The sequence below is a fragment of the Streptomyces sp. NPDC034049 genome (assembly GCF_055575575.1).
Window position 1 is genome coordinate 1 of record NZ_JBVISJ010000027.1, and the last position, 51,915, is coordinate 51,915.

At 70.7% G+C, this 51,915-nt stretch carries 38 protein-coding genes and 9 pseudogenes; 21 read left to right on the plus strand and 26 right to left on the minus strand.

Annotation, left to right across the window (positions count from 1 at the left end; translation table 11 throughout):
• Window positions 1-108 precede the first annotated feature (108 nt).
• The 4 genes and pseudogenes from ACZ52C_RS40405 to ACZ52C_RS40420 all read right to left on the minus strand — a co-directional run.
• Window positions 109-508 (minus strand): annotated as a pseudogene (locus ACZ52C_RS40405) (Phenylacetic acid catabolic protein); the annotation flags it as partial.
• A gap of 61 nt (window positions 509-569) precedes the next feature.
• Complete coding sequence (locus ACZ52C_RS40410) at window positions 570-2,732, minus strand: bifunctional serine/threonine-protein kinase/ABC transporter substrate-binding protein (protein ID WP_469079530.1); 2,163 nt, start codon at window positions 2,730-2,732, stop codon at window positions 570-572.
• 52 nt (window positions 2,733-2,784) lie between these two features.
• The gene (locus ACZ52C_RS40415) at window positions 2,785-5,043 is read right to left on the minus strand and encodes a bifunctional serine/threonine-protein kinase/ABC transporter substrate-binding protein (protein WP_469079531.1); all 2,259 of its coding nucleotides are present in this window, start codon (window positions 5,041-5,043) and stop codon (window positions 2,785-2,787) included.
• Window positions 5,040-5,411, minus strand: coding sequence for a hypothetical protein (locus ACZ52C_RS40420; protein WP_469079532.1), 372 nt, complete (start codon window positions 5,409-5,411; stop codon window positions 5,040-5,042). The genes ACZ52C_RS40415 and ACZ52C_RS40420 overlap by 4 nt, the downstream gene beginning before the upstream one ends.
• A gap of 256 nt (window positions 5,412-5,667) precedes the next feature.
• On the opposite strand from ACZ52C_RS40420, the gene ACZ52C_RS40425 reads away from it, so the two are divergent.
• A complete protein-coding gene (locus ACZ52C_RS40425) occupies window positions 5,668-5,940 on the plus strand; it encodes a hypothetical protein (protein WP_469079533.1) in 273 nt (90 codons plus the stop codon).
• 68 nt (window positions 5,941-6,008) lie between these two features.
• Here ACZ52C_RS40425 and ACZ52C_RS40430 read toward each other — a convergent pair whose 3' ends face one another.
• From ACZ52C_RS40430 to ACZ52C_RS40445, 4 genes are all read right to left on the minus strand, one after another.
• Complete coding sequence (locus ACZ52C_RS40430; RefSeq protein ID WP_469079534.1) at window positions 6,009-6,365, minus strand: hypothetical protein; 357 nt, start codon at window positions 6,363-6,365, stop codon at window positions 6,009-6,011.
• Between the two features lie 369 nt (window positions 6,366-6,734).
• On the minus strand, window positions 6,735-7,937 hold the full coding sequence (locus tag ACZ52C_RS40435) for an FAD-dependent oxidoreductase (protein WP_469079535.1): 1,203 nt from the start codon (window positions 7,935-7,937) through the stop codon (window positions 6,735-6,737).
• Between the two features lie 262 nt (window positions 7,938-8,199).
• Window positions 8,200-8,427: a LuxR C-terminal-related transcriptional regulator gene (locus tag ACZ52C_RS40440; RefSeq protein WP_469079563.1), complete on the minus strand. Its 228-nt coding sequence runs from the start codon at window positions 8,425-8,427 to the stop codon at window positions 8,200-8,202.
• A 743-nt stretch (window positions 8,428-9,170) separates the two neighbouring features.
• Window positions 9,171-9,371: a relaxase domain-containing protein gene (locus ACZ52C_RS40445; protein ID WP_469079536.1), complete on the minus strand. Its 201-nt coding sequence runs from the start codon at window positions 9,369-9,371 to the stop codon at window positions 9,171-9,173.
• 523 nt (window positions 9,372-9,894) lie between these two features.
• On the opposite strand from ACZ52C_RS40445, the gene ACZ52C_RS40450 reads away from it, so the two are divergent.
• Window positions 9,895-10,299 carry an EamA family transporter gene (locus tag ACZ52C_RS40450; RefSeq protein WP_469079537.1) on the plus strand — a complete coding sequence of 135 codons (405 nt, stop codon included), beginning with the start codon at window positions 9,895-9,897 and terminating at the stop codon, window positions 10,297-10,299.
• A gap of 215 nt (window positions 10,300-10,514) precedes the next feature.
• Here ACZ52C_RS40450 and ACZ52C_RS40455 read toward each other — a convergent pair whose 3' ends face one another.
• Window positions 10,515-10,709, minus strand: coding sequence for a hypothetical protein (locus ACZ52C_RS40455; protein WP_469079566.1), 195 nt, complete (start codon window positions 10,707-10,709; stop codon window positions 10,515-10,517).
• Between ACZ52C_RS40455 and ACZ52C_RS40460 the strand changes: the two are divergent.
• Window positions 10,653-11,287: pseudogene (locus ACZ52C_RS40460) on the plus strand (IS5 family transposase); the annotation flags it as partial. The gene ACZ52C_RS40455 and the pseudogene ACZ52C_RS40460 overlap by 57 nt on opposite strands.
• Window positions 11,288-11,504: 217 nt before the next feature.
• On the opposite strand, the gene ACZ52C_RS40465 reads toward ACZ52C_RS40460, so the two are convergent.
• From ACZ52C_RS40465 to ACZ52C_RS40495, 7 genes are all read right to left on the minus strand, one after another.
• Window positions 11,505-12,233 (minus strand): alpha/beta fold hydrolase, encoded by a 729-nt coding sequence (locus tag ACZ52C_RS40465; RefSeq protein WP_469079538.1) that lies wholly within the window; start codon window positions 12,231-12,233, stop codon window positions 11,505-11,507.
• Between the two features lie 75 nt (window positions 12,234-12,308).
• Window positions 12,309-13,007, minus strand: coding sequence for a maleylpyruvate isomerase family mycothiol-dependent enzyme (locus ACZ52C_RS40470; RefSeq protein WP_469079539.1), 699 nt, complete (start codon window positions 13,005-13,007; stop codon window positions 12,309-12,311).
• Window positions 13,004-13,837, minus strand: coding sequence for a fumarylacetoacetate hydrolase family protein (locus tag ACZ52C_RS40475; RefSeq protein ID WP_469079540.1), 834 nt, complete (start codon window positions 13,835-13,837; stop codon window positions 13,004-13,006). Before ACZ52C_RS40475 ends, ACZ52C_RS40470 begins: the two co-directional genes overlap by 4 nt.
• On the minus strand, window positions 13,834-14,997 hold the full coding sequence (locus tag ACZ52C_RS40480) for a cupin domain-containing protein (RefSeq protein WP_469079541.1): 1,164 nt from the start codon (window positions 14,995-14,997) through the stop codon (window positions 13,834-13,836). The genes ACZ52C_RS40475 and ACZ52C_RS40480 overlap by 4 nt, the downstream gene beginning before the upstream one ends.
• The gene (locus ACZ52C_RS40485; RefSeq protein WP_469079542.1) at window positions 14,987-16,660 is read right to left on the minus strand and encodes a (2,3-dihydroxybenzoyl)adenylate synthase; all 1,674 of its coding nucleotides are present in this window, start codon (window positions 16,658-16,660) and stop codon (window positions 14,987-14,989) included. The genes ACZ52C_RS40480 and ACZ52C_RS40485 overlap by 11 nt, the downstream gene beginning before the upstream one ends.
• Complete coding sequence (locus ACZ52C_RS40490; RefSeq protein WP_469079543.1) at window positions 16,653-18,710, minus strand: acetate--CoA ligase family protein; 2,058 nt, start codon at window positions 18,708-18,710, stop codon at window positions 16,653-16,655. Before ACZ52C_RS40490 ends, ACZ52C_RS40485 begins: the two co-directional genes overlap by 8 nt.
• Window positions 18,707-20,245, minus strand: coding sequence for an FAD-dependent monooxygenase (locus tag ACZ52C_RS40495; RefSeq protein ID WP_469079544.1), 1,539 nt, complete (start codon window positions 20,243-20,245; stop codon window positions 18,707-18,709). The genes ACZ52C_RS40490 and ACZ52C_RS40495 overlap by 4 nt, the downstream gene beginning before the upstream one ends.
• 173 nt (window positions 20,246-20,418) lie before the next feature.
• Between ACZ52C_RS40495 and ACZ52C_RS40500 the strand changes: the two genes are divergently transcribed.
• Window positions 20,419-21,222 carry a PaaX family transcriptional regulator gene (locus tag ACZ52C_RS40500; protein WP_469079545.1) on the plus strand — a complete coding sequence of 268 codons (804 nt, stop codon included), beginning with the start codon at window positions 20,419-20,421 and terminating at the stop codon, window positions 21,220-21,222.
• A gap of 153 nt (window positions 21,223-21,375) precedes the next feature.
• Here the strand turns inward: ACZ52C_RS40500 and ACZ52C_RS40505 are convergent, their stop codons facing one another.
• Entirely contained in the window at window positions 21,376-22,170 is a 795-nt protein-coding gene (locus ACZ52C_RS40505; RefSeq protein WP_469079546.1) for an IclR family transcriptional regulator, read from the minus strand.
• A gap of 344 nt (window positions 22,171-22,514) precedes the next feature.
• Between ACZ52C_RS40505 and ACZ52C_RS40510 the strand changes: the two genes are divergently transcribed.
• Genes ACZ52C_RS40510 through ACZ52C_RS40530 form a run of 5 tightly spaced genes read left to right on the plus strand, consistent with a single transcriptional unit; the run spans window position 22,515 to window position 28,356 of the window.
• Window positions 22,515-23,513 carry an amidohydrolase family protein gene (locus tag ACZ52C_RS40510; protein WP_469079547.1) on the plus strand — a complete coding sequence of 333 codons (999 nt, stop codon included), beginning with the start codon at window positions 22,515-22,517 and terminating at the stop codon, window positions 23,511-23,513.
• A gap of 16 nt (window positions 23,514-23,529) precedes the next feature.
• On the plus strand, window positions 23,530-25,086 hold the full coding sequence (locus ACZ52C_RS40515; RefSeq protein ID WP_469079548.1) for a bifunctional 3-(3-hydroxy-phenyl)propionate/3-hydroxycinnamic acid hydroxylase: 1,557 nt from the start codon (window positions 23,530-23,532) through the stop codon (window positions 25,084-25,086).
• Window positions 25,083-26,375 (plus strand): MFS transporter, encoded by a 1,293-nt coding sequence (locus ACZ52C_RS40520; protein ID WP_469079549.1) that lies wholly within the window; start codon window positions 25,083-25,085, stop codon window positions 26,373-26,375. Before ACZ52C_RS40515 ends, ACZ52C_RS40520 begins: the two co-directional genes overlap by 4 nt.
• Window positions 26,372-27,472, plus strand: coding sequence for a maleylacetate reductase (locus ACZ52C_RS40525; protein WP_469079550.1), 1,101 nt, complete (start codon window positions 26,372-26,374; stop codon window positions 27,470-27,472). The genes ACZ52C_RS40520 and ACZ52C_RS40525 overlap by 4 nt, the downstream gene beginning before the upstream one ends.
• 20 nt (window positions 27,473-27,492) lie before the next feature.
• On the plus strand, window positions 27,493-28,356 hold the full coding sequence (locus tag ACZ52C_RS40530) for a dioxygenase family protein (protein ID WP_469079551.1): 864 nt from the start codon (window positions 27,493-27,495) through the stop codon (window positions 28,354-28,356).
• A 366-nt stretch (window positions 28,357-28,722) separates the two neighbouring features.
• On the opposite strand, the gene ACZ52C_RS40535 is transcribed toward ACZ52C_RS40530, so the two are convergent.
• Entirely contained in the window at window positions 28,723-29,079 is a 357-nt protein-coding gene (locus ACZ52C_RS40535; protein WP_469079567.1) for a hypothetical protein, read from the minus strand.
• 218 nt (window positions 29,080-29,297) lie between these two features.
• Between ACZ52C_RS40535 and ACZ52C_RS40540 the strand changes: the two genes are divergently transcribed.
• Window positions 29,298-29,837, plus strand: coding sequence for a DDE-type integrase/transposase/recombinase (locus tag ACZ52C_RS40540; RefSeq protein WP_469079564.1), 540 nt, complete (start codon window positions 29,298-29,300; stop codon window positions 29,835-29,837).
• Window positions 29,731-30,023: pseudogene (locus tag ACZ52C_RS40545) on the plus strand (transposase); the annotation flags it as partial. The gene ACZ52C_RS40540 and the pseudogene ACZ52C_RS40545, both read left to right, overlap by 107 nt.
• 71 nt (window positions 30,024-30,094) lie before the next feature.
• Here the strand turns inward: ACZ52C_RS40545 and ACZ52C_RS40550 are convergent.
• The gene (locus ACZ52C_RS40550) at window positions 30,095-32,536 is read right to left on the minus strand and encodes a WD40 repeat domain-containing protein (protein ID WP_469079552.1); all 2,442 of its coding nucleotides are present in this window, start codon (window positions 32,534-32,536) and stop codon (window positions 30,095-30,097) included.
• A gap of 227 nt (window positions 32,537-32,763) precedes the next feature.
• The gene (locus tag ACZ52C_RS40555) at window positions 32,764-33,189 is read right to left on the minus strand and encodes a hypothetical protein (protein WP_469079553.1); all 426 of its coding nucleotides are present in this window, start codon (window positions 33,187-33,189) and stop codon (window positions 32,764-32,766) included.
• A 414-nt stretch (window positions 33,190-33,603) separates the two neighbouring features.
• Here ACZ52C_RS40555 and ACZ52C_RS40560 point away from each other — a divergent pair.
• Together ACZ52C_RS40560 and ACZ52C_RS40565 are read left to right on the plus strand one after the other, a co-directional pair.
• Window positions 33,604-34,344 (plus strand): annotated as a pseudogene (locus ACZ52C_RS40560) (IS481 family transposase); the annotation flags it as partial.
• A gap of 1,365 nt (window positions 34,345-35,709) precedes the next feature.
• A pseudogene (locus tag ACZ52C_RS40565) lies at window positions 35,710-35,916 on the plus strand (SDR family oxidoreductase); the annotation flags it as partial.
• Window positions 35,917-36,197: 281 nt separating this feature from the next.
• Here ACZ52C_RS40565 and ACZ52C_RS40570 read toward each other — a convergent pair.
• A complete protein-coding gene (locus ACZ52C_RS40570; RefSeq protein ID WP_469079565.1) occupies window positions 36,198-37,349 on the minus strand; it encodes a DUF4190 domain-containing protein in 1,152 nt (383 codons plus the stop codon).
• Window positions 37,350-37,894: 545 nt separating this feature from the next.
• Window positions 37,895-38,451 (minus strand): annotated as a pseudogene (locus ACZ52C_RS40575) (hypothetical protein); the annotation flags it as partial.
• Window positions 38,452-38,565: 114 nt separating this feature from the next.
• Here ACZ52C_RS40575 and ACZ52C_RS40580 point away from each other — a divergent pair.
• The 5 genes and pseudogenes from ACZ52C_RS40580 (at window position 38,566) to ACZ52C_RS40600 (ending at window position 41,964) form a co-directional block, all read left to right on the plus strand.
• Complete coding sequence (locus ACZ52C_RS40580) at window positions 38,566-38,778, plus strand: hypothetical protein (RefSeq protein ID WP_469079554.1); 213 nt, start codon at window positions 38,566-38,568, stop codon at window positions 38,776-38,778.
• A gap of 166 nt (window positions 38,779-38,944) precedes the next feature.
• Complete coding sequence (locus tag ACZ52C_RS40585; protein ID WP_469079555.1) at window positions 38,945-39,703, plus strand: hypothetical protein; 759 nt, start codon at window positions 38,945-38,947, stop codon at window positions 39,701-39,703.
• A 90-nt stretch (window positions 39,704-39,793) separates the two neighbouring features.
• Complete coding sequence (locus tag ACZ52C_RS40590) at window positions 39,794-40,306, plus strand: hypothetical protein (RefSeq protein ID WP_469079556.1); 513 nt, start codon at window positions 39,794-39,796, stop codon at window positions 40,304-40,306.
• 531 nt (window positions 40,307-40,837) lie between these two features.
• Window positions 40,838-41,395, plus strand: a complete 558-nt coding sequence (locus ACZ52C_RS40595; protein ID WP_469079557.1) for a glycoside hydrolase family 25 protein — start codon at window positions 40,838-40,840, stop codon at window positions 41,393-41,395.
• 27 nt (window positions 41,396-41,422) lie between these two features.
• A pseudogene (locus ACZ52C_RS40600) lies at window positions 41,423-41,964 on the plus strand (MOSC domain-containing protein).
• A 28-nt stretch (window positions 41,965-41,992) separates the two neighbouring features.
• Here the strand turns inward: ACZ52C_RS40600 and ACZ52C_RS40605 are convergent.
• The 4 genes from ACZ52C_RS40605 to ACZ52C_RS40620 all read right to left on the minus strand — a co-directional run bounded on the left by ACZ52C_RS40605 (window position 41,993) and on the right by ACZ52C_RS40620 (window position 48,002).
• Window positions 41,993-42,643 (minus strand): hypothetical protein, encoded by a 651-nt coding sequence (locus ACZ52C_RS40605; RefSeq protein ID WP_469079558.1) that lies wholly within the window; start codon window positions 42,641-42,643, stop codon window positions 41,993-41,995.
• Between the two features lie 191 nt (window positions 42,644-42,834).
• Entirely contained in the window at window positions 42,835-45,723 is a 2,889-nt protein-coding gene (locus tag ACZ52C_RS40610; protein ID WP_469079559.1) for a helix-turn-helix transcriptional regulator, read from the minus strand.
• Window positions 45,724-45,960: 237 nt separating this feature from the next.
• The gene (locus ACZ52C_RS40615; RefSeq protein WP_469079560.1) at window positions 45,961-47,007 is read right to left on the minus strand and encodes a histidinol-phosphate transaminase; all 1,047 of its coding nucleotides are present in this window, start codon (window positions 47,005-47,007) and stop codon (window positions 45,961-45,963) included.
• A 266-nt stretch (window positions 47,008-47,273) separates the two neighbouring features.
• Complete coding sequence (locus ACZ52C_RS40620) at window positions 47,274-48,002, minus strand: cupin-like domain-containing protein (protein WP_469079561.1); 729 nt, start codon at window positions 48,000-48,002, stop codon at window positions 47,274-47,276.
• Between the two features lie 644 nt (window positions 48,003-48,646).
• Here ACZ52C_RS40620 and ACZ52C_RS40625 point away from each other — a divergent pair.
• The 3 genes and pseudogenes from ACZ52C_RS40625 to ACZ52C_RS40635 all read left to right on the plus strand — a co-directional run.
• Window positions 48,647-49,299 (plus strand): annotated as a pseudogene (locus ACZ52C_RS40625) (beta-ketoacyl synthase N-terminal-like domain-containing protein); the annotation flags it as partial.
• A gap of 187 nt (window positions 49,300-49,486) precedes the next feature.
• Entirely contained in the window at window positions 49,487-51,094 is a 1,608-nt protein-coding gene (gene istA, locus ACZ52C_RS40630) for an IS21 family transposase (protein WP_469079562.1), read from the plus strand.
• Window positions 51,091-51,728 (plus strand): annotated as a pseudogene (locus tag ACZ52C_RS40635) (ATP-binding protein); the annotation flags it as partial. The gene istA and the pseudogene ACZ52C_RS40635, both read left to right, overlap by 4 nt.
• Window positions 51,729-51,915: the final 187 nt, after the last annotated feature.

The window sequence follows — 51,915 nt, forward strand, 5'->3', positions numbered from 1 at the left end:
CCCACTCGTCTTCGGTCAGTTGCGCACGTGTCACACCAGAGTCCTACCGGACCGACACCGCACCCGGGGCCAGAACCAGGGTTTGATCACAACTGTAGACAGTCCCTAGTCCCGGACGTCGCACGCAGTGAACAACTCGTCCAGGTAGGCGCGGTCCGCTCCCGCGCGTCGCCGCATCCGGTGATGGGACTCGGCGGTGCCGTCTCCGAGGTGGACGACCCGTTCGGTGGCGTACGCCGGTGATACGTCACCTCTTTGACACGCTTGTCGTCCATCACGGCGGGCACCGGATCGTCGGCGGTGGTGATCCGCTCGAAGTGGGCGAGTCTCCAGGTGGAGAGGGACAGCGGGTGGGTGACGCAGAACGCGAAGTCGCCGCCGGGGAGTTCGGCGAGGCGTACGTTGTGGAAGTCTTCCGGGTCCCGGAAGTACGCGTAGGCGTCTCGTCACGGCCGGTGCCGTCGACCTGGCCGGCTCGGGAGTACAGCAGGCGTGCCTGGCCGAGCAGCAGGACCTGCGGGTCGTTCGGCAGCGCGTGCGGCCCTTGACCGAGGGCGCGAACGACGGGCTCAGGCGGTGGCGTCCCGATAGTCGCCCAGGCAGCGGAAGGCGCCCGCCGTCGCCCTGAACAGGTACATCGCGTCCGTGTAGCGGTAGGTGGACGGGTCGTAGTGGAGCCTCTTGGTGATGCCCCGGTAGTCGGTCTCGCGCAACCGGCCGGTGATCGCGGCCCGTTCGGCGTGCGACGCGCCGAGGTCCGTCATGGCGCGGGCGACGAAGAGCGTCGCGTCGTGGGCCTCGGCGGAGTACCACGGCGGGGCGGACCCGAAGCGCGTCCGGTAGGTGGTGACGAACGACTTCGCGGCCTTCACCCGGGTCGGATCGAGGAAGGCGGTGGCGAACACCCAGCCCTGGGCGGCCTCGCCGGCCGAGGTGAGGAAACGGGCGTCGAGGGCGCGCTGGGTGGCCAGCCGCGCGCCGGAGTAGCCCGCGGAGCGCAGTGCCCGGGCCAGCAGTGCGGCCCGGGCGTAGCCGCCGCCGAACACCACCGCGTCGGCTCCCCCTTCCGTCACCGACGTCGCGAGGGCGCGGAAAGCGGTCGTATCGCCGTCGGCGGCGAGGGAGCGCCGGATCACGGTGCGCTGCCCGGAGCGCACGGCGTCGTCGATCCCCGAGCACAGACGCCAGCTGAAGTCGCCCTCGGCGGCGTCGTCGATCAGCACCGTCCTGCGGGCCGCCAGGGTGCGCACGAGGTACGCGACGAGCGGCGCCGCCAGGGTCGCGTCGGCGGGGCGGGTGGCCGCATAGACCCGATAGGTGGTCGGGGAGACCTCGTCGAGTCCGACCGACACCGTGACCATCGGGAGCCGTGCCTCCTGGTAGAGGCCGAGGGTGGCCTTGGCGCAGGCGTCGGTGGTCGGTCCGAGCACCGCGCGGACCCGGCCGTCGGCCGCCAATTGCCGGGCGATCTGCCCGGCACGAGTGGCGTTGCCCTTGTCGTCGTGCACCTGGAGCGCCAGGTCGAAGCCGCGTCCGGTACGCGAGTTGAGGTGGTCGACGGCGAGCCGGGCACCGTTCTCCTGGGCCAGGCCGACCGCTTTGTGAGCGCCGCTCAGGTCGGCATGCAGGGCGACGACCAGTCGTGGCAGTCGGCTCGTCCGGCTCTGGGCCGAGCTGCCGCCGGGGCCTCGTGCCGTCCACCAGGCCGCTGTGCCGCCTGCCGTCAGGACCCCGGCGGCCGAGCCGAGGACCAGGAAGCGTCGACGCGTCGATCCACTGCCGCCTGCGGAAACCGTGTCGACCGCGGTCGTCGCCGCGGACGCCGTGGACACCTCGGTCGCCTCGACGGCGGGCAGCGCGAGCACGGCCGCCGAACGGCGCGCGATCAGCCGGGTCAGGGGCTCCGGCAACCAGTCACCGCCCTCGCCCGCACCGTCCAGGGCCCGCCGCAGCTCGGCCACGCCCGGCCGCGAACCGGGCTCCTTCGCCAGACAGCCCCGCAGCAGCGGCAGCAACGACGCGGGTACGCCGTCCAGTTCGGGATCGTCGTGGACCGTGGACAGCAGCGTCTCGGCCACGGAGCCCGACCCGAAGGGGCGCCGACCCGTCAGCGTGTACGCCAGTAGACAGCCGAGCGAGAAGACGTCACTGGCGGGACCGATCTCCCGGCCGCGGCCCTGGGCCTGCTCCGGAGAGAGGAACCCTGGGGAGCCGACCACCATGCCGCTCGCGGTGAGCGCGGTGTCCTCCGGCATCCGGGCGATACCGAAGTCGATCATCCGGGGCCCGTCGACCGCGAGCAGCACATTGGCGGGCTTGACGTCCCGGTGCACCAGACCCGCCCCGTGCACCGCGTCCAGCGCCTCGGCCAGCCGCGCCCCCAGCACGCGGACGCTCTCGTACGGCAGCGGGCCGCATTCCTCCACCGCCTCGTCCAGCGCGGGTCCCGGCACGAACGCCGTGGCCAGCCACGGGGACTCCGCGTCCGGGTCGGCATCGAGCAGTGGTACCACCCAGGGGCTCACGACCCGGCCCGCCGTCTCCACCTCACGGCGGAAACGGGCCCGGAACCCCGCGTCGTCGGCGTGCGCCGCGCGGATCACCTTCACCGCGGCGAGCGCGCCGCCGGGTGAGCGTGCCAGGTACACGACGCCCATGCCGCCGGCGCCCAGTCGGCGCAGTGGCCGGTGGCCCGCGATCCAGGCCGGGTCGGCGCCGCGCAACGGCTCCATCAACGCCCCGTCGAATGAACGCCCGAGCTCACCGACTGAGCACGTACGGCCATCAGGTGGACACCTGAGACGGGGCCAGGCCCTGATAGGCGAACCGGCCGCCCTCGACCGTCCACAGGTAGACCCCGCTGCCGTCGATCACCAGCGCCCCGGTCGCCTTGTCGAACGCGAAGTTCCGGGCGATCCCCTGGTACGACCCCGCTCGCAGCGCCGTCGTCATGTTCGGCCGGGTGCGGCTCCCGACGCCCAGCGACCGCAGCGTTTTCACGGCGAACTGCGCCACGTCGTACGTCTCCACGGCGTAGCGCTCCGGCTCCGCCCCGAACAGCTTGCGGTGGGCGGCCCGGAACGCCTTCGCCTCGGGCGCCACGGTGGCGTCCATGGCCGGGGCGACGATCGCCCAGCCGTCGGCCGCGTCGCCCGCCGCGGACAGGAAGCGGGCGTCGAGCACCCCTTGGGCGGCGGCCCTGGCTCCCGGGAAGTCACGGCGGTGCAGCTCCCGGGCCAGCAGCGCGGCCCGCTGGTGATAGCCGGCGAAGACCACCGAGTCGGCGCCCCCGGCCAGCAGGGCGTCCAGGGTCGGCCCGAAGTCGGTGCGCAGCGCGCTGACCACCTTGGGCACGGCCGGCAGCGGCACCTTGCGCAGGATGTTGGCGAGGGTGCTGCTGATCTCCCAGCCGTAGGCGTCCGCCGCCCGGTCGTCGACGATCCCGACCGTGCGTGACTTCGCCGTACCGCGCAGGTAGGCGTCCAGGTAGAACGGCAGGATCGTGTCCGTCACCCGGGCGTGCAGGAAGGACCGGCTGCCCATCACCTGGAGCGCGGTGGCGCCGGGTGTCACCGCGATCAGCGGCAGCGACGCGGCGTCGTACGTCGCCAGCGAGGCCAGGGCGGTGGCGTCCGTGGTGGGACCGATCACCGCCAGCACGGAACGGTCGGCGATGAGCTTCTTGGCCGCCGCGGGCGACCGCGCCGGATCGCCGCCGTCGTCCACCGTCTTCACGGCGAGCGAGAAAGGCGCGCCCGCACGGGAGTTGAACTCGTGGACGGCGAGCCGCAGTCCCCGTTCCTGGGCCCGGCCGACCTCCTTCTGATCGCCCGTCAGATCGGCGTGCAGGCCGAGGGTGTAGAGAGGGTTGGAGTCCGCCGGCGTGGCGTCGGAGCCCTCGCTGCGGTCACGGTCGAGCGCCGACCACGTGGCCAGTCCGCCGCCGACCGCGACGACCGCCGTGGCCCCGGCCAGGAGCAGGAACCGGCGTCTGCCGAGGACACGGCCGGCAGGACTCGCCGCCGCAGTGTCCGTCGAGGCGGTGTCTGCGGCCCCGGGGCCGACCTCGGTCTCGTCGATCGCGGGCAACGCGAGCCCGACGGCCGATCGTTCGGCGATCAGCCGCACCAACGGCTGCGGCAGCCAGGCCTTTTCGCCCGCCGGCCCCTCCTCGTCACCGGCCACCTCGGGACGTACGGCCCGCAGGGCCTCCCGCGGATCTGCGGGAGAGGCCGGCGGAGCGCCCGTGAAGAGCGCCGTCAACTCATCGGCTGTGGGCCGCAGTTCAGGATCCTTCTCCAGGCAGTCGGCCACCACCCGGGCGAGCTCCGCCGGAACACCGTCGAGGTCGGGCGCGTCGTGCACCGTCCGATACAGCAGCGCGTCGAGCGACCCGGTACCGAACGGAGGCCGGCCGGTGGCGGCAAAGGCCAGCACACACCCCAGCGAGAAGACGTCGCCGGCCGCTCCGGGAATCTCCGTGCCCCGCGCCTGCTCCGGCGGCTGGAACCCGGGCGTACCGACCACGACACCGGTCGAGGTGAGCCCTGGTTCTTCGGTATCGCGGGCGATACCGAAGTCGATCAGCCGCGGCCCGTCGAGGGCCAGCAGCACATTGCCGGGTTTGACGTCCCGGTGGACGAGTCCGGCCGCGTGGACCTCTTGCAGCGCCTCGGCGAGCCGCGCCCCCAGCACCCGCAGTCCGCGCACCGGCAGCGGGCCGTGCTCGGCGACGGCCTCGCCGAGCGAGGGGCCTGGGACGAACGCGGTGGCGAGCCAGGGCTGCGCCGCCTCGGGGTCCGCGTCCACCAGAGAAGCCACCCACGGGCTGGTCATGCGCCGGGCCGTCTCCACCTCACGCCGGAACCGCTCCCGGAAGCCGGCGTCCTCGGCGTACTCGGCCTGAATCACCTTCAGCGCGAGGAGGGTTCCGCCGGCCGAGCGGGCCAGGTACACCACACCCATGCCGCCCACGCCGAGCCGTCCGAGCAGCCGGTAGCCCGCCAGCTTGGCGGGATCGGAGGTACGCAGCGGCTCCATCACTTCCCCTTCAGCCGCTGCTCGATGCGCGTCAGCATCTTCGCCAGGGCCTTGCTGCCGAGTTCGTTCAGTTCCTGCTCGGTGTTCCCGGCGCCGCCGGTCACCGACACGGCCACGACGACCGTGCCCAGCCGGGCGACCATCCAGCGGTACGGCTGTCCGGTGCCGCCGTTCTCGGCGTATGTGCCGGCCTCCAGAACGGAGTCGTCGGCGTACTGCTGTTCACGGGCACCGAAGGGGGTGCCCAGCGACATGAGACCCGTGATCCGCTCCGCCGACCGCGGCCGCTGCTCCGGGCAGCGCAACACCTCCTCCAGGGTGGCGCTCAACTGCTCGTCGGCGCCGAGGGCGGAGCCGTGCACGGTGGCCACGGCCGTCACCGTGACCGCGCCCCTGCCCCCGCCGGCCGCCAGCCTGCTGTAGCGAGACGTGCTCGCAAGCACCCCACGGGGGAGCTTCTCCCGCTCCCAGCGGCAGTCTTCGCCCAGGACGGCCCATGTCCCCGGGGTGCTCGCGGCCGGAGTCCGAGCGACATAACCCCGTCCCCAGTCGACCGGGGCGAGCACGACGGCATCGGCCAGCCGACGCCCGTCCTTCGAGGTCTTGGGTACCAGGGAGGCATCCGGCGTGAAGACGGTGGAGGCGGCGGACGAGGCCCCCGACGGGGTCGCGGTGGTACTCGGCGAAACGCCGGCCGAGGCACTGGCCGAAGAAGCTGAAGAAGGCGCCACCGCCGAAGTGTTCTCCCCCTCCGGTGCGTTGCCCGTTGCCTGGCCCGAACACCCCGTCAGCAGGCTTCCCGCCACCAGCAAGGTCATCCAACTTCCCCGTACCACACGGGCGTTGCCTGTCACTCAGTCCCCTCAACACCGAAAACTCTGTCCGACACGCCGAACATAGGCGCGACTGGAGCGACGGCGCCTCAGTGAAACCACGTATCCGACTACGCATTTTGCGGAGACGTCCGCTCAGAGGGTCGGGAAGACCGCCGCGAAGATGAACCACAGCAGTACGGCCCAGAAGACCGCCGCCGCCAGCGACACGAGCAGAGAGCTACGCCATCTCAGCACCAGGAACGGGAAGCGCGCCGGGAGCGCCCAGTAACCGGCCACCTCGATCGACATGCGGGCGGCCTGACTGAGGGTTCCCGCGTGTCCCGCGGAGATACGCCGCAACAGTCGCTGGGAGACGAAGCCGTACAGGCCGAAGACGATCGGGAAGAACCGCAGCGGGGTGATCGTGACCAGTTCGGACTCGTCGAACTCGTCGAACATGACCAGATAGACGCAGGCGGCTCCCAACACACCAGCGATGAGGGCAGTCACGTAGAGGGCGGTCACGTAGAGGGCGGTCAGAGCGGCCGGCTCCGCCGATGTGGGTCGGCCCGGGAACAGGGCCGGGCGTGAGCGCGGGCGAGGCGTACGGAACATCGGCAGCCGGAGCCGGGACCACCTGGTGGCAGCGTGGGCAGCGGACGTTCTGCCCGGCGCGGTGGGCCGGAACCGAGATCAAGTGCCCGCACGAGGGATGGAATTCCCCGTGCTGACGGTTCACGCGTGGCCTTTCCTGTACCTGCGCCGATGCGCGGCTCGTGAACGAGTCTCGTTGCCGCGTGCTCTATCGCATCGGTGAAAATACGTAGTCCCTCACGCACAGGTTGCCCCATATGGGATATGAGCCGAACGCGGTAGTTGTCACAAAGGCAGCCTGTCGCGATGGATGCCACCGCCACCCGGGGGGAAGCCGTTGAAGAGGTCGTCCATGCCCCGCAGGGCGAGCCGGGTGGGGGTGGCCCGGACCGCGAGGTCGCGGGCCGCCGCAGCGAGCGGGTTGCGCAGGGCTCCCAGGCGGCCGACCCAACGGGCGCGGACGCGGACAGCGTTCGTCCGGTCGCGGCGGGCGGCGGTGTACGCGGCGAGGGCGGCCGGGACGGAGTCCGTGCCGTCCCCGCAGGGGAGCAGGTGGGCGAGGATCACCGCGTCCTCGATTGCCTGGCAGCCGCCCTGGCCGAGGTTGGGGGCCATGGCGTGGGCTGCGTCGCCGAGCCAGACGATCCGGCCGTGGTGCAGGCGAGGAAGCGGGGCGGCCAGGTCGTAGAGGTCGTTCTGGAGGACGTCGGCCTCGTCGAGGCGTTGGACGCGCTCCAGCAGGGCCGGGATCGGGTCGTGCCACGAGCCGAAACGGCGGCGGAGTTCGGCGCGGGAGTCGGCCGACCGGGTGCCGGGCGGGACGAGCCCGGTGGCGTAGAGATACAGACGGCCGTCCGCGAGCGGGGTCACGCCGAACCGTCCGCCCCTTCCCCAGGTCTCGCTCATGGACGGTATCCCGAGGTCCGGAGCGTCCACGATGGTGCGCCAGGCCGTCTCGCCGATGTAGTGCAGTCCGGGGTGGTCGGGGAAGTACGCGCGGCGCAGCGGGCTGCGGATGCCGTCGGCGGCGACGACCAGGTCGGCGGACAGGTCCTGACCGGCCGCCGTACGGACGGTCGAGCGGCCCATGACGTCGTCGACTCCCGTCACTTCGGTGCCGTAGCGAAGGGCCTTCGGCGGCAGGTCGGCAGCCAGGGCCGCGGTGAAGGCCGGACGTGGGACGGCGATCGGAGGCATGCCGTATCGGGCAGCCATGTCCACGGTCTCGGCCCGGACGAGCCACCGGCCGTCGGAGCGGCGCACGCCCATCGTCACGGGGACGGCACTGCCGACGGCCCGGGCGGCGTCGACACCGATGGCCTCCAGAGCTCGCAGGGCGTTGGGGGCGAGGCCGATACCGGCGCCGGTCGTGGGAGGTTCGGGGGCACGTTCGCAGACGGTGACCCGCCAGCCGCGGCAGCGCAGTGCCACGGCGGCCGTGAGTCCACCGATTCCGGCTCCGACCACCACTGCATGATGCTTCGGCATGGCACCCCCGCCTCTGTTCGGTTCGAACACGCCCACGACACACCCGGCGCGGCCTGCACAGTACACACCGGGACCACGGCGGTTCCTCGGGCATCACGCCGCCGACCAACCCCGTTGACGCGGCACGGTCCGGTCGGCCCAGGGCGAGAACCGCCCCGCCGCGGAGTGCGGGGTGGTCAGACACGGTCTCCGGGGGACCGTCCCGTCGCGAAGAACAACGGTCCCCGGGCCGGTGCGGGCCGCTGTTCGAGGGCGGCGCGGGTCACGAGGCCCGCCAGCGCCGACCGGGACGGCAGTCCGGTCTTGCGGTAGATGGCCGACAGGTGGCTCTCGACCGTGCGGGGCTGAGGAACAGCTCCGTCGCGATGGCCTGGCTGCTCAGCCCTTCCGCTACGAGATCGGCTATCTCCCTTTCTCGTCCGGTCAGTTGGTCCAGCTCTGTCGGCGGTTCGCCCGAGGCGGCCTCCTCGACCTGCGGCCGCACGATCACGGCCAGGTCGGACAGCAGGCGTGCGCCGCCGTCGCCGAGGAGACGGCGGGCCCCTCTCCACAGGACGACGGCGCCTCGGGCGTCTCCCGCGGCCTGTGCCTGGGGGGTGGCCAGGAGCAGTGAGTACGCCTGCCAGAGCGTCGCACCCGAGGGCGCGTATGCATCCTGCGCGAGTACATGACGGACGCCTTCGGCCGGTTCGCGGCGGCCGAGCTGTCCCGCCCGGACTTCGTGGCTGCGCTGGTTCGCGGTGGCGGAGCCGGGAACGCCGCTGGTGGAGCGGCTGATGAGCTTCTTGTTGGCGGCGGAGACCCCATTGGCGGAGCCGTACGTGACGGCCACGTAGCCCGCCTTGGCCTTGCTGGAGATCGTGGCGTCCGGAGCCGACACGACCACGTCGACGGCCGCCAGGTCGACGTCGACCACGGAGGCGACCCGGGCCCGGACCAACGCAGCCGCGGCACGGGCGTACTCGAGGAGGGAGTTGATGACGTCGACGGCCACCTTGGAGGTGCGGATCGCGCTCTCCTTCCACTCCTTGTGCAGCTGCACGAGGGGCCGGGCCTTCTGCTTCGGCGGGCGCGTCATCTTCGCGGCCATCAGGTTCAGCTTGGCCCGGGCCCGCTCGGAGACCACGGGCAGGAACTTCGGCTCGCCGTCGTCGTCGACGGCGGTGACGTACTCGTGCTCCAGCTCTGAGAGGCAGGCGGCGATCTGGTCGCTGCGCCGGGAGGTCCAGCGGATCAGTCGTGCGGCACCCCGGCAATTTCCATGACCGGTCGACGGCCTGGGGTGACGGTGCGCGGCTCGGTCGCCAGCCCCAGCGCCTCGCAGGCCTCCGCGGTCACGAGTTCGTTGTAGAGCGCGGAGGCGGCCACGGTGTTCTCGTGCAGGGCCGTGGTGTGGATGGAGCCCCACTTCCCATCCAGACGCTGCCCCTTCACGGACAGCAGCAGATGTTCATGGAGCCCCCGACCCCGTTCGTCACCCGCGACGAGGAGAAGATCGCGGCCAACGTTTGTTTCTTCAAGACCAATACTTTTTCTGCAGATGGACCCGGACGAGGGTGTCGGCGAGGTCGGCTGGGTAGGCCAGGGGCTTCATGTAGCGCGCTCAGAAGGGGCCCCGGTATTGCCGGGGCCCCTCCTCCAAACCGGGCAGGACGTGGGCCTGCGACCCGCGCTTACTGAGGTTGAACTCGTGGAGTCGTAGGGGCTGACGACTCGTCGCCCCTGCGGTATCACCGTAGGCATGCGGTATCCACAAGGGGGCGGGCTGACCGCCGAACGGCAGTAGTTCCGCAAGGAGTTACGGCTCAAGGCTGACGGCGCGGTGTGTTGGCCCGGGCACCGACCAGGCCAGCGCCTGGCTCACCCAGCGGGCCGCCCGCCGGCCCCTGCTCCATCCCGCGCAACGGGACCTCCGCAACGGGACCTCGTCGACGAACTCATCAACCTGGCCGGTTACGTGCCCGGCTGGCGGCCACGGATCTCCGATGAGGCCTGGCAGATCCTGTCCGCGCTGCTGAGGCCGCTCCCCCACCGCGCGGGCGCGACCACCTGGGGAGCGGGCGCACTATGCCTCCTGCCATTCGCGCTGGCCCAAGGAGTCTGGCCCTGGACTGGACACACCATCGAGTCCACCAGCTGGCTGATCTTCCTCGGCGTCGTGCCGACCCTGCTGGCTCACCGCTGGTACTTCGCCGGGCTGACCACGGTCCCCAGCACCAGCGCCGCCGTCCTCGTGCTCCTCGAACCGGCCACGGCCGCGCTCCTTGCCATTCTGCTCGGCGAGCAGATCAGCTCAGCCCTCATATGTGGATCGATCCTGCTATTGACGGCTATCGCCGTCCTGTCTCGCGACCAAGCATGAGCTCATTGCCCTCGCCCCAGCGCGCCCAGCTGGCGAGGGCAACACACCTGGACGCATCCACAGGTCTTGACACTTGCTCCGCGCGGCGGACTACGCGACGCGCCGAGCGACACTCGACACAACGTCTGACGATGACAGCGGCGCGGCGGCCCCGGCCGACGCGCAACTGGCTGAGCGCGCCCCGATCCCCGGCCTCGGGCTCGGGGCGTCCGGGGTCAGATGTGCTGGTGCACCGGGCGGCCGACAGTCCACAGGTCGCCGGGGGCCCGGACGAACGAGGCGTGGGCCTGCATGTCCCGCTGCAACTGCGCGGCGGAGATGGTGTGGCCGCGCCGGGCGAGCGCATCGCGTAGTTCGCCAGGTGGCAGCAGGAAGGCGTGTTCGCCCAGCTCAACGGCCTGCTCAGGCAACTCTTACGGCAGAAGGAAGGACGGGAGGCCGAACCGTCGGCCTGCGTGATCGACGCACAGAGCGTGAAAACCTCCACCAGCGTGCTCGCCTCCGGCCAGGGCATCGACGCCGGGATGAAGATCGTGGGCAGGAAGCGGGCCTCGTCACCGACACGATGGGCCTTCTCCTTGCCGTGCTGGTCACCGCGGCGAGCGTGCAGGACTCCATCGCCGGCGGCCAGCTCCTGGACCAGGTCGCCACCGAACACCCCCGCATCCGCAAAGTGTGGGTCGACGGCGGCTACCGCCAGCACCTCGTCGAGCACGCCGCCAGCCTCGGCATCGACATGGAAATCACTCAACGCAAGCCCGGGACCAGGGGGTTCACCCCGATCCCGAAGCGGTGGGTGGTCGAGCGGACCTACGGATGGCTCATGCTCCACCGCCGCCTGGCCCGCGACTACGAAACCCGGCCCGCCCGCTCCGAAGCCATGATCCATATCGCTATGGCAGACCTCATGGCCCGCCACCTCACCAGCGAGAACACCATCTCCTGGCGCGACCCGACACCGCAGCCCAAACACCAGATTCCGGGATGAAACAGCCGCATAAGAGGACCTCTAAGCAGACACGGACGATGCATCCGCGCACTCGATACGGTCGGCAACGCCCCTGGATCGCATGGCGAAGCGCCCCGTGCACGGTCCACGGGGCCGTGCACGGAGCGCGGAGTAGACGCGGCCCCGGGCCGAGGCGTGGCGAGAGCCGCGGAGCCCAACGTTCCCACCCAGAAGCGGTACCGCAACCGCTGAGACGCTAGATCGCGCAGGCCCGGACGAACGCGTCGGCGAGTTCGGCGGGGCGGGTGAAGAGGGCCTCGTGGCTGCCGGGGGTCTCGATCATCAGGGGGTTCTTCAGGCGCTGGGGGAACCGCTCGGCCCAGTGCCACTCGCCGGGGAGGGAGAGGTCCTCGGCGGACAGGACGTAAGCGGTGGGTATGTCGAGGGCCTGGAAGGCGCTCGTGTCGGGCTTCTCCGTGAAGGTTCCGAGCGGCTGCGGCACGAGCAGGGAGTGGACGATCCGCTGGGTCTCCTCGTCGGCGTCCTGCATGAACGCCTGCTGGAACACCTCGAACGGGAACGTCACCCCGTTGTTGCCGGAGGCTGCCGCCACGGCGCGGAACATCTCGCCGTAGTGCGGCGGGCACGCGTCGATCAGGGACTCGCCGTCGTTCGGCACGAACGCGCTCCAGAAGACCAGCCGCCGCAGTCGGGAGGCGAGCCGGGGCGCCGCGCCCACCAGGACGAAACCGCCCCAGCTGTGGCCGACCAGCGTGACGTCCTCCAGACCGGCCTGATCGACGTACTCCACGAGGCTGCTCACGCAGTCGGTCAGGGTCACATCGGTCGGGTCGTCGTTCTCACCCAGTCCGGCCAGGGTGGGGGTGTGCACCTGGTGCCCGGCGGCCCGCAGTTCGTTCGCGACGGGGCGCCAGGCCCAGCCGCCGTGGCAGGCGCCGGTCACCAGGACGAAGGTCTCGCTCATATCGATCTCCCTTGATCGAGCAGTCACACATCGAGCAATCACAAAGAGGGGTCACAACCAGCTGGAGACGGGTGGTCACAACCAGTTCGGGATGTCCGGGAGTACTCCCGTGACCTGCAAGGCGTCAGGGGCGCCCCGGCCGATGAGCCAGCCGGCCAGGGCGTACGGCGACCCGGTGACCGTGGCACCGACGGGGCCGGCGCCCAGCGCGACGGTGCCGTGTCCGGCCGCGCTCAACTCGACGCCGATTCCGGGATCGACGCGGGCCGTCATCCACCCGGCCACATCGCCCACGAGGGCCCAGGCGAGGTCTGGCGGCAGGACGTCCATGCCGACGCCGACCCGCAGATCGACCAGGTGGATCCAGACCTCGCGGGCCCTCAGCCACGGCACCTCGGAGGCCGGGATCTGTCGGCCCGTCCCGCTGGTGACGGTGGCCGACCAGTCGTCGTCCGACAGCGCCTCGGCGGTTTTCCGGAAGCGCTCGGCGGATTCCCGTACGTCCGCACGCTGTTCGGCGAGCGGGCGGCCGGCACCGGCCTCGATGTCCCTCGTGCGCTGGTCCGGGGAGGCGTACATGGGGGTGGGGATTCCCGTGCGGGCCCAGGTCAGCAGGTTGACGAGGGCGTCGGCGTTGCGGGCGAGGTGGGTGAGGAGGTGGCCGCGGGTCCAGCCGGGGAGGGCGGACGGTTCGCTGTCGGCGTTCGGCGGCAGTGCGTCGACCGCATCCTGCAGCCGGACCTGGCCGTCGGCGATCCAGTCCAGCACTCTCACGGCTTGTCCTCGACGACCGTGTTCACGCACTCCCCGATGCCCTCGACGACCGTCCGCACGACCTGCCCCGGCTTCAGGAACACTTTGGGGTCGCGTGCCGCGCCCACCCCGCCGGGGGTGCCGGTGAGGATGAGGTCGCCCGGCTCCAGGGTCGTGAACGTGCTGATGTACGCGGCGATGTCCGCCGGGGTGAAGAGCAGGTCGGAGGTGCGGGAGCGCTGCATGACCTCGCCGTCGACCTCCAGCCGGATCTCCAGGTCGTCCGCGTCGTCGATCTCGTCGCCGGTGACCAGCCAGGGCCCGGCCGGGGTGCTGGCCTCCCATGCCTTGCCCTGGAGCCACTGCGGGGTGCGCCACTGCCAGTCCCGCATGGAGATGTCGTTGACGACGGTGTAGCCGGCGATCGCGGCCGCCGCCTCCTCCTTGGTGGCCCGGCGGGGCAGTCGGGAGCCGATGACGAAGCCGAGTTCGGCCTCCCAGTCCAGTTCCTCGGTCTCGCCCGGGTGGGCGATGTCGTCGCGGGCGCCGAGCAGACAGTTGGCGAACTTGGCGAAGAGGGCGGGGTGCGAAGGCATCTCGCGGCCCATCTCCGCTATGTGGGTGCGGTAGTTGTGGCCCACACAGAAGATCTTCGCGGAGGTCGTGACGACCGGGGCGAGGTCGAGGGCGGCCACGTCGTGCGCGGGACCGTCGGCGGCTGCCGCGTCCGTACGCCAGTCGGGGCGGCGCAGCAGGGTGGCGACGTCGGGGGCGCCGACCTCCACGGCCCGGTCGCCGTCGAGGCGGACGGCCACCGTGCCGTCGGCGGTGCGGATGGTGGCGAGCTTCATGAGGTCGTGCTCCCGGTGATGTCCGTACGGGCGAGGTTGAGCGCCTCGTAGAGGGGCGCGTCATTGAAGGTGAACAGGTCGAGCCGGGTGTCCGCCTTGATCGTCAGGGCGCACCAGGAGGGGACGGCGATCAGGTCGCCGGCGGCCACCTCGATCACGCGGTCGTCCAGGGTGACCGTGCCGCTGCCGCGGAACACCTGCCAGACGGAGGAGCCGACGGTGCGGCGGGTGGCGGTGGTGGTGCCGGGGCGCAGCCGGTGCATCTCGGTGCGCAGGCTGGCGAGCGCGTCGCGGCCGGTGGCGGGGTTGGTGAAGCGGATGCCCGCGTGGCCGGGCTCGATGACACCGGGGTGTCCTTCGTCCTCCAGCTCCAGCTGGGCGGTGAGGGCGTCGTCGGTGTCGGCCCAACGGTAGGCCATGAGTGGGGAGTTGTTGGTTTCGGGGGCCGCGATCGGGCGCAGTCCGGGGTGGCCCCAGAGCCGTTCGTTGCGCGAGCGGGAGGGGGTGGACCTGTCGGACACACCGTCCTCACCGAACTCGAAGAACCCGGCGTCGAGTCGGTGGACGAGCGGGATGTCGAGGCCGTCGAGCCAGACCATGGGCTCGTCACCGACGTGGTGGTGGCCGTGCCAGTGCATCGACGGGGTGAGGAGGAGGTCGCCGGGGCGCATCTCGACCGCGTCGCCGTTGACGACCGTCCACACGCCCTCGCCCTCCAGGATGAACCGGAAGGCGCCCTGCGAGTGGCGGTGCGCGGGGGCGACCTCGCGCGGGCCCAGGTACTGGATCGCCGCCCACAGGTTGGGAGTCGCGTACGGCCGTCCGGGCAGGCCCGGGTTGGCGAGCGCGATCGCCCGGCGCTCACCACCGCGTCCGACCGGAACGAGGTCGCCGGACTGGCGGGCGAGCGGCAGCAGGGTGTCCCAGTGCCAGACGTGCGCCACCGCTTCGGGCTGCGGGGTGAGCGGCATGAGGTTGCCGATCTCGGTCCACAGCGGGATGAGCCCGGCGGCCGCGAAGCCGTCGTACAGCTTCCGCAGGTCGGGGTCGGGCTCGTCCGGGGCTATGACAGGCACGGAGTCCGGGGCCGGGGCCGGCGCGGAGGCGGCGGTCGCGGTGGTGGCTGCGGCCGGCGTGGTGTCGTCGGCGTCAGTGGTCATCGAGGGTTCCTTCGGCGTCGAGGCGGCGCGAGATGTCGGCGCGCAGGGCCTTCTTGTCGATCTTTCCGACCTTGGTGGCGATGAGTTCGGGGACGCTCACCAGCCGGTCCGGGAACTTGAAGCGGGCGGTGCCCGCGCGCTCCATGACGTCGTGGACGTCGTCGAGGGTGACCGTGTGTCCGGGTTCCGGTACGACGTAGAGGCAGACCCGCTCGCCGAGTTGGGCGTCGGGCATGGCCACGGCGGCGGCGCGGGCGACGCCCGGGGTCTGGTAGGCGAAGTTCTCGATCTCCTCGGCGGAGATGTTCTCCCCGCCCCGGATGATCATGTCCTTGTCGCGTCCCTCGACGACGAGGTTGCCGTCGGGCCGCAGTCGCACGATGTCACCGGTGCGGTACCAGCCGTCCTCGGTGAACGCGCGGGCGTTCTGTTCCTCGGCCCGGTAGTAGCCGCGCGGGGTGTACGGCCCCCGGGTGAGCAGCACACCAGGACTGCCGTCCGGGACCGGGTTGCCCAGCTCGTCCACGGCGAGAAGCTCGTCGTCGTCGCACATGGGGCGGCCCTGCGTCGTACAGATGACGTCCTCGGAGTCGTCGTAGCGCGTGTAGTTGAGGAGGCCCTCGGCCATGCCGAACACCTGCTGGAGCGTGCATCCCAGTTCGGGGCGGACGCGGCGCGCGACGTGGTCGGCGAGGCGGGAGCCGCCGACCTGGAGCAGACGCAGCGAACTCAGGTCGTGCCCGGGGTTCTCCCGGTGGTGGTCCAGCCAGCGCTGGGCGATGGCCGGCACCAAAGCGCTCACGGTGACGCCCTCGCGCTCCACGATCGGGAACGCCTTGTCCGGGTTGGGCGAACAGAGGACGACCCGGCCGCCGTTCAGCAGGGTCCCGAGCAGGCCGGGGCAGGCGAGGGGGAAGTTGTGCCCGAGGGGCAGGGCGGCGAAGTAGACCGTGTCGGGACCCAGTTCGCAGACCTCAGCGCTGCGGCGGGCGTTGTAGAGGTAGTCGTCGTGCGTGCGGGCGATGAGCTTGGGCAGCCCGGTGGTGCCGCCGGAGAGCAGGAAGACGGCGATGGAGCGGCTGTCGGGCCGGTACGCGTCGACGGTGGTCCGGGCGTCCGGTGCGGCGGGCTCGGCGCACAGCTCCCGCAGGTCCACGGCGCTGTCGCCCACCTTGTCGCCAAGGACCAGGACATGGGCCAGCGTTGGCGAGACATCAGCGATCTCGAACGCCATCGACTGGTGGTCGTGGTCCTTGAGGACGTCCGGCACCGCGATGGCCACGGCCTCGCTGTGCTCGACGAGATGACCGATCTCGTGTCTGCGGTGGCCGGGCAGCGCCATGACGGGGACGACTCCGAGGCGCAGACACGCGTACGTGAGGATCACGAACTCGACCGTGTTGGGTAGCTGCACCACGATCCGGTCGTCCGGGCGGAGGCCCAGCGCGACCAGGCGCGACGCCGCGGCGTCCGCGTGTTCGGCGAGTTGTCGGTACGTCACCCTACGGTCGCCGTCGACGACGGCGACCGCGTCGGGGGTCGCGTCGGCGGCGGCGTGCAGTCGGTCGCCGAGGGCGACGCCCTCCCAGTAGCCCTTCGCGGTGTAGCGCTCGGCGTACTCCGCCGGCCAGGGCACAGCTCCTTCGCTGCTCGGCCTAGGCATGGTCCTTCTCCTTGGTGGGCGTGGGCACGATCACGGCGTCCAGGGCGATCAGCCCGTCGGCGGTGAGCCGCAGCGGGTTGATCTCGATCTCGGCGGTCTCCGGGCTCGCCGCCAGGGCGGCGGCGAGCCCGGCGACGACCCGTCCGAACTCGGCGCGGTCCAGCACCGGTCCCCCCCGCCAGCCGTCGAGCAGGGCGCGGGCGGCCAGTTCGTCGGGCATCGTGGCGGCCTCGGTCACGGACAGGGGGGCGAGCCTGATCGCCACGTCGGCGAGCGCCTCGGCGGCGGTGCCGCCCAGCCCCGCCAACACGACCGGCCCGAACACCGGGTCCCGCCGCACGCCGAGCACGAGGTCGACACCGGCCGGGGCCATCGCCTCGACGAGGTAGCGGCGGTCGGGGCCGATGGCGTCCAACGCCGCGTCGAGCTCCTCGGGGGTGCGCACGCCCAGGTGGACTCCGCCGATCTCCGTCTTGTGCAGGATCGCGGCGTCGAGCACCTTGACGGCGACGGGGCCGCCGAGTCGGCGCAGGGCCTGATGGGCCTCGGCGCGGTTGTCGCAGGCGACTCGGTCGGGGGTGCGGATGCCGAGTTCCGCGAGGAAGGACTTGGCGGCGTCCTCGTCGAGGGGGCCGGCGGGTACGGCAGCGATCGCCTCCGAGGGCCGCCCCTCCGTCTCCGACGAGGACCGCTGTCGCGCGTCCATGACCAGTGCCCGTACCGCGTTGGCCGCCGAGGCGGGGCCGGTGAGGGCCGGTACGCCCGCCTTGTGCAGGCGGGCCCGTTGTTCGGTCACGTCCTCGGGGAGGCCGCCGACGACCACCACGGCGGGGGAGTCGGCGCCGAGGCCGGCGTCCTGGGCGGCGGAGGCGAGGTCGACGCTGTCGGGCTCGGTCAGGGCGTAGACGGCGAGGAGGTCCACCGCCGGGTCGCCGGCCGTGGTGTCCAGGACTCGGGCGAACGTCTCGGCGGGGCGGCCGGTGTCGACCGGGTTGCGCTGGTACGTGAGCGGGGGCAGCAACTCGCTCAGCGCGTGCTGTGTGGTCGTGGTCAGCTCCGGTAGGCGAATGCCGTCGGCGCCCGCCCGGTCCGCCAGGAGCAGCCCCGGACCGGCCTGGGCGGTCACGATGCCGAGCCCCGGGTCCGACAGCGGGCGCAACCGAATGCGGGACAGCGCGGTGAGCGCGTCCACCAGTTCCCGCTCGTCGTCCACGACCACGGCCCCGGCCTGCCGCAACGCGGCCCGTGTCGTGCGCCAGGACGTGGCGAGCGCGCCGGTGTGCGACCGGGCGAAGTCACCGATGTCACTGCGGCCGACGACCAGCGCCACGACCGGCTTCGCCGCAGCCACCCTGCGCACGGCCGCGACCAGACGCGGTCCGTCCGGCACCGTCTCCAGGTGCAGGGCCACGGCCGTCGTACGGTCGTTTTCCGCGAGGTGCTCCAGGACATCCGCGGCGCTGACGTCGAGGCCCGCCCCCATACCGACGCCGAGGCTGATGCCGTTCCCGGCGGCGACCAGGTCGAAGGAGAGCGCGTGGTTGACGCCTCCGCTGGCCGCGACGACGGCGATGTCCCCGGCCGGGAGTTGTCCGGCGGCCGGTACGAAGCTGGCGGTGAGGCCCAGGTGGGGTGCGAAGAAGCCGGAGGTGTTGGGGCCGAGTAGCCGAACTCCGGTCTCCCGGGCCACGCGGCGCAGTTCGTCCGCGTACTCCTCGCCCTCCGGGCCCGCCTCACCGAAACCGCCGGCGCAGACGAGCGCGGCACGACAGCCGGCGGCGGCCGCCTCGGCCAGGGCTGCCGCGCAGCCGGACGCGGGCACGCACAGGACGGCGAGGTCGAGCCGTCCGTCGGTGTGCGCCGCGGCTTCGGCGACGGAGGCGTACACGCCCTCGGCGGGGACGGGACGGCGGGCGTTGACCAGGGCGCGGGCCCCGGGGAACGAGGCCAGGGAGCGGGCCATGGCGGCGCCGAGCTTCCCGGGCTGCCGCGAGGCGCCGATCACGACGACGCCCTCGGGCGTCAGGAGCGGGGTCAGATCCGTGCTCATGCCTCGCCCCGCCCTTCCGTGGCGGAGGCGACCAGGTCGGCCCGCCCCGACAGCAGCAGCGTCTCCGCCCGGTCGTCGTCCATCGCGTCCTCCACGATCAGCGCGGGCACGCCGTACACCAGCCGGGCCTGCTCGGCGAGCAGGGAGCGGGTGAGCGCGGTGCCGTCCTGTACGGCGACGAGGTCCGGCGGGACGTCATCGCTCAACGCGGACGCCAACTGCTCGTACTGGGAGGGGAGTTCGACCTCCGTCTCGGGCGCGGTGAGCCAGAGGCAGCGGGAGTCCTCCCCGCGCAGTTCGGCGAGCTGGGCCGGGGTCAGTCGCCGGCCGTCGAAGTCCATGAACGGGGTGTCCAGGGGGGCGGAGCCCTCGTGGGCGACCCGCCAGTCCCGTACGACCGTGTCGACGAAATCGGGGTCGCGGCGGGCGATCCGCTCCTTGCCGATGGAGCGGGAGATGAAGTGGAAGGTGAACTGGGTGGGCCGGAACGCGTCGTGGTAGCGCCCGAAGTTCTCCCACCAGGACAGACTGGGCCGGGCGGCGCCCTGGATCTTCTCGACCGAGGGCCTGCGGACGGCCTCGTACGCCTCCAGGGCGGTCGGCAGGTCGTCGCGGTGGGCGAGGAGACTGCTGGTGAGGGCGACGGCGTCCTCCATGGCCATCTTGGTGCCGGAGCCGACGGAGAAGTGGGCGGTGTGGGCGGCGTCGCCGAGGAGGACCACGTTGCCGCTGTGCCAGCGGTGGGTGCGGCGGGTGCGGAAGTTGCCCCAGCGTGAGTTGTTGACCAGCAGCTGGTGGCCGTCGATCTGCTCGGCGAAGAGCTTCTCCAGGTAGTGCCTGGTCTTCTCGTCGCTCGGGCCCGGCGGCTGCGCGGTGTCGAATTCGTCGAGACCCGCCCGCCGCCAGGACTCCTCGTCGGTCTCCACGATGAACGTGCTGACCTCGTCGCTGATCGGGTAGCCGTGCACGGCGAACGTGCCGTGCGGGCCGTGTTCGTGGACGAAGGTCAGGCCGTCGAAGAGATAGTCCGTGCCGAACCAGATGAACTTGGCGGTCGCGACCTCCACCTCGGGCACGAGCACGTCCGCCAGCCGGTCGCGGAACCGGGAGTTGGCGCCGTCGGCGGCCACGATCAGGTCGTAGTCGGCCAGGTGCGCGGGGTCGGCGGGGACCTCGTGGCTGAACCGGAGGTCGACGCCGACCTCCTCGGCACGGCGGTGCAGGAGCTGGAGCAGGGTCTTGCGGGTGATGGCGGCCATGCCGTTGCCGCCGCACCGGATGCGTTGTCCCTTGAGCCGCACCTCGATGTCGTCCCAGTGCCGGCCGTGGTCCGCGAGCGCGGTGCGCAGTACGGGGTCGGCCTCGTGGATGGCGGCCAGGGTCGCGTCGGAGAACACCACGCCGAAGCCGAAGGTGTCCTCCGGGCGGTTTCGCTCGAAGAGCGTCACCTCGACCGACGGATCGGCCTGTTTGATGAGCGCCGCGAAGAACAGCCCACCGGGGCCGCCTCCCACGCAAGCGATCCGAGAAACCATGGCCTCCGCCTTCACGTTCGAGTACAGGCCCAGACTCAGGCCCGCAGGCATCCCGTGTCAATGGATGCACGGGCGTCAATAATTTGTCGCACATTTACGGCCGGTCATTCCAGGGGACTGGCGCGGAGCTGGATCATCCTCGCGACGGCCGTCCGTGTGACATAGTCGTGTTCGTGAAGCCTCGCTCGATTGTCTTCGACCTGTTCGGCGACTACGTCCGCTACCGCGGCGGTGCCGCCCGGATGCGCACGCTCAGCACGCTGATGGGCTGCTTCGGCGTCGGTGAGAGCACCGTGCGCGTAGTGCTCGCCAGGCTGCGCAAGGAGGGCTGGTTCGATGTCCGACGCGAGGGCCGGGAGACCGTCTACGCGCTCAACAAGCGCAGTCTCCAGCTCCTCGACGAGGGCCGTACACGCATCTTCGACCGGGCGCCCGCCGACTGGGACCGGCACTGGTACATGGTCATCTACTCGGTGCCGGAGACCGAGCGCGGTGTGCGGGACCGCATCCGCAAGGAACTGGCCTGGCTGGGCTTCGGCCCGCTGGCACCATCCACGTACGTCTCCCCGCACGACCGGCTCCAGCAGGTCCGGGAGAAGTTCGCGGACGAGCCCGCCGTACGGCTGGACACACTGCGCTGCCAGTCCGGCGGCCTGCCCGTCGACCGGGAGATGGCGGCGCGGGGCTGGGACCTCGACGGGCTCAACGAGGACTACCGCGAATTGCTGCGCACGTATCGCGGGCGGATGGCCTCGTACCGGGCCGGGCATCTGAGTCCCGAGGAGGCCCTGGTGGAGCGGATGCAGCTGACGTACGACTACCGCCAGTTCCCTTTTCGCGACCCCGACCTGCCGGCCGAGTTGCTCCCGGCGGGGTGGGTGGGGCATGAGGCGTACGAGATGTTCATCGAGGCGCATGATGTGCTGGGACCGGCGGCGGAGGCGTACTACGACGAGGTGGTCGGCAGGCGCGGCTGAACGCTCCGTCGGGAGCGCCGCCGGGTGTGCCGCTGGGAGCGCCTCTGGATATGCCTTGGACTGTCGTGGGGCGGCTGCTGCATCGCTGTGGGTCGCGCACTTCCCCGCGCCCCTTTGGGGCGCGCCCACAGGGGCGTGGGACCCACTCGCGGTCTACGCCAAGTGGCCCAGCTCCCGCGATGCCTCGGTCACCGTCGTCCGCAGTTCTCGGGTCACCTCGGCCACGTGGTCCGGAGTACCCAGGCTCTCCGGGAGGACTACCGAGACGGCGAGCGGCAGTGGGTCGCCGGCCGCGAAGACCGGGGCGGCGATCGAGATGATGCCCGGGATGACGCTGCCGCGGGTCTCGGCGTACCCCTGTTCACGGACCTGTTCCCGGGTGGCCGCGAGGCGCTCGGCGGGCCAGTCGGCCTCTTTGCCGCGCAGTTCTTCGCGGAGCACCTCGTCCGTGAGACTTTCGGGCAGGTGGGCCAGGAAGACCCGGCCGACTGATGAGGTGACGAGCGGCAGCGTGGCGCCGACGCGCACGGTCAGGGGCAGCGGGCGGGTGCCGTACGCCCAGCTGACGACGATCGGGCCGCGGTCGCCCCAGACCGCGAGGTTCACGGAGTGGCCGGTGCGGTCGCGGAGCCGCATGGCGTGGCCGCCGGCCACCGCGACCTCGTTGGTGCGGCGCAGCGCCTCGGCGCCCATGCGGCGCATGGTGGCCCCGAAGTCGTAGAGGCCGGACGCGGCATCCTGCGAGGTCAGGCCGATGCGGCCGAGGCTGACGAGGTAGCGGTGCACCTTGCTGGGCTGCATGCCACTGGCCTGCGCGATGGCGGACAGGCTCAGCGCGCCGCCACCGCTCTCCAGGGCCAGCAGGACCCGCATCGCGGTCTCGACGGACTGGATGCCCTGCCGTTCCCCGTTGGTCCCGTTGCTCTCCTTGGGCTCAGTACTGGTCACGGCACAGCCCTCTCCCCTGCCTGCGGTTGAACGCGATCAGCGTATCGGCGCGACAAGCGGACCAGCACCTTCGAACAGATCTGACATTCACTATTGCGGAACGCATTACGTTCTGGTGAACTGCGATCCGGTGGCGCTCACCGCCACCCCGGCTGCTCCTCCGTCGCACCGACGGCCCGCTCGTAGCCACCGTTGAGCCGCTTCCGTCAGCGCACACGCCAGCGCTCCCCAGTGCCCGGTCACTCACACCCGGCCCGCACCGCACATCTCCGCTCCCCGCCTCAACCCCGCTCCACCCGCACATCCCTTCGCCTCACCGGCGATCCCCCGAGGAGAACTCCGCAATGAAGCTGATCGGCCTCGAAGAGCACTTCGTGACCCCTGACCTGGTGGGCCATGGCGCGTCCACCGCCTCCATCGCAAAGCCCCAGGCGTGGGCCGAGGCCTCCCGCCGGCTCCTCGACCTCACCGAGGAACGCCTCGACGGCATGGACGCGGCAGGCCTGGACATGCAGGTGCTGTCCCTGAACTCCCCCGGCCTCCAGGCGGAGAGGGACCCGGCCGCCGCCGTACGCCAGGCGATCACGGTCAACGACTTCCTGACCGGTGTCATCGCCGAGCACCCCGACCGGTTCTCCGGCTTCGCCGCCCTGCCGCTCCAGGATCCCGAGGCCGCCGCCGACGAGCTGGAGCGCGCGGTCACCCAGCTGGGGCTGCGCGGCGCCCTCGTCAACGCGCACACCCATGGCAGGTACCTCGACGACCCCGCCCTGCGGGTCGTGTGGGAGCGCGCCGAGCACCTCGACGTACCGCTGTATCTGCACCCTGCCAACGGCGTGGACACCGCGCACGTGCTGTCCGGCCACCCCGAACTCGTCGGGCCGATGTGGAGCTGGGGCATCGACACCGCCACCCACGTGCTGCGCCTGATCTTCGGCGGTGTCTTCGACGACTTCCCCAAGGCCAAGCTGCTGCTCGGCCACATGGGAGAGGGCCTGCCGTTCGTGATGTGGCGCATGGACTCCCGCTGGGACTTCCACGCCCACCACGGCATCGAGCTCAAGCGGGGCCGTCCCTCGGAGTACCTCCGCGAGAACCTCTACATCACCACCAGCGGTGTCTGTTCCTCCGCGCCGCTGCTCACCGCGCTGCTGTCGATGGGCGCCGACCACATCCTCTTCGGCACCGACTACCCGTTCGAGGACATGGAGACGGCCACGAAGTTCCTGCGGGACGCGCCGATCAGCGACGCCGACCGGCAGAAGATCGGCCACCTCAACGCCGAGAAGCTGCTCGGCCTCGCCCCGACCCCGACCCCGGCACCCGCTTACGCCGGTGTCTGATCACAGGGGGACCCACATGTACGACGTCGCCGTCATCGGGTACGGACCGGTGGGCATGGTCACGGCGGCACTGCTCGGTCGAGCAGGCCATGACGTGATCGTGCTGGAGCGCTACCCCACCCTCTACAACCTGCCGCGCGCCGCGATCTTCGACGACGAGACGATGCGGACATTCGACCGCCTCGGCCTCTCCGAGACCCTGCTGCCCACGCTGCACGTCCAGCGGAACTACGAGTGGCGCAACGGCGCGGGCGAACTGCTCATCGAGCATGACTTCGCCGCCGTCGGCGGCCAGGGCTGGGCGGAGTGGTACATGATGTACCAGCCCTATCTGGAGGACGCCCTCGACAGCCTGGCCCGCGGTCTGGAGAACGTCCGTCTCCGAATGGACTCCCGGGTCACCGGACTCCACCACACCGATCAGGGTGTGGACATCCAGGTCGAGGGGGACGACGACGCAGTCTCCGCCCGGTACGTCGTGGCCTGCGACGGCGGCAACAGCTTCACCCGCACCTGGCTGGGCATCGGGCAGGAGGACTACGGCTTCTCCGAGCCGTGGATGGTCTGCGACTTCCGGCTGACCGAGGGCGGCGGGGCGGACATCCCCAAGGCCCGCCAGGTCTGCGATCCGAAGCAGCCGATCTCGATCATCTCGCTGGGCCCGCACCACCACCGGTTCAGCTTCATGCTCGGCTCCGAGGACTCCTTCTCCGTCGAGCGGGAGCCCGACCGGGTCTGGGCCCGGGTCGCCGCCTTTGTCGACCGCTCGCAGGCCGAGCTGATCCGCGTCGCCACGTACACGTTCCGCTCGCTGGTCGCGGAGCGCTGGCGCAGTGGCCGGATCCTGCTGGCTGGGGACGCGGCGCACCAGATGCCGCCGTTCCTGGGGCAGGGCATGTGCTCGGGCATCCGGGACGCGCAGAACTTCTCGTTCAAGCTCGACGCCGTGCTGCGCGGCGCCGACGACGCGCTGCTCGACACGTACCAGAGCGAGCGTGAGCCGCATGTCCGGGCCATCATCGCCAAGGGCATCGAGCTGGGCCGGGTGCAGACCATGCGCGACCCGGTGGCCGCCGCCGAGCGCGACGCCCGGCTGATCGCCCAGCGCGAGGCCAACGGACGCCCGGAGAAGATGCGGTTCCCGGGACTCGGCCCGGGTCTGCACGACGCGTCCCCGCAGGCAGGACACCTGATGCCGCACGGCCGCGTCGAGCACGACAGCACCGAGGGGCTCTTCGACGCCGTACTCGGCCGTGGTTTCGTCCTCCTCGTCGACGGCCGCGAGGGCGCCTCCCTCGACTCCTCTGCCCTGGCGCAAGCCGCCCGGCTCGGCGTCTCCGTCCACCACCTCACCGACCGCCGCCTCACCACGGAGGGGGTCACCGATGTCGGCGGCGTCTACGGGCGCTGGTTCGACGAGACCGGCCGTGCCGCCGTTCTGTGGCGGCCCGATTTCTACATCCTCGGCACCGCGGACACCCTCTCCGGCGTCCCGGCGCTCCTGAAGACCCTTGCCAACGCAGTAGAGCCCATGCAGGCTCCTGCCACCGTCGGAGAAAGGATCCGGCCATGACCGCTCCCACTGTCATGCGTACGCGCGTCAGCAGAGTGCCCGCGAACACCTTCATCCTGGTAGCCGCCTGGATCGTCTCCTCCCTGGAGGGCTACGACCTCGCCGTGTACGGCGTCACCGTCCCCTCCATCCTGGGCGACCCCTCGCTCGGCATCGACAAGGCCGGGGCGGGCACGATCGGCTCGCTCGTCGGCATCGGGATGCTGATCGGCGCGGCCTTCGCCGGAGCCCTCGTCCACCGCACCGGCCCACGCCGGCTGCTGCTCGCCGGGACCGCGCTGTTCACGCTCGGCATGGCGATCTGCACGGTCGCGGGCGGTGTCCCGTCCTTCGGCGCCGGGCGTCTGATCGTCGGGCTCGGCCTGGGTGTCGTCCTGCCGACGATCAACGCGTACGTGGCCGATCTCAGCGATCCGGGCCACCGCAGCCGCAACGTCGCCCTGATCATGAGTGGTTACGCGGCCGGCGCCCTGCTCTCCCCGCTGCTCGGCACGGCCCTGCTCCCGGACGTCTCGTACCGGTGGCTGTATGTGATCGGTGTGCTCCCGGTGTTCCTGGCCATCCCGCTCGTCCTCCGACTGCCGGAGAGCCCGTTCCACCTGCGTCGTACCGGCCGCGCCGACGAGGCGCGCGCGGTGGAGGAGCGTCTCGGGCTGGCGCCCGCCCAGGACGCGCCGACGGCGGATCCCGGCCGCTGGCTCGGCCTCGGCTCGCTGCTGACCGGCGGACTCGCCGTCTCGACCGTCCTGTTCTGGGCCATGTCCTTCTGCGGACTCCTGCTGGTCTTCGGCATCAGCACCTGGCTGCCCAGCATCATGCAGGCCGCCGGCTTCTCCCTCGGCTCGGCGCTGCTGCAAACGGCGGCCATGTGGCTGGGCGTGGGCGTCGGGGCGATCGTCGGCGGCCGGATCGCGGACGCGCTCGGCGCCAAGCGGGTCGTGGTCGTCGCGTTCCTCGTCGGCACGGTCAGCCTGATCGCGATGAGCACGCGTCCGCCGACGGCCGTGATGTTCGTACTCATGTTCATCAGTGGCTTCGGGTTCATCGGTTCGCAGATCCTCGGCAACGCGTTCATCGTGACCCGCTACCCGGACGCCGTACGCGGCAACGGACTCGCCTGGGCCCTGTCCATCGGCCGGTTCGGCGCCATCGTCGGCCCGTCCCTGGGCGCGTTCGTCCTCAGCTCGGGCGCCGAGATCGAGTGGGCCTTCTACGCCTTCGCCGTCCCCGCCCTCCTCGGGGCCTTCGCGGCGGGTGCCGTGCCCCGGGCCCGGACGGTGGCCGCGTGACCGCTTCCGTGGTCTACGAGTCCTGGGGCCAGCGGGTCGTCTTCGGCTCCGGCTCCGCACGGGACGACGTGGCGGCCGCGATCACCGGGCTCGGCGCCAGCCGGGTCCTGGTGATCGCGGCCGACGGGGAGCGGGCCCTCGCCGAGAACATCTGCGAGGACCTCCCCGTCGTGGCGGTCTTCGGCGAGGTCCGCCCCCATGTCCCGGTCGAGGTCGCCGAGGCCGTACGCGCCGCCGCCCACCAGCACGAGGCCGACCTGCTGCTGAGCGTCGGCGGTGGCTCGACGACCGGCACCGCCAAGGCGGCGGCGCTCACCACCGGGCTCCCGATCCTCGCCGTCCCGACGACGTACGCCGGTTCCGAGGCGACCCCGGTCTGGGGCCTCACCGAGGACGGCCACAAGCGCACCGGCGTCGATCCGAAGGTCCTCCCCCGGGTTGTCGTCTATGACGCCACACTGATGCTGTCGCTGCCGACCCGGCTGTCGGTGACGTCGGGCCTCAACGCGCTCGCCCACTGCGTCGACGCGTGGTGGGCGCCCCGGCACAACCCGATCAGCTCCGCCCTGGCCGTGGAGGGCGTCCGGTCGCTGGCGTCCTCGCTGCCGCGCATCGTCGCGGACGGCCAGGACGTCGCGGCCCGGCGCGACATCCTCTTCGGCACCTATCTCGGAGCAGTCGCCTTCGCCGGGGCCGGTTCCGGACTGCACCACAAGGTGTGCCACGTCCTCGGCGGCGCGTACGACCTCGAACACGCCGCCCTGCACTCGGTGCTCCTGCCGCATGTGGTCGGCCTCAACCTGCCGGCCGCACCCGAGGCAGGGCGGTGGCTGGGAGCGGCGCTCGACGCACCCGCCGACCCCTTCGGGGCGCTCCTCGACCTCTACGCAGGCCTCCAACCCCCACGTTCACTGGGCGAGTTGGGCCTGCCCGAGGAGGAACTCGACCGGGCCACCGACCTGGCCATGGCACAGGTGCCGGACTCCAACCCGCGCCGGGTGACCCACGGCGAGATGCGCGCGCTGCTGGGGCGGGCGTGCCGTGGGGACACGCCGGTACAGGTCCCCCTCCTTCCTGGGACGGAGCCCCTGCGATGACCGCATCAACAGCCGAATCAATGACTGAGCGAGAACTGACCGACCAGGTCGTCGCGAGTTTCGACTCCGCGAAGGACGACCGTTTCCGTGAGCTGATGCAGGCCCTCGTACGCCACGCGCACGCCTTCGTGCGCGAGACGCGGCTCACCGAGGACGAGTGGAACGAGGCGATCGGGTTCCTGACGGCGGCCGGTCACATCACGACCGACACCCGCCAGGAGTTCGTGCTGCTCTCGGACATCCTCGGCATCTCGATGCTGACCGTCGCGGTGAACGAATCGGGCGACGGCGAGGCCACCGAGTCCACGGTCCTCGGGCCGTTCTTCGTCCAGGACTCACCCGCGATCGAGCAAGGAGGGGACATCGCCGGCGGCGCGAGCGGCGAACCGTCCTGGGTCGACGGCCGGGTCACGGGGCCCGACGGCACACCGGTCGCCGGGGCGCGCGTCGAGGTGTGGGAGGCCGACGGCGACGGGATGTACGACGTCCAGTACGACAACGGCGCCGGGGCCGGTGATCCCGCCGGGCGCGCGCACCTGTTCACCGATGCCGAGGGCCGCTACCGGTTCTGGGGGCTCACCCCGACGCCGTATCCGATCCCGGACGACGGCCCCGTCGGCCGGCTCCTGGACCACGCCGGCCGCTCCCCGATGCGGGCGCCGCACTTGCACTTCAAGGTGACGGCCCCGGGCTTCCGCACGCTCATCACCCACATCTTCGTGGCGGGCGACGCCTGGCTGGAGCGGGACTCGGTGTTCGGGGTCAAGGAGTCCCTCATCCGCCCGTTCGAGCGCCACGCGGCCGGAACGCCGACGCCGGACGGGCGTCGGATCGACGGCCCCTGGACCTCAGCGAGCTTCGACATCGTGCTGAGGAAGGAGTAGCCGGATGACGACATAAAGGGGTTGGCGGCGTCGTGTGGGCAGTCACAGTCTGCTGCCTGATGCTGTCCGGAGGGAAGCGTTCGCGGAAGCGTCACACTTCCCTACGTTGTTCTGCGGGACGCGGTGAGCCCTTCGTATGGTTGACCCGCCCAGGGGCGTCGGGTGTGGCTTTCACGCTTCTGCCGCTTGTGGCTTGCCCGGATTAGCCGCCCGACGCCCCACGACGACTCGGCTGCCAATTAGGAATTGCGAATGATCGCTCCGTAGGGAATCGACAGCGAGGTCGTCCGTCGGGAGGTACCAGCAACTCATCGCACGGAGGCACCACATGGCCGAGATCTGGGCCGGCATCGACGCAGGCAAGTGTCACCACCACTGCGTCGCGATCGACGAGAGCGGCCGCCGGCTGCCGAACTCCTTGGCCCCCCCGACCGCCTGGACGTACGGACGGACGTCGGTGCCTTCCGCAAATGAGGTGGCGGACAGGTCGATGACCCTGGTCTGGTTGATCGGGTACTTGTCGGTCGGGGCCGACTGTTCGCCGGTTCGGGCGATGGCGGCCCAGGAGAGGACGAAGCCCGCGTTGTTGACGACGGCCACCTTCTGCACGCAGGGCTGGGCCTGGGCGGGCGCCGCCGCCGCGGTGACCGAGGGCAGGACGGCCAATGCCGTCGCGCTCGCCAGGACAGCGGCCACCCGGCGACGTATCCGGGTCCGGTTCATGATCGCAACTCCCTCCGGGCCGGGGCCGTCCCGGCCAGCGACCGCCGAGTTACCCGACGATCCATCAGGAACCCTCTGTTGTCCAGGAGTTGCCGGACGCCTTGAGTGATCAAGGAGTCCGAACTCATGCTGCTGGTGTCCTTGTTTCTTCGTCCTGCGGCCAGGGCCCCTGGGTGAGCGGGCGTCATGGCGGTGTTGCCAGCCAGTTCGACGCCGTCATGGCGGTGTTGCCAGCCAGTTCGACGCTTCGTCGGCGGCCGTCCACGCCAACCAGCGTCCTCGACCGCGTGGTCCTGCCGGACGTAGTGCAGGTACGGCACGCCGATCCGGACCAGGTGTGGTGCGGCGACATGACCGAGATCACCACCGGTGAGGGCAAGCTCTACCTGGCCACCGTCATCGACTTGTTCTCGCGCCGGCTGCTCGGTTACGCGATGGGCGCACGCCATGACGCTGAACTGGTCGTGGCGTCCTTGAACATGGCCGCGGCCACCCGCGGCAGTGACGTGAAGGGTGTGATCTTCCACAGCGACCGCGGCAGCGAATACGGCTCCCGGCGCTTTCGCCGGGCCTGTCGTCGCTTGGGCGTGACCCAGTCCATGGGCCGCCCCAGCATTCAGAACAAGCACCGTTGCAGTACTCGCTCACACCGGCCCTTCGCCGGTCGACCGCAGCCGGATCGGCAGCAAGCACCATGTGATCGTGGACCGGCACGGCACCCCGCTCGCGGTGTCGCTGACCGGCGGGAACCGCCATGACGTCACCCAGCTCATCCCGCTGCTGGACGCCGTTCCACGCACCGAGGTCGGCGCGGCCGTCCGCGCCACAAGCCCCGGCGGCTGTTCGCCGACCGCGGCTACGACTTCGACAAGTACCGCCGTCTCCTGCGGGCCCGCGGCATCACTCCGAATGCCCGCCGTGGCACCCCGCACGGCTCCGGCCTGCCGACGGACGGTGTGGAGCAGCACCTGCTGCTCGGCGAGGGCCGTCGCTACCCTGGCGAGACCCTGGCCTGTCAGGATGCCCTCGACAAAACCGCGACCTCGCAACCGAACCCGACCGCGAAGCGCCCGCCCGGTGCCGCGGCGAGTGAGTGCACAGGGAAAGAGAACAGGTGGTCGGCACCGGCCGGGCACCCAGCGGTGAGGTCGTGGAACCGCACGGTGTGGTCATCGCCGAGGGCTGCAACGAGCCGTCCGTCGGCCATCGCTGCGACCGCCAGCGAATTGTCGGAGCCTGACTCGGCGGTCTGGGCGTCGCCAATCTGCTGCCCCGTGGACAGGTTCCACAGGCGTATCGTCCGGTCCCGGCCCTTGCTGATCGCGGTGGGGGCTCCGCCCAAGGTGGCAGTGGTCACGGCGGTCACCCAGTCGGCGTGGCCGGTCAGGGGTTCACCGAGCTGTCGGCCGGTGGGGAGGTCCCACAGTCGCACTGTCTTGTCCCAGCTGCCTGTAACCATCACGGGCCGTCCGTCGAGGACCGTGGTGGCGACGGCGGTAACACGGCTGGAGTGGCCGGTGAGAGGTGCGCCCAGGGGCTGTCCGGTGGTGAGGTCCCAGACGCGCACAGCGCGGTCGCTGCCTACGGTGAGGGCGACGGGCAGGCCGTCCAGGACCGTCGAGGCGACAGCCAGGACTCTGCCGTGGCCGCTGGGAAACGGGCGGTGGACCGGTCGGCCGGTGGCGAGCTCCACGATGTGCAGGGTGGCGTCGGGAGCGGCCGTGACGACAACCGCGTGCCCGCCCACCACCGCCGTCGTCATGGCGGACACCTCTGCGCTCAGCAAGTCGGAGGCCCGCGAGCCGGTGGCCAGGTCCCAGGTGCGCACGGTGTGGTCGGCGCCTGCGGTGACGACCACGGGGACGCCGCCGACGACCGCAGTGGCGACCGCCAGGACGGATCCGGTGTGTCCGGCTCGCAGCCGGCCGCGGTCCCCTCGCGCAGCGGTGAGGTCCCAGGTGCGCACTGTGTGGTCCTCCCCTGCGGTGACGGCGACGCAACGTCCCTCCACAACGGTGGCGGCGACGTCCCACACCTGGCCAGTGTGCCCGGTGAGGGGCTCACCCTCCTGCTCGCCGGTGGCAAGATCCCAGACGCGTACAGTACGGTCGCGGGAGGTCGTGACCGCCAGGGTTCGCGTCCTGGCCGGGGCGCTGTCGATGGCCCACACCCGATCGGTGTGACCGCTCAGCACACTACCCGCAGGTGAAAGGCTGAGTGCGTGCCGCACCGTGACGGTGCCGTCCGGTCCGGCGATGAGGGAGACGGGCAGGTCATCCAGCACCAGACTCCGGGAAGCGGCCCCTGCTTCGATTCCCCAGCGCAACTCGGTGGCGAACAGGCCGCTCGTCCGGGCGGAGACCAGGGGCCACAGGCCGACCCCGTCTTCCGGGTCGGCGCCATTGAGCCCCTTCCCCTCAGCGGCTTCCAAAGGGATGCTGCGGATGCTCCGCGTACCGTCAGGGCCCATGGGGCTCGTCGGCAGGTTCCAGAAACGCAGTGTCTGATCCACGCCCACGACGAGCACCACACTGCGCTCTTCAAGGATCAAGGTCTCGGACGGGCCGTCGGGAAAAGCAATGGGAGCCAGGTCTCCGACCACTTCCGGTGCCGCCTCGTGATGGAAGCTGAGGACCACGACCCGCCCGTCGACGACCGTCAAGGCTGACACTTCGTCACCGGGCTCGCCATCCGCCAGCAACTCCCCCGGGTCGGCTGCCAGAAGCACGTGGCGGTCCAGATCCCACACACGGGGCGCCTGGCCCTCCTCACTGGTTACGGCGAAGTGCCGCCCTTCGCGAGTCCACGCTCCCTCGGCCGGCAGGCACTCGCCGATCTCGCGACCGGTGGCCAGATCCCACACCTGCGCCGGATGGTCCGGTGGACATGTGACAACGACCTCGCGTCCATCCAGCTCCCCTGTGCCCACCATCCAAGGGAACACGCCCAGCCGACTGCCGGTGGCCTGGTCCCATACACCCAGCGTCCGGTCCGCCCCGACGGCCAGCACCACATGCCGGCCATCCAGGACCAACCGCGCCAGCCCCCGCACCAGTTCGCCCGCAGAACGCCCCGTCTCCGGATCCCACAGCCTTGCGGACCCGTCCCAGTGGCACGTGAGGACCAGGGGGTGCCCGTTGACCACCACCGTGGCCAGGGCCACCAACTCGGGCGACAACGACGAGATGGGGTCGGGGGGAGCTGCCGTCAGCGTGTGCAGCCGTTCCCCGGTCGCCAGGTCCCAGATACACATCGTCGCGTCGCGGCTCGCCGAGACGACAACCGGACGCCCGTCGACGACCGCCGTCGCCACCGCGACCACGGGGGCGTCGTGACCCTTGAAGCAGCGGAGCAGCCGAGGGTCCGACCCGGAACCGCACGTCCAGTCCGCCCGCCAAGAACCCAGCCCCTGCGAGGCAGTCACATCCCGAGACACTTGATCAGATCCATCCATCATTACCTAGACCCACGGAACCGAACTGACCGCCGCGACCTGACGGTCGGGCCTCATTCTGCGCGCCGCAGCACGTGACCACAGCGCTCGCAACTGGATCGTCCGCTGCTTGTGTCAGCCGTACGGCCGGTCGTTGCGCGATACGGCCACCGGGGTGGACGCGGTGCCGCACTCCGCTGGAGCTCGGACATCGGTGCTTTCCGTCATGGTGGGCGATGCGGTGACCGCGCTCAGAGGGTCGGGAAGACCGCCGCGAAGAAGAACCACAGCAGTACGGCCCAGAAGACCGCCGCCGCCAGTGACACGAGCAGAGAACTGCGCCATCTCAGCACCAGGAACGGGAAGAGCGCCGGGAGCGCCCAGTACCCGGCCACGTCGATCGACATGCGGGCGGCCTGGCTGAGGGTCCCCGCGTGCCCAGCGGAGATACGCCGCAACAGTCGCTGGGAGACGAAGCCGTACAGGCCGAAGACGATCGGGAAGAACCACAGCGGGGTGATCGTGACCAGTTCGGACTCGTCGAACTCGTCGAACATGACCAGATAGACGCAGGCGGCTCCCAACACACCGGCAATGAGGACGGTCACGTAGAGGGCGGTCAGAGCGGCCGGCTCCACCGACGTGGCCGGCCCGGGAACAGGGCCGGGTATGAGCACGGGCGAGGCGTACGGAACATCGGCAGCCGGAGCCGGGACCACCCGGTGGCAATGGGGGCAACGGACGTTCTGCCCGGCACGCTCGGCCGGCGCCGAGATCAAGTGCCCGCATGAGGCATGGAATTCCATTTGCTGACGGTTCACGAGTCGCCTTCCCTGTACCGCTCTGGCGCTGCTCGTCGGCCAGCGACGTGGCGGTCGGCTGCACGGCTTCCGACTCGGAAGAGAAGGCATCCAGAGGATCCAGCCTGCGCCGATGCGCGGCTCGTGAACAAGCTTCTTCGCCGCGTGTCTCCCTGGCATCGGTGAAAGTACGTAATCACTCACGTAGGCGGAGACCGGCGTCCGGGACCGCGGTGCGCCGTACACGTAGTCGCTGTCGGCGAGGTTCACTCTGTTGGGCGGCGTGGTCATCCTGCCCATACCGAGCGGCGGATCATCAAGGTCCGGGTGCTGGGCCGCTGGGGACCCGCACGGATCGCGGACCTGCTCCGTCTGGTGCCCTTCACCGTGCACCGGGTGCTGACCCGCTACGGCCTGGCCCGGCTGGCACATATGGACCGGGCCACCGGCCGCGTCATACGCCGCTACGAACGCGACAGGCCAGGCGAGCTGGTGCATGTGGACATCAGAAGCTCGGCAACCTCCCCGACGGCGGCGCACACAAGGTCCTGGGCCTCCAGGCGGGCCGCAAAACCCGTTCCGGCACCGGCTACAGCTATGTGCACACCGCCGTCGACGACCACTCCCGCCTGGCCTACAGCGAGATCCACGCGGACGAGAAGAAGGAGACCGCCGTCGCCTTCTGGGGACGGGCGCAGGCGTTCATCGCCTCCTGCGGCATCACCGTCGAACGCGTCCTGACCGACAACGGCTCCTGCTACAAGCCCGGTCTGTGGCGCGGGGCCTTGGCCGCGGTCGGGATCACACAAGCGCACACGCGCCTACCGGCCGCAGACGAACGGCAAGGTCGAGCGGTTCAACCGCACTCTGCTGGACGAGTGGGCCTACGCCCGCCCCTACCGCTCAGAGCAGGAACGACGCGACGCCTTCCCTGACTGGCTGCACACCTGCAATCACCACCGCGGACACACCGCGCTGCTAGGCCAACCACCCGCCAGCCGCGTCCCCAACCTCTCAGGGCAATACACCTAGAGCGTCAGACATCGCCGGCGTGCCGTCGTGTCCGTCGTCCCAGTGGCGACCCTTGATGCCGCCGGCAGCGGTGCGGTCGCCGCGGACCACCACGGCGGGGCACCCCGACAGCAGCACATCGCGGACCCGTACGTTCCCCCCTGACCTGCAGGAAGTTACCACGGGCTGCACTCCAGGTACCCGTCGACGGTCCAGATCGCCGTCCACGGATCTCCTGGGCGTCCGTCAGGCACTCCATCACCCCCAGCCGGTCGCCAGCCGCCTCCTCACCGCAGCCGCCCGACTGCACAGCCTCGCTGACAACCACGACCGCACCCGCGTCACCGGCCAGGAGCCCTCTATATGAGCCCAGCGCACGATGAACGGGACCGTATCCGCGCGGCCATGCAGCGCATTCTGACCAGCCGCCCCGAACACTCCAATGGCGCTTTGACCATCGTCGCCCTCGCCCTTGAGGCCCAGGTCCCCCGCAACGCCCTCACCCAGCGCCACCCACACCTGCGCAACGAGTTCTACGCACATGTCAAGGAACGAGGCGCTGTCCCCGACGTTGAAGCCCAAGCCCGCCTCCGCGCGAGGATCGTCCAACTGAATGCTGCTGGGTGCGATGGCCGACGCTGTCGGGGTCTGGTGCCCAGCGCCCCGACTGTCCGGATAAACGGATGGTCGGGGGCGAGCGTGACGCGGCAGGATGCTCCGCATGATCTTGCCTACCCTCGAGCTGCACACCGCCCGCCTGCGACTGCGGCCGTTCACCGAGGCCGAAGGTTCAAGGCCAGATGTTCCTCGCGGGTGATCGCCTTCAGGCGACAGCTCATGCGCGGTGCTCCTTTGTTCGCCGCACCAGCCTACTGAGGCATCGTCATGTCCGGTCCCTCATACACATGGCGTCGTGGCATACGCGGCAGAAGCGGACCACTCTGCAGGAACATCGATCCTGGTCGCGGCGGCGGTGCGTGCGGATGCGCTTCCCCTTCATACGGCCGACGATCGCCCACTTCTAGGGCGTGCATGGGAGGTGGATCGAGCGCATAGGGTGTCGGCATTTCGCAGCATTCTCTGGGACGAACTGGCCCGGGACCACGAGCTGTAGCGACAGGTCCTGATCACAGCCACGCGTTGAGGGCCGCGCCGAGGACGGTCGCCTCGAAGCGGACCGCGAGCTTGTCAGAGCGGGTGGCCACAGTGCTGTTCGTCCCACGGCGGTACATCCGCATTCGACCGCGTGACGCTCGCGGTACTGGGTTGGTCGGACAAGAGCCGCGCGCCCGGGGCCGCGTGGGCGCGGCAGTCCCGCTGCGGTCGGAGCGGCAGCCATGAGACCTACCGGTGGTACTTGACGCGTCGTGGGTCAGCATCTGATTCACCGTCCACCCCGGCTTCATCGAGACCGAGATGACCGCCTCCGCCGCGCCCGCCTTCCGCGAGGCGAACATCCGCGAGCCGCCGCCGGCCCGCACCGGCACCGTCGACGAGATCACCCCGCTGGTGGTCTTCCTCCTCTCCGACGACGCCTCCTCCATCACCGGCGCCGAGATCCCCGTCGACGGCGGTTTCACCGCACACGGCGGCGGCGAGTTCGTCCCGCTCGGGCCGGACCTCCGCCAACTGCTTGGTCAGCTGTTCTTCGAGTTCGTCCAGCTCCGCACGCCGTGCGGTGATCCGTTGCAGCAGCTCGGGATACAGCCCGCACCAGATCGTAGGCGGCCACCCAACCGCGCCAGGCGGAAACCGAACGGTCGGCTACCTCTTCCCGCTGTCGACCGCATACCCCGGGATGGCTCTGGCGGTGACCTTCGGGTGCGTCGGGTGCGTCGGGTGCGAAGATCATCCCAGCCCTCACGGTTGGTGGCTCACGGTTGGTGGCTCGACTCGGCAACAGTCGAGGGCGGCATGAAGGCGAGACCCAGGTCCGAGCGGGCACTGCGGGTGGTGTTGCCGTCGACGTACTTGTAGCCGTTGTCGTAGTGCACGTAGTACGTGTGGGCGTCACCCGCGGTGGCGGCCTTCGCCCACTCCGCGCGGGCGTCCTGCATGTCCCTCACCAGGGCGTCGACGGACTTGTCCGCGTGGCCCCGCCAGGTGTGGCTGCGCAGCGTCCCCGCCTGCTTGCCGAGCACGTCCTGGACATCGGCCGCCCAGTCCTTGTGGGCGCCGAGGTTCTCCTCGGCGTCTTCCCCGGGCTCCTCCTGGAGGACCCCGTCGACGGCGTTCATCGCCTTCAGGAACGCCAACTGGTCGGCGTTGAGTGTGGACTCGTCGGTACGTAGCGGGCTCCACAGGGTGCCGTACGCGTTGGTGTGGGTGAAGACGCAGGTGATCTTGTTGCCTCTCCAGGACCAGCTTTTTGCGGTGGGCGTCAGGTAGTTGACGCCGACCTTGTCGGTCAGCCTCCAGTGGTCCATCGCGTAGGCGTCCCGGAGCGTCCGGCACTCGTCCTCGGCCTTGTCGGTGAGGTAGTCGTCGCCCGGGTAGTCGTCGTTGGACAGCGGGATGGTGCCGAACACCTCGGCATCGTGCTCGTAGTTGCAGGACACCGTGTCGACGTGGTCGGCGCCCCGGTCGAATTCCAAGCCCGAGACGTCGAAGTCGAAGCAGTCGCCCTTGGCGAGGAAGCGGCTGCTGCTGCCTTTGGTGTCCTCCACGAAGCCCTCCCAAGAGTCGTGGACGACATTCGGGAACAGCAACAGGGCGACTCCTACGGACGACACGACCGCGCCCGCGATCGCCATGCCCTTGCCGCGCTCGCCCCGCTTCTCGATCTGTACCAGCGCGATGACCCCGAGGACCAGCCCCACCGCCGGCAGGAAGCACATCAAGCCCAGCACAAGGGCGGCGATGGCAACGCCGTTGACCGGGGCAGGGCGGGCGAAGGGGGCGTAGCCCTGCCCCCAGACCTGGTAAGGGGCGAGTGGATGCGGTCCCGGGAAGTGCGGATACGGGCCCTGCAGGTGAGGAGACTGGTACAGGTCCTGGGGCTGCTGGGATCCGGAGGGCGGGGGCATGGACACGGGTACCGTACTCCTGATTCAACACTGACGTGCGACTGTTCGAGTCATTGCCAGTACTTGTGGATTGCCGTTCGGGGTTGACCGGATGAAGCGAGGCATGGCCGCCGAGACCCGCCGGTCGTGGCTCCATTTGCGTACCGTCGCCAGTGCCCTGGGATGCTCGAAACTGGAGCGTCCGCTGCTCGTGGTCAGCCGTACGGTCGGGCGTTGCGCGGCATGGTCACCTCGGTGCACGCGGGGGCGCACTCCGCCGGAGCCCGGGCATCGGTGCTTTCTTTCAACCAGCGCCTTTCGGACCAGAAGGGGCTGCGGGCACGGGCAGTGCAAGGCCCCGGTACGAGCGCAACTCTCCTGTATCGCCTGATGAAGCGGCATCCGTGGAATCACGTAGTCCAACACGGAAACATCAGCCGGGTCCGTCGGCGATGGCCGAACCCGGCAAGGAGTAACCGCTTCGGGCGAGGCGTTGGAAGGCATTCCGCCTGGTGGACGGGTGGGGCCGCGCAGCAAGGTTCTCCCTGGAACAGGTCCGGTTCCGCGTGCAGGAACAGTGCGAGCGGGCGGCTGCCGGTGGCATCCTTCTGCGCCACCACCTCGGCGGTCGTCTCCACCGGGGTGTCGAACCCGGGCAGGGGTACCGGGTCGAGGTCGTACTCCCCGGTGACCGTGCGGTACGGGCCGGGCTTGCCCGGATCGACGCCGTTCGCCGGTGCCTGCGCGGGCATCCGTGGGCCGGACGGGTGCGTGTCGTCGGCCGCCGCGTGCAGCCGGCGCCCCGCGACCGTCACTTGCAGGTCCGCCGGCTGCTCGGCCTCATCTCGTCGAGGGCGAGCCGGAAGGTCCGTCTGTCCTTTGCGGGCCTCTGCACCCCGAGCAGCCGGTCCCCCGTGCGGAACTCGACCCGCGCATCCGCCATGGGCACCTCCCTCGGCGCGCGCCATACCAGTTCACGCGCCCCGCCCTTCCCGCCGAACCGCCACCCCGGGGGAAGTCGATCGTCGGCCGTCGTAGTCAACGGCTTCGATCTGTGTGGCTGTTCAGCCTGTGGCGGTCCGGGCGAGCCCGCCAGGGCCGCCAGCACCGCCACGGCGGTCACACATATTCGCCGGGCACGGATCAATGCTTCTCTCTTCAAAGCCACGTGCGCAGACGTCCCGTCGGTCCCAGGCGCCTCGCGCGTCACTGAGGACGAGCAAGAGGTGTGGGTGGGTTGACCGCCAGAAGACGCCGACGGCGGCAGAGCGTCGCGATGGAGCCACCAGGACGGGTGGTGCGGGTGGAGCGTGCGCGGGCGTGGACCGTGCCGGAGGCGATCGGCTACCGCCGCGGTCTCGCTCGTACCGTCCGGCCCGTGCACGACCAACTGGCCGATGTGGACCGGGCGCTGGTGGTGCAGCGCGGCAGCGAGCACGCGGCCGCCTGAGCCACGCTGGCCGGACGCACCCCGCCCACCTCCACGCCGGCCCGGGGTGGCTCGGTGAAAACACGTAGATCCCTACCGAACTTGGGGTCGGCACCGTGCCATGAGCCGCCGACGGGGTCATGATCTCCGTAGCGGAGGAGCTACGGGGGGCGCAGGGGAGGCTGTCATGTCGAACGCGCGTGGGGGCCGACCGAAGTGGTTCGGCGTCGTCGTGGTGGTGTTCCGCCTGACCATGGCGGTAGTGCTCACGCTGTACGCCTGGCGAACGTACGAGGAGATCGCCATCGCCCGCGCCCGTGACTCGGGGGCACTGGTACAAGCGGACGCCACCGTCGAGAAGCGATCCGAGGAGCGGATGTGGTCGCTGGGTGGAGCGGGCCAGGACCGTACGTCGGACGTGCACGTCTGGTACGACGTCACGGTCGAACTACGGGTGAACGGTGAGCTGCAAACGGTGAAGGGCGCGGCCGGCAAGGACGTGGGCGAACACGCCCGGGTCGGCTTGTGGCACGGGAAAGTCATCGAAGTCGAGGGGTACTACGTGTGGCACGGGTGGCACAGCGGCCTCGGAGGCAACACCCTCCTGGCCCTCTACCCCCTGTGCATGGGCTATCTGAACGTCCTCGCGGTGACGGCAGGCGTCTGGAGGGCACGTCGGAACGGCACCAGCGTGGCCGACCCCATCAACTTCGCCTTCGACATGGTGCTCGGCTTCCTCGCCGGAGCGCTCGCCATCCTTGTGCTGATCGTCATCCCCGGTCTGCTCGGCAGCGACCAGCCCCGGTACTGGCCGCTCATCCCCGTCGCCACCAGCATCACGGCCACGCTGCTCCTCATGCGCCAGACGCTCCGGTCGGGCTCGATCGAGATCACACCCGCCCCGGCCGACGACACCACCGCCGAGAGCAAGCCCGCGCGGCGCTGACGCGTCCGGCCGAACGGAACGGTACGGGGCGCTTGCGACCGACCGGCAACGAGCCAAAAGCCCTCTTCGGGCATGGAAGGGAACCAACACGTGACCAACTCCAACAGGCCTGCCCCCAGCGGCGGGAAGCTGACCACCGCATACGTACTGACGGGAGCGGCTTCGGTCCTCACTCTCTACGGGCTCTACCTCCTGGACTGGTTCCCGGAGCGCTTCGGGGAAGGCCTCACGTTCCTCGACTACCGTGTCGAGCACCTGGCGTCCCGCGCCGAAGCCAGTCATCTGCAGGGGTGGAAGGTTATGGGCGACACCTACTTCCGGATCGGATACCTCGTCCAGACCGCCGCCTTCCTGCTGCTGCCCTTCGTCGTGGCGCGCAACAGCCGGTGGCACTGGTGGGCGGCTCTCGCCGTGCTCGGGGCGGCCTGGCAGATGGCCGGCATGGCCGGCGCCGGCATCGTCAACACGACGTTCGCGCCGGCATTGGGCCCCCTCGCCGGATTCCTGGCCCTCCTCGGCTGGGGGCTCGCGCGCTGGGCGGTGGATGACGCCGGCCCCGCTGCTGTGGCAGGAAGTCCCAGTCGGCGAACGCGCCACCACTGATCACCTCGAAGCAGCCGTCGCCGCGACCTTGCGCCACGTCGCCCCGGACGTAGGGGCCAGGACGAGCGAGCTCACGGCCGGGCGGCGCACAGTGCGGCGGGCGGGGGCCGAGTCGCCTCCGTCTGCCGGACCGCTACGAGTACGGGCGAGCCCGCGACCACGCTCGCGGTGAACACCATCGAGTGCCGAGGGGCTGGGCTCCCACCCGGGTCGACTCACCCCGGATGCCGCCATCGACCGCCCGTGCGGCCGGGTCTCGGCTGCACGGGCGGTCGATGGTCGGCGGGCGCGGGGCCCTCTCAGAGGTGCTGTTCGGTGGCGCGGGCCGTCGGCATGAACGGGCTCGTCTTCGCCGGCCAGGACGACCTCGCAGTAGCCGTCGACGCGTGGCTGTGAATGCGCGGCGCTCCCCGCGGGGCGGTGGGCGGCGGGGCGGGGACGCGGTGACCCCGAGGAGCGGAGGTTCCCGCGCGGGGCATGTGGGGCATCATCAACTCCGGTCCCCACACTCGCACTTCAGGGAGCCCCCACATGCTCCGTGGCATCGATGTCAGCGCCTACCAGCCCTCGTCCTACGACACGGACGGATACTCCTTCGTCTTCATCAAGGCGACGGAGGGCCGCTCCTACATCAACCCGAAACTCGCGGCCCAGACCAAGCACGCCCGTGACGCCGGCCTGGTCGTCGGCTTCTACCACTTCCTGTGGCCCGGCAACCTCACCGCCCAGGCCGAGTACTTCGTCCGACACGCCCCCGAGAAAGGGGGTGACATCCTCGCCGTGGACTGGGAGACCACCGGCGAGGGCACGCACGCGACGAACGCGGAGAAGGACCAGTTCATCCGCAAGGTCAAGCGGCTGCGCCCGAACAACCGGGTCGTGCTGTACGCGAACCGGCACTACTGGCTGACGATCGACACGACGTCGTACGCCGGTGACGGCCTCTGGATCGCCGACTACGTCTCGGCGGGCAAGCCCCGCATCAAGGCCAAGTGGCGCTTCCACCAGTACACCGACGACCCGCTGGACAAGAACGTCGCCGACTTCGCGAGCAAGGCGGCGCTGCGCACGTGGGCCGCGAACGCCTGACCGGCGTCGCGCTCGTGGGCTTCCCCCATGGGTGGGACGATCGCTGCGGTCAGCAGCAACGGAACGTGTGCGTTCAGCAAACCGAACCGGGAGAGCATCACCTTGCTCGCCGGGTTCGGGGTGGAGTGGGACGTTCACGGCGGGGCGACGGTGAAACACCGTTTCCGGATGAGGAAGAACCCTTCCCAGCCCAATCTCCGGCAGGTGCACCTCCTGCACGAGGAGCTGTTCGAGGCGGTGCGGCAGGCCGGGTTCGCGGTGGCGGCGGGGGAACTCGGAGAGAACGTCACCACCCGGGGGATCGACCTGCTCGCACTGCCCCGGGGGACGCGGCTGCGGCTCGGGGAGATCGCCGTCGTCGAGGTGACCGGGCTGCGCAACCCGTGCGCGCAGATCGACGGGTTCCAGAAGGGTCTGATGAAACAGGTCGTGGTACGGGACGAGCACGGCCGCCCCGGTTCCGGTCCGGGATCATGGGCATCGTGGTGACGGGCGGTGTGGTGCGCCCCGGGGACCCGGTGGACATCGGCCTGCCGGCCGGCCCGCATCAGGATCTGGACATCGTCTGACAGCAGTCTCCGGGGTGGGCGGCGCTCCTCAGCCCACCCCGGACGGACCGCAGGTCTGAGCCGCATGGAGCGGCACGGCCAAGGTCAGTACGACGGTGGCGGCGACCGTGGCGAGCCACACCGCGTACAGCGCCGCGGGCCGCGCCCGGCGACGCGAGATCACCCACGCGATCCACGCGGCCGACGATCCGGCGGCCAACGCCGCCAGAAGGCACAGTGCCACCACGTTCCCCGAGATCGGATCCACGGGCGCATTCGCCGTGCAGTAGTCGCTGTCGTTCGTCAGCTCGGTGTCCAGAAGCACCACGAAGATCCCGAGTGCCGACGTCGTCCAGGCCACGGCGGCCAGCACCCGGTACGGCACCCTGAGCCAGGACCGCAGGGCGCCCGCCAGCGCCGCGCACATCAGCAGGAGCGGCACAGCCATCAGCCGAAACGGCACCGCCATCACCCGCGTCATGTCCCCCAGGCCCGCGCGGTACTGGCTGACCTGGGGGTCGTCAGCCCAGTAGAACCCCTTGAACGCCGCACACACCGAGGTGATGACCACCAGGGTGGCGAGCGCGTGCGCGTGCACACGGGCCCGAGGCGCGTCCGGGAAGGACGCCGGCCAGAGGACGTCCCGGCGCCGACCCGTCACCCCCCGGCCGACGGCAGCCCTGCAGCCTTCTGCGGTCACCAGCCTCACGTCCCCACTCCCCCTGCCTCCGTGTCTGCTCCCCACGGGCGTGCACCGCGAAGCTGGGGAACGCACACGAGCCTGGCATGTCGCGAGCCTGCGCCGCATCCGTGCAACCACGTAGGAAGCCGGTGTGTCGGGCGCGTCGCGAACCATCGGGGATCCCCGTCAGTGGCAGCTCGCCTGCTGCCTCATCTGCGTCGGTCGAGGGCGGCGCGGGTCATCAGGCCGGCCAGGGCGGAGCGGGACGGCAGGGAGGTCTTGCGGTAGATGGCCGAGAGGTGGGTCTCGACGGTTCGGCGGCTGAGATACAGCTTGGTCGCGATGGCCTGGTTGCCGAGTCCTTCGGCGACGAGTTCGGCGACCTGCCGCTCCCGTGCGGTGAGTTGGTCGAGATCGGTGGGGGCGGGCGGGGCGGGGGGCGCCTCGTCCCGTGGGCGTGTGAGTGCTGCCAGGTCGGTCAGCAGGCGGGCGCCGCCGATGTCGGCCAGGCGGCGGCCGCGTTCCCACAGCGCGATGGCGCGCGGAGCGTCGCCCGCGGCCTGGGCCTGGGTGGAGGCCAGCAGACTGGAGTAGGCCTCCCAGAGCGTGGCGCCCGACGGTGCGTAGGCCCGGGCGGCGCACTCGAAGAGGCGGGCGGCCGTGCGGGGGTCGCCCTGGTGCTGGGCGAGCGCGGCCTGGGCGCGCAGCGCGGCCCCGCGCTGGCCGTGCAGCCCGATGAGGTCGGCTTCCTCGGCGGCTCGTGCGGCCCAGCGCTCGGCCTGTGAGGTGTCGCCGAGGGCGAGGGCGGTGGCGGCGAGGGTGTCCAGCTGGCCGGGGCGTATGGAGGGCTGGAGGCCGAGGAGTTCGGGGCCGCCGGCCCGCAGGATGGCGTCCTGGGCCCGGTGCGGGTCGCCGCTCACCAGGGCCGTGTGGCCGAGCACGCATCCGGCCAGCGAGGCCCACCAGTGGCGGCTGGTGCCGGCGGTGGCGACGGCCTCCTCGGCGGTCGTCAGGGCCAGGGTGTCGCCGAGGGGGCGGTGCACAAGGAGGATCAGCGCTTTGAAGCTCAGCGTGAAGGCGAGCAGATCGCTGCTGCCGATGGCTCGGGCGACGGCTTCCGCTTCCTCGGCCGCCGCCAGCGCGGAGGGCAGTCGGCAGGTGGTGAGGTGCACGAAGGCCCTGGCGCTCAGCAGATGCGGCAGGACGTAGACCTGACCGCTTCGACGGGCGATGTCCAGTCCGCGGTCGGCGTGGCGTTCGGTGTCGGCGTAGCGTTCGAGGAGGGCTTCTGCCCAGGCCAGCCAGACCAGTGCCTCGGACAGTTCGGTGAGGTCGGGGTCGGTCAGTCCGTCCGCGAGAGCGGCGGCGGTATCGGCGAGCCGACCGGCCGTGGCCGTCTGTCCTTCGTAGGCCTCGCCCAGCGAAGCGAGCGCCAGCGCACCCAGCTCTCCCATGAGGTCGTTGTGGGAGCGGGCCACGGCGAGGGTCCGGTCGATGTCGTCGCGGACAGCGGGGTAGGAGACGGTGTTCAGGGCGGCCATGCCGAGGGCGAGTCCGAGGGAGACTGCCTGGCGGGGTTCGGGGCCGCGGGTCAGTTCCCGCCGGAGCAGGGCGGTCGCCTCGGGAGAATGTCCGAGGTGGCGTTCCATCATGGCGCACAGCGCGGTCGCGTCGCCGCGCAGCGCCGCCTCGTCGGGTCCGCAGCCGCTGATCAAGGCGTGGAGCAGCTCCCGGCTCTCGCGGAGGCTGCCGCCGGTCGCGAGAGCCCGGGCGCGGGCCAGGGTGATCTCGCCGCGCCGGCGGGCGTAGGCGGGTGTGTCCGGCATGAGCCGCAGGACGACCTCCAGCAGATGGGCGGCCGTCGCGGGTGCCGTGGAGGCGAACTGGGCGGCCGCCTCGGTCAGTACGGCCGCGGACAGTGGATCCCACCCCGTCAGCGAGCGCTCGACATGGTGAGCCCGTTCAGTGGCCGGAGCACCGATCGCGGCCAGTTCCGTCGCCGCGCCGCGATGGATCCCGGCACGGTCGGACGCGGATGCGTTCTCGTAGACCAGGGCGCGCAGCAAGGGGTGGCGCAGGCGCCAGCGGCTGTCGGACCCCTGGCGCAGCAGGTCACGCCGCGTCAGCGCGCTGATGTCGTCGTCGAGTTGCTCCGCCGTACGGTGCCCTGTGGCCAGCCGAAGCATGACAGGGGTGGCATGGTGCCCGAGGACCGCCACCGCTTCGACGGTCCGGCGTTGCGCCTCCGTCAGCGGGGTCAGTTCGTCCAGGAGCAGCGATGCCAGTCCGCCGGGCACCCCGGCGACGGTGATGCCGTGGTCCGGGACGATGCCGGCGGGCGGGGACGCGCCGTGCCGATGGGCGTGCAGCAGGCACAGGAGGTAGAGCGGGTTGCCCTCGCCTGCCGCGTAGATGCGCCGTGCGTCGTGCCGCGGCAGGTCGGGAGCGAGCGCCTCGATCGACTCCTGTTCGGGCAGCGGGCCCAGCACGATGCGCTCCACGGCCCCGCTGTCGACGCCACGGGTCAGGGCGGCGGCGAGCGGGTGCGGCGTCTGCCGTTCCCTGCGGGCGAGGACGAGGGCCACCCGTCCGCGCACCGGATGCCGGATCAGCTGGTCCAGCAGTTCCAGGGACGCGGGGTCCGCCCAGTGCAGATCGTCCAGCGCGACGAGCAGACCCTTGTGTTCCGCGAGCCCGGTCAGCACGTCCGCGACGGCACGGTAGAGGCCGAAGCGGTCACGCCCCTGAAGACGCGCTGCCGCATCGCGCACCCCGTACAGCGCCGGTGCCGCCGCGTCCGGCACGGCGTCGGAGTCGAGAAAGGCGGGATCGGCATCGGCGAAGGCATCCGTGAACGGCTGGAACGGAGTGTGCCGCTCGTACTCGGTGGCCCTTCCGCACAGCACGGTCAGCCCTCGCCGCCGTGCCCGGGCGCAGAGTTCGCTCAGCAGGCGGCTCTTGCCCATGCCGGCGTCCGCGGCGATGTCGATCACGGACGGCGCACCATCGCGACCGAGGCCGCCGATCACCGCATCGAGCCGCGCGAGTTCCTCGCCCCTGCCGATCAGCCGTGTTGCCGTCTCGTCCCACTCTGACACCAACGTCCGTTCCTCTTTCTCAGCACGATCCACCGGCATCCTCGCCGAATCTTCCCAGCCCGACGGAAAGCGGCAGATTCTACGTTCAGGCCTGTGCCACGGTCCTGTACTCCGTCGTCCGCACGGCTCCGCGTCGAGTCGCTCCCACGCCGCCGTCAGCCGGCCGCGGTGTCGAAGCGCACCAGGACGAAGGGGGAACAGGCCCCGGTGCCGCTCGCGGCACCGGGGCGCACGGCTTCAGCCTGTCCAACTCGCCACGAGCGTGAGCAGGACCTCGTTCTCCTCCGGCAGGCCGATCGTCACGCGGACGCCTTCGCCGGGCAACGGGCGGACGACGACTCCTCCGTCGAGGCAGTGCATGGCGAAATGCCCGCTGCCGGCCCCGAGGGGCAGCCAGACGAAGTTGGTCTGGGAGTCCGGTACGTCGAGTCCGAGCCCGCGCAGCCGCAGGGTCACGCGCTCCCGTTCGGCGACCGTGAGGGCGGCCCGGCGGGCGACCTCCGCGTGCTCGCCCAGGGCGATCACGGCCGTCTGCTGGGCGAGAGCGCTGACGCTGAACGGCACTTGCGCCTTGCGTACGTGAGCCGCGATCTCCGGCGGCGCCACGCAATAGCCGACGCGCAGCCCCGCCAGGCCGTAGGCCTTGGAGAAGGTGCGCAGCACCACCACGTTCGGGCGGTCTCCCAGCAGTTCGAGCGCGTCGGGGACCAGTGCCGGATCGGCGTACTCCCGGTAGGCCTCGTCGACGACGATCAGCACCTCCTCCGGAACACGATCCGTGAAGTCACGCAGCGCGCGCTCGCCGACCGCGGTGGAGGTGGGGTTGTCGGGGTTGCAGACGAAGACCAGCCGGGTCCGGTCGGTGATCGCCTCCGCCATGGCATCGAGGTCCAGCACATGCTCACGCAGCGGGACGCGCACCGCCGTGCCGCCCGCGATCTCGGTGAGGATCGGGTACGCCTCGAAGGAACGCCAGCCGAAGACGACCTCGTCACCGGGGCCCACGACCGAGTGCAGCAACTGCCCACAGACCTCGGATGACCCGGCGCCCACCACGATCCGCTCCGGCGCGACACCATGGTGCTCGGCTATGGCCTGCAGCAGCGCGGTGGCGCTCATGTCGGGGTAGCGTGACACGTCTCCCGCCAGCCTCGGGAGCGTCTGCGCCACCTTGGGCAGCAGCCCGTGCGGGGACTCGCTGCCGGCCAGCACCACCCGGCCGGGGAGTGTGCGCGCGGGCGTACAACGAGGCAGTCGCATCAGAGACGGACGAAAACGCACCATGGCTGAACTCGCTCCTGCCGCGATGGGCCCCGAGATCGCAGCGCGGGGCTTTCTTGACAGGGAAAGCATGAAGATCAGACACCAAATGATCAACTATCCGGTCAATTCGGCTACAGATGACCAAGGCGTGACCTGTGCAGCAGCAATCCGTCTCTCCGCCACCTCCACAGATCTGTGGCACGAGACGATTGGCGTCGACCGGCTGACACGGGCTGCCTCGCGGCGGACGAGTACCGAGTCACGGGAACCGACGGCCGTACCAGCGGTCACCGGGCGGCCGGATGACATGTGCGGTCCGCCGTGTCGCGCAGCCCGGCACGATGCAGGGTGTCGCGCAGACCGACCCGGGTCCACAACCGCGCGACGTGGGCCCCGGAGCCGAAGAAGCCGCTCAGGAGGATGCCCGCGCTCAGGTTCACGACCTCGTGCCACCAGTGCGCCGGGACATACAGCACGGCCCCCGGTTCCAGGTCCACCGCGAAGAAGTCGTCGGCCGCAGTCCCTCCCCCGCCCGCGGCCAGTTCCGGCCCACACGCGACAGGCGTGCCCAGGAGTCGTACTTGGTGGACAGCGCACCCGCGCGTTCGACGGTCCCCCGGGCGCGCGAGGAGGAAGCGCTTCGTCCCGGATATCTGGACGGCACAGTTGTCCAACAGGTCGTAGTGCAGACCGGTGCGGGCGCGGGCGGGCCCGATCCAGGCATTGCGCGAGGTGACGGAGCCACGGGGAAGGAAGTCCATCTCTCCCAAGTCCCCCTCCCCCCGCAGCGCGGGGAACTGTTTCAGCAGGTCGAACCCCTTGAGGTACCTGCCGATGCCCTGGGAAGCGTTGCGGGCATCGTCGTCCTGCCGACCCGCCTGGTCCCCACCGGAGGCGTGGCGTTGCCTGTGGAGGGCGACCGCTGGCTGGTGGCCGCCGTCGGGGCCGGTGAACACCGGCCGCCCCGGGACCCGGAGCGGTTCGACGAGTTCCTTCGGGGGCTGCGTGACCCGCACTGGCCGACTTCGCCGCTCGCGCCCGCCCCGTGACCGAGGTTGCGGTGCACCGGCGGACCGGCACCGTGCGCCGCCGCTACGAGCGGCTCCCCCACTGGCCCGCCGGGGGCTGCTGGTGACCGGTGACAGCATGTGCACGCTCAACCCGGTGTACGGCCAGGGCATCACGGTGGCCGCTGTGCAGGCGCTGCTGCTGCGCAAGGTGCTCGCGCGCGGTACCGGGCCCGGCTGGGAGCGCCGGCTGCTCCGCGGCTTCGCCCGCGCCGCCGACCTGCCCTGGGCGATCGCGACGGGTGAGGATCTGGGCCACCTGGAGCCCGGCCGACGCGCGGGCCTGACCGCCACGCTGTTCGGCCACTGGTCGGGCGAGATCGACCGCCTCGCCGCCCACGGCAACACCCGGGCTCAGCGAAGGCTCGACCGTGTCTACCACCTCATGGGTTCACCCGTCGGCCTCTTCGACCCCAGGTTGGTCGCTTCCTCGGTCCGCAGCCGACTGCTGGGACACCTCCCCCACACCCCGTCCGCCGTTCGGCATCGAGCGCACACCCCCGCGCTGACGACACGATCCGCCCCACCAAGAGCGCCCCGGCCCAGCGTCCACCCGACATCTCGCCCACCAGACCCTGCAAAGAGAACCGCCGATGAACATCGCCGTGACCGGGCTCGGCTGCACGACCCCCCTCGGCGGCGACCTGGCCGGCACCTGGTCCGCCCTGCTGGCCGGCGAGTCGGGGATCTCGCCGATCGAGGAGGAGTGGGCCGATGGGCTTCCGGTGCGCATCGCCGGCCGGTTGCGGGTGAGCCGACAGCCGTGCTCGCACGCGTGGAGGCCCGCCGCCTGGACCGCTGCCAACAGGTCGCCCTGATCGCCGCTGGTGAGGCGTGGTCGGACGCCGGCCGGCCCGAGGTGGATCCATGCCACCTGGCGGTGGCGATGGGCACCGGCACCGGCACCGGCACCGGCGGCGTGTTGACCCTGCTGGGCCAGGACGATGTCCTGGAACGTTCCGGCGCCCGGCACGTCTCTCCCCGCGCCGCGACCATGCTCATGGCCAATGGCCCGGCGGCCGCCGTGAGTCTGGAGCTGGGAGCACGGGGCGGTGCCCACACCCCGGTCAGCGCCTGTGCCTCCGGAGCCGAGGCCATCGCCCTGGGCATGGATCTCATCCGACTCGGCCGCGCCGATGTCGTGGTGGCGGGCGGCGCCGAGGCATGCCTTGACCCTCTGCCACTCGCGGGCTTCGCCCGGGCGACGGCACACTCCACCCGCAACAACGACCCCCGACGGGCATCCAGTGGCTAGGGCGGCGTTCAACGGCCCCACCAAGGCGACTCCAACTGGCCCCAGTTGGAGGGGCGTTCGGGGGCACTGAGGGGTAGTGGCGAGGCGAAGTGGCCCCACCTCGGGTCTTGCGGTGGAACGGTGGTTGTGGTCCACCGAGGGTGGGTGCTGTGGATGTCCCTGTCGAAGCAAGAGTTGTTTGACCGGATCCGCCGCGACAGCTGGCAGCTGGCAGCTGGGGCTGTCGATTCGGGCGTTGTCGAAGAAGTACGGGGTGCACCGGCGTCTGGTACGAGAAGCGCTAGCCTCGCCGGTGCCGAAGCCGCGGAAGCGGCCGGTGCGGACCTCGCCGCGGATGGAGCCGTACAAGAAGACGGTCGACCAGTGGCTCCGCGCCGATCTTGAAGCCCCGCGCAAGCAGCGGTACACCGCGAAGCGGATCGGTACGCGGCTGGAGGAGGAATTCGGCGTCACGCTGCCCTACACGACGGTGCGTGACTTCGTTGCCGCCCGCCGCCGGGCGATCGCCGAGGAGGGCGGGGCCGCGGCCGAGGGCTACGTGATCCGGCACAACGCGCCAGGCGCGGATGCGGAGGTGGACTTCGGGGAGGTGTGGGTCGACCTGGCCGGGCAGCGGGTGAAGTGCTACCTGTTCGCCTTTCGGATGGCCTACTCGGGCCGGGCGGTGCACCGCATCTCGCGCTCATGCGGGCAGCAGGCATTCTTCGAGGGCCACGTGCACGCCCTGTCAGTGCTGGGCGGAGTGCCGACCGGGCAGGTCCGCTACGACAACCTCACCCCGGCGGTCAGCAAGGTGATGTTCCGCAGCCGGCTGCGGGAGGAGAACCCGAAGTGGAGTGCGCTGCGCGAGTTCTACGGATTCACCGCGTTCTACTGCGAGCCGGGACTTCGCGGCGCCCATGAGAAGGGGGGAGTGGAGGGGCAGGTGGGCTACTTCCGCCGCAACTACCTCACCCCGGTCCCACGAGTGGACACGCTGGAGGACCTCAACGCGCAGATCGCCGGGTTCGAGGAGCGGGAGCTGGAGCGCCGGATCGGCTCCCGGATCCGTACCATCGGCCAGGACTTCGCCCGCGAGGTCCCCCACCTGCTGCCGCTGCCGCCGGATCCGTTCGAGACGGCGATGACCTTTCAGCCGCGGGTCGACCGCTACAGCCGGATCACCGTGAAGATGTGCTCCTACTCCGTCCCGGTCCGCTTCATCGACCGCAAGGTCACCGTACACCTGACCGGCGACACGCTGGTCGTCTTCGACAACCGGCGGGTGATCGCCCGCCACATCCGGCGCGCCGGCCGGGGCCTGGAGCACCTGGTCCTGGACCACTACCTGGAGGTGCTGCTACGCAAGCCCGGGGCACTGGACCGCTCCGAGGCACTGCACCAGGCCCGCGCCGAGGGCACCTTCACCGCCGAGCACGAGGCGTTCTGGGCACTGGCCAAGCAGCAGCTCGGCGAACTTGACGGGACGAAAGCCATGGTCAGGATCCTGCTCCAGCACGCCGATGTGATCGCGGGCCTTCGCGCCGCCATCGCGCTGGGCACGTGCAGCGAGGACGTGGTCGCTCTGGAAGCCCGCAAGGCCGCGCAGGCCGACGGCCGGGCTCCCACCGTGACCGCCGCCCCGGCAGCCCCCGACCGGCCAAAGCCTGCCGATCCGCAGTTGCCGCAGGTCAGCCACCTCACTGCGCACCGCCTGTCCAGCCCTCTGCCCGAAGACGCCCGCCCCCTGCCCCGCCTGGAGCAGTGGGACGAACTGCTCCATCTGCACCGGAAGGACTCGTCATGACTGCCGCTCATCACGCCCTCACCGCCCAGGCGTCCGACGCCGCGATCGACACCGCCTGCCGCATGCTCCGGTTGCCCACCATGCGCTCGCAGGCCGCCGACACCATCGCCCGCGCCGAACGCGAGGGGCTGTCCTACGCGGGCTTCCTTGCCGAGCTGCTGATGGCTGAGTGTGAGGACCGTGACCGACGCCGGGCCGAACGCCGCATCCGGGCCGCCCACTTCCCGCGCGAGAAGTCCCTGCGCGACTTCGACTACGCCAACCCCAACGTGGATCCGGCCGTCATCCACAACCTCGCCACCTGCGACTGGATCACCAAGGGCTACCCGCTGTGTCTGATCGGGGACTCAGGAACAGGCAAGTCCCACCTGCTCATCGGCCTGGGCACCAGGGCCGCCATGGCCGGCTACCGCGTCCGCTACACCACCGCAGCCAGCCTGTGAACGAGCTGGTCGAGGCCGCCGACGACAAGCAGCTCGGCAAGACCATCGCCCGCTACGGACGCGTCGACCTACTCGAAATCGACGAGCTCGGCTACCTCGAACTCGACCGCCGCGGCGCCGAGATGCTCTTCCAGGTTCTGACCGAGAGGGAGGAGAAGAACAGTATCGCCATCGCCTCCAACGAAGCGTTCACGAAAGCGCACATGTTCCGGCGAACCCGTGTGAGGTGCTGCCTGAACAGCACGGGTTCAAGATGAATAGGCAGGCCGCCAGGCCTGACGTAGTGTCAATCCCCTCCGAACGTGGAGACCTTCCTATGCAGCCAGTTCCTCGGTGAGGCTGGCTCGGTGGTCGTGTTCGTAGTCGATCGGGCTCTTG

What these genes read in the sequence shown, in the direction of transcription:
- ACZ52C_RS40410 (WP_469079530.1), bottom strand. Translation starts at nt 2,732, where the DNA reads ATGGAGCCGTTGCGCGGCGCCGACCCGGCCTGGATCGCGGGCCACCGG.
- ACZ52C_RS40435 (WP_469079535.1), bottom strand. Translation starts at nt 7,937, where the DNA reads ATGCCGAAGCATCATGCAGTGGTGGTCGGAGCCGGAATCGGTGGACTC.
- ACZ52C_RS40465 (WP_469079538.1), bottom strand. Translation starts at nt 12,233, where the DNA reads ATGAGCGAGACCTTCGTCCTGGTGACCGGCGCCTGCCACGGCGGCTGG.
- ACZ52C_RS40475 (WP_469079540.1), bottom strand. Translation starts at nt 13,837, where the DNA reads ATGAAGCTCGCCACCATCCGCACCGCCGACGGCACGGTGGCCGTCCGC.
- ACZ52C_RS40480 (WP_469079541.1), bottom strand. Translation starts at nt 14,997, where the DNA reads ATGACCACTGACGCCGACGACACCACGCCGGCCGCAGCCACCACCGCG.
- ACZ52C_RS40485 (WP_469079542.1), bottom strand. Translation starts at nt 16,660, where the DNA reads ATGCCTAGGCCGAGCAGCGAAGGAGCTGTGCCCTGGCCGGCGGAGTAC.
- ACZ52C_RS40490 (WP_469079543.1), bottom strand. Translation starts at nt 18,710, where the DNA reads ATGAGCACGGATCTGACCCCGCTCCTGACGCCCGAGGGCGTCGTCGTG.
- ACZ52C_RS40495 (WP_469079544.1), bottom strand. Translation starts at nt 20,245, where the DNA reads ATGGTTTCTCGGATCGCTTGCGTGGGAGGCGGCCCCGGTGGGCTGTTC.
- ACZ52C_RS40510 (WP_469079547.1), top strand. Translation starts at nt 22,515, where the DNA reads ATGAAGCTGATCGGCCTCGAAGAGCACTTCGTGACCCCTGACCTGGTG.
- ACZ52C_RS40515 (WP_469079548.1), top strand. Translation starts at nt 23,530, where the DNA reads ATGTACGACGTCGCCGTCATCGGGTACGGACCGGTGGGCATGGTCACG.
- ACZ52C_RS40520 (WP_469079549.1), top strand. Translation starts at nt 25,083, where the DNA reads ATGACCGCTCCCACTGTCATGCGTACGCGCGTCAGCAGAGTGCCCGCG.
- ACZ52C_RS40530 (WP_469079551.1), top strand. Translation starts at nt 27,493, where the DNA reads ATGACTGAGCGAGAACTGACCGACCAGGTCGTCGCGAGTTTCGACTCC.
- ACZ52C_RS40535 (WP_469079567.1), bottom strand. Translation starts at nt 29,079, where the DNA reads ATGAACCGGACCCGGATACGTCGCCGGGTGGCCGCTGTCCTGGCGAGC.
- ACZ52C_RS40540 (WP_469079564.1), top strand. Translation starts at nt 29,298, where the DNA reads ATGGCGGTGTTGCCAGCCAGTTCGACGCTTCGTCGGCGGCCGTCCACG.
- ACZ52C_RS40550 (WP_469079552.1), bottom strand. Translation starts at nt 32,536, where the DNA reads ATGATGGATGGATCTGATCAAGTGTCTCGGGATGTGACTGCCTCGCAG.
- ACZ52C_RS40570 (WP_469079565.1), bottom strand. Translation starts at nt 37,349, where the DNA reads ATGCCCCCGCCCTCCGGATCCCAGCAGCCCCAGGACCTGTACCAGTCT.
- ACZ52C_RS40585 (WP_469079555.1), top strand. Translation starts at nt 38,945, where the DNA reads ATGTCGAACGCGCGTGGGGGCCGACCGAAGTGGTTCGGCGTCGTCGTG.
- ACZ52C_RS40595 (WP_469079557.1), top strand. Translation starts at nt 40,838, where the DNA reads ATGCTCCGTGGCATCGATGTCAGCGCCTACCAGCCCTCGTCCTACGAC.
- ACZ52C_RS40615 (WP_469079560.1), bottom strand. Translation starts at nt 47,007, where the DNA reads ATGGTGCGTTTTCGTCCGTCTCTGATGCGACTGCCTCGTTGTACGCCC.